Consider the following 57,671-nt stretch of genomic DNA (forward strand, 5'->3'; position numbering starts at 1 on the left):
CATTCCCATCGCCAGCGAAGGTGAACCGCCGGTCGGCATACTCTCAGTATTCTCCAAGTCGATTATCGGATTATTTACCGAACCTTTCCTCCAACTGCTGGGAAGCCTTGCCGGCCAGCTTGCCCAGGCAGTCAGGATCGTTTCGGAGCGTGAAGCAAAGGAGAAGGAACGGCAACAGAAAGAGGCAGCCCTGTTGGAAAACGCACGGGTTGTACGGGACATGGAGATTGCCAAACAGATACAGCTTTCACTGCTGCCCGCTTCTCCCCCCGATCTGCCGGGGGTGCGCTTTGCCAGTTGCTGCGTTCCTGCCGCACATGTGGGTGGTGATTATTATGATTTCTTTGTTCGTGGTAAAGACAAGGTTGACCTGATAATCGCCGATGTTTCCGGACACAGTGTGGGAGCCGCACTGATCATGGTCGAGACACGTAGCGTTCTCAGGGCACAGGTACCACTGACCACATCCAGCAGTGAAGTCCTTGCCTCGCTGAATGGGCTACTGTATGAGGACTTGACCAGGGCGGAACTTTTCATCACCATGTTTTATGCCAGTTACGATGCAGGCACCAGACTTCTCCGCTATGCAAATGCGGGTCACAACCCGCCATTGATCATGAACCCGCGAGGATCAGCCTGCATCGAACTGGATGCAGAAGGGCTCATACTCGGCATAAACCGCTCAGTTTCCTTCGAAGAAAAGCTATTTCAGCTGCATGCGGGTGATCTGGTACTATTGTATACGGATGGTATCATAGAGGCACAAAACGACGCAGGAGAACTTTTTGGCGTGGACAGGCTCTGCATGATCCTCAATGGGATGTCTCAGGAATCACCCGACAGAATTATGGAGAAGGTGCTGGCTGAAGTTACTCAGTTTGCCGGGTCTAAACCACTGGAAGATGACATCTCAATGATAATAATGAAGATCGACTGACAAAAAAGCGGGGCGCAGCTAAAAACAATTTGTTGAAGGTGGTGCTGCGGTGTTATAAACTATGAAATTAATGATACAACAATCATATCCCGTTTCAGAGGGGGCACATCATGAATCTGCGGACTGAACTAAAGAATGACATAGTGATCATTTATGTTAATGAGGAAAGACTTGACGCCCATAATTCAGGTGAATTGAAGGTCGAGGTGCAGAAGCTTTTCGAACAGGGCCGAAAAAACATGCTCATCGACCTGAAAGATGTTCGCTTCATCGACAGTTCCGGGCTGGGAGCCCTCGTCTCCGGATTCAAAAACGCCATTTCCCATCAGGGCAACCTGAAGCTTTCGACCCTGCAGTCACAGGTAAAATCAATGTTCGAACTGACCAGGTTGCACAGGGTTTTTGAAATATTTCCCTCTACCGCAGAAGCACTTGAAAACTTCTAAATGTGAGGCTCAGATGGAAAGAAACGAGATAGAGGTAGATATCAAGGTCCCCAATCAGACCCGCTACTTGAGTCTCATAGGCCGGATCGGTGAAGACATTGCCAAGGAACTGGTCAGATATACAGGCGACAGGGATACGCTGGCCTATCATCTGAATCTTGTGCTGACAGAAGCCATGGTAAATGCCATAAAACATGCCGGCAGTGAAGATTCAGACAACCTGGTGCACATCATCATCAATATCTGTGAAAGCGAGCTGACAATCAAGGTGTTCGATTCGGGACAAGGGTTCGATATCAATATCATCCCCCCCCCCGATTTCGAGGAACTGGAAGACCGGGGTCGCGGCATTTTCATGATAAAATCGCTGATGGACTCAGTGTCTTACAAAAAAATGTGCGACGGCAACATTCTGGAAATGAAAAAGAAGCTGCAATAAGTCAGTTGGAATGCCTTTTGTCCCTGAGGTACAGCCACACGATCATCCCGCACCCAAGCAACGCCATCGGCAAGCTTAGCATCTGCCCCATGGAGAACCTGCCCGCAACAAGGCCAAGCTGGGCATCCGGTTCCCTGAAGAACTCAACGATAAACCTGAACAGGCCATACAAACCGATAAATGACCAGAAAACCGCCCCCTCCGGATGTTTCCGTCTACCTAAAAGCCATAGTATCGAAAACATTAGTGGACCCTCCAGTATGGCCTCATACAACTGGGAAGGATGACGCGGCAAGTTTCCTGCACCGGGAAATACCACTCCCCATGGCACGTTGGTAACGCGCCCGTAAAGTTCTCCGTTGATGAAATTGCCTATCCTGCCGAGACAAAGACCGACCGGCCCGGCAATGAAGCCGATGTCGGCAATCTGATAGAAGCCGATCCTTTTCTTTCTGATATAATAAAAACCAGCTGCGATGGCACCCAACAGTCCTCCATGGAAGGACATCCCGCCATGCCAGACGGCAAATATTTCAAGGGGTTTTGCCAGATATACCTGCAGATCGTAGAATAGTATGTAGCCTAGACGACCACCCAATATTACACCGAGAGCCACAGTGAAGATAAGATCTGCCACATCGTCCTTGCTCAAGGGAAGATGCTTTTTTTTCACCCCTGCCTTGATTATGAAATACGCGGCAATGAATCCGATGATGTACATGAGACCGTACCAGCGGAACTGAAGGGGACCGATGCGCAGAAAGACGGGATCGAAATCCGGAAATTTCATTAGAAGGCTCCAGAGGAAGTTTGCCTTAAGGTAACAACAAACTACTGCAGTGTCAACGCTGAGACATCCATGCAGAAAAACTTTATGGAGATGGGCAGCCCCCGAGGGACAACAAACGGTTGACAAAAAATGTCTCGGGGCATATAAATTTCAGGAAATTCCTCGTTAGGAAGAGGCGTTAGCACAAACAGAAGCTACTGCCCAGAAACGTCGAAAGACGCCAATGCGGTAGACCAGATTCAGTCGGATTAAGGCTTTATCTAAGGTAGCTGGTGGTGGTTCACCTACGTTGTGCTCTGCTAAAACTCAAACCAGGGGAAAATGGTGTCCTTTTGCGCATGAGGCCCTTTCTCCCTGAAAGGGCCTTTTCTTGTGAATACAGACCAAAAGGACATAATGAGCGAGATCTTTCTCAGTACCGTGCTGGGAAAGACCGTCATCAACGCCCAGGGGCACGAGATCGGCAAATTATGGGACCTGATCATGGTTCCCGGCGAAGTGTTTCCCCAAGTCTCGCACCTTTTGGTAAAAAAGGGCTCGCGGGTCCTGGCCCTGCCCTGGAAACGCATCTCCCTTTTCAACCGTTATGTCATTTCCGTATCCGGCACCTCAAGCCATACTCCCGAATATCTGCCCAGAGAGAACGAGATCCTCGTCAAACGCCACATCCTCGACAAACAGATTGTGGACGTCAACGGGGCGAAGGTGGTTCGGGTCAATGACCTGAAGCTTGGCAGCTACAAGGACCACCTCTGCATATTCTTCGTCGATATCGGCTTCAGAGGGCTGCTGCGCCGCCTTGGGTATGAACGCCTCGGAGAAAAAATTGCCAGCTTTATGAAGATCAAGCTGGCACACCAGCATATCAGCTGGGAATATGTGCAACTGCTGGAAATGAACCTGTCCCGGCTGACTCTGACCGTTGCCCGGGAACAGATGCAGGAACTTCACCCTGCCGACCTTGCCCATATCATCTCCAGAATACCTGCCAAAAACATCCAGACCGTTTTGAACTCCCTGGATACGGAAACCGCAGGTGAAGCCATTCATGAACTGGAACCAGAGCTCAGAAGCCGCATCATCAGCCAGCTGGACAGTGAGCAGGCCTCTGACATCCTGGAAGAAATGGATCCTGACGAAGCGGCCGACGTCCTCGGCGACCTCCCCGAAGAAAAGGCCCAGGAGCTGCTGGGTTTGATGGATGAGGAAGAGGCTGAGGATATTCAGGAACTCATGGAACACGAAGAAGATACCGCCGGCGGACTGATGAACAGTGAGTTTCTGTCTGTATCCAGCGAGCTCATGGTTGCTGATGCCATGAAGGTGGTAAGGCTTTTGGCCCCGGATGTGGAAACGGTCTATTACATTTATGTTGTGGATAAGGAAGAGCGCTTACAGGGGGTCATCAGTCTGAAGGAATTAATTCTGGCCCATGAGGAAGAACCTGTCTCCGAACTCATGACCACCAATCTGAAGACAGTGGGTGTTGAATCCACCCCGGAAGAAATTCTCGAAATCATAGCCAAGTACAACCTGATAGCTGTGCCGGTTCTTGACAAGGAAGAAAAGATGGCAGGGTTGGTAACGGTTGACGATGTCCTGGAAATGTTCCTGCCTTACGCCCTGAAACGCAGACGATATCACCACCATTAGCAGTATCAGAAAACTCAAAGGATTTGGACGATAAATGTTTACCGGCATCAGCATAACGAAGTTGTTCAAGCCCATCCGCAAGGTGAACAGAAAGAACATCTTTCTCTTTCTCGCCATCCTCGGGCCGGGAATAATTACCGCCAACGTGGATAACGATGCCGGCGGCATAACCACCTATTCACTGGCCGGCGCCCACTACGGCTACACCCTTCTTTGGGTCATGATCCCGACCATGATTGCCCTGGTTGTTATTCAGGAGATGTGCGCCCGCATGGGAGCGGTGACGGGCAAGGGGCTGTCGGACCTGATACGGGAGTCATTCGGCGTAAAGGTAACTTTCTATGTAATGATCGCCCTCCTGCTCACCAACATGGGCAACTCCGTTTCCGAATTCGCCGGAATTGCCGCCAGCCTTGAGTTGTTCGGCATCAGCAAATATGTGTCCGTCCCCATAAGTGCCGTCCTGGTATGGCTTCTGGTGGTGAAGGGCTCCTACAAGGTAGTGGAAAAGGTCTTCCTCGTGGCTTGCATGGTTTATATAGCCTACCCTGTCGCAGCATTCATGGCCGGCCCCCAATGGGGCACAGTTCTTAAGGCAACCGTAGTCCCCAGTTTCCGCATGGACAGCGGCTACCTGATCACCCTCATCGGTGTCGTCGGTACGACCATTGCTCCATGGATGCAGTTCTACCAGCAATCCGCCGTCGTCGAAAAGGGAATAACCATAGAACAGTACAGCTTTTCCCGGATGGATGTCATAGTCGGCTGCCTGATGGCCATCGTCGTCGCCTTTTTCATCGTCGTTGCCTGCGCCGCCACCATAAACCTGCAGGGGCTAAAGGTGGAGACCGCTGCAGATGCCGCTCTCGCCCTTAAACCCCTGGTGGGAGAGTATGCATCATCACTGTTCGCCTTCGGCCTTTTCAATGCTTCACTCTTTGCCGCCTGCATCCTCCCCCTTTCCACTTCCTACTACGTCTGCGAAGGAATGGGATGGGAGTCGGGGATCGACAAGGATTTCAGGCAGGCGCCCCAGTTTTTCTGGCTTTTCACCATCATCATCGTCATCAGCGCGCTTACCATTCTCCTGCCCAACGTCCCACTGATCATGATCATGTTCATTTCGCAGGTGGTAAACGGCACAGTGCTTCCCTTCGTTCTCATCTTCATGCTGCTCCTGATCAATGACAAAAGCCTGATGGGTAACCATACCAATGGTCATGTATTCAATTTTATTGCCTGGATCACCGTTGTTGTCATGATTGGCCTGACGCTACTCATGACCGCAGATCTGCTGTCTCCCGGTGCAGTGGGAAGAATATTCGGGTTTTGAACCAAGGTCTGCGCCGGTAACTTGAGCAGTGCCTCCCTTTGAAGTAAAAATAGAAAAGCCCGGCATGCCGGGCTTTTTCAGTCTTACCTGCTATTCCATCACATTCGGTGGCACACCAGCCTTTGCCGCAGATGCGTTAAAGGCATCCAGCTTCTTTCTCAGGTCGTTAAGTCTCGATTCCGTGTTCTTTACCGTATGCTGAAGGCTTAAGTACTCTGCACGGGACATCCTGGTTGTATCGCCCAGACGCCCATTCAGTTGATCCAGTTGTTCTTCTGCAGCCTTGACATCAGCTGAAAGCTTTCCGTATTCGGCCTTCCAGGCAGCTTCATTCTTACCACCATAAACGGCAGGCTTCTTTTTGGTTTCCGCTCCGGCAACATCTTCCCTTACCTTGCTCTGCCCCTCTTCCGCCGTAGTCTTTCCCTTTTCGCCATTGTCCGTCTCGATTACCCGGGGTTGAGAATCCTCTTCTGCCCCCAGTATTTTTACGCGCTTGCGGTACTTTTTAGGCACATTGCCCAAATCTTCCGTAAAATTGACCGTTCCTCTCTCATCAGTCCATTCATAGGTCACGGCGAATGCCGGCACAGCAAAAAGGAGAAGAGAAAATACTAGTAAGGTTTTCATGCAATTCCTCCACTTGATTAATCTATCTGTGTTGTTAGCCGGGAGGCCAGTTGAACTGCCTCCCACCGAGAAGGTGAAAGTGAATGTGAAATACCGACTGACCCGCTCCGGCATTATTGTTGTTGACGACACGGAAACCGTCCTCAGCAATGCCTCTTTCGCGGGCGATGGCTGCAGCGACCCGAAACACATGTCCTATCAGGGCTTCGTCCTCCGGTTGAAGGTCAAGGGTATTGGCCACATGCTTTTTAGGGATGACAAGCAGATGTTGCGGCGCAACCGGAGCAATGTCCTGGATCACCAAAAGCTGGTCGTCCTCGAAGACCGGCTTGACTGGGATTTCGCCTTTAATCATCCTGCAGAAGAGACAATCCGTCATGCAGCCCCCTCCCTTTCTGTGAAAAAATTTCAATAGTTGTTTATACTCCGCTGGATGCCGTTTTTCAAGAAATACTCATTCATTGCCCGGCTTTGACAGGTAAATGAGAAATTCCCGGTTTCCTTTTGGTCCAAGTATGGGAGACTCGGTAATGCCTTTTACTTTCAGCTTCAGGTCAAGCGCCAGGGCAGTAATAACAGAAATAACCTCTGCATGTTTCTTTACGTCCCGCACCACTCCCCCCTTCCCCACCTCACCGCGCCCGACCTCGAACTGCGGCTTGATGAGAGCTACTACAACGGCAGAAGGCGAAATAAGATTAAGTACCGGCGGCAGCACCTTGTCCAAAGATATGAAGGAGGCATCGATGACTGCCATCTGGGGAACCTCTCCCAACTTTTCCTGCTCCAGATAACGGATGTTGGTCTTCTCCAGATTGATTACCCGTTCATCCTGGCGGAGCTTCCATGCCAGCTGACCATAGCCCACATCGACGGCAATAACCTTTGCTGCCCCGCGCTGGAGCAGGCAATCGGTGAAACCGCCGGTAGATGCCCCAACATCCATGACAACCAGGCCGGTTACGTCTATGGCGAATTCATCGAGGGCCTTTTGCAGCTTTAAGCCACCACGACTGACAAAGGGAAGCACCTCCCCTTTCAGGCGTATTTCCGCATCGACGGCAACCATTTGTCCGGCCTTATCGGCCAGATGGTCGTCCACCACCACCTGCCCGGCCATGATCAGCGCCTTGGCCCGTTCCCGTGAAGGCGCCAGTCTCCGATCGAGCAGAATCTTATCCAGCCTCTCTTTAGCCACTTTTTTCGGTTCCCATCTTAATGCTCATTTCAGATAATCCCATGGAGAACACCGCCCGGAGCGCCCAAAGCATCGACCTTTCTTTCAATGGCCGGATCCGGGATCAGTGGTGGCGCATGGTATTCCTTGGTTCTGGCATCGATTATCAGTGGGCCGGTGCAGCCCCAGTGTTTGCTCACGTCGGTTGCGCCGATGCCGTAGGTATCAGAAGCGGGATTCGATTTGGTAAAGGTGACCCAGAGAAAATTGTTCAAGGTTCTGGCGGTGAATTCACTATCATCGACAATCACCACCAAGGGAAAGGAAATGAGAGGATGGCTTTGACCGAACTGACGACAGAAATCCTCAACAACCGGATCCGGACAATTGGGGCCGGTGGTGCACCGGGGGCCGCGAATGGCCAGAATCCCAGGCAGGCAGACACGTGGCGCGGCGAATCCGCTCGGCAGCGAAAAATCGCCTGGTAAAATCGAGGGCAGCTCCCGCCGTTTGTTGCCTGCTGCAGCGATCACCACTTTGGAACCGGAATTGAGGCCGCTTCCCGAATAATCCAGGGTATCGATGGTGGTGCTGGTCTGGAAATGGAGATCGCGCCTCCAGTCGACCCTCTCCAGCACATGCCGAAGGAACGCGGGAATGTCATGGATGTCCAGTGCCGGATTATCCTCTTGGGCACCGATGAAAAGGTACTTGGCAAGGGAAAGCTGGCCCTGGCCCAGGATAGCGTTGGCAATGGTAAGCAGTTCCTGTGGTTCCCTTTCTCCGGCATAGGGGACATAGCGCTCGCTTCCCAAGGCCAGCAGAAGCGGATGCACTCCTGCCGCATCGACGGCATGAACCGCTCGCACACCGGGAATGACCGTGGGGATGAGTGGCCCCGTGATTTCGTGGATGAATGAACCGAAGGAGGTATCTTCCTGGGGCGGCCTGCCAACCGTCGTAAAAGGCCAGATGGCGTCGCGGCGGTGATAGACTTTCTCGACGCGGACAACGGGAAAATCGTGGGCCAGGCTGTAATAGCCCAAATGGTCGCCGAACGGTCCTTCAGGGAGGGCTCTATCGGTATCGACAATGCCGGTGATACAGAAATCAGCCTCTGCTGCCATGGGTAATTCTCCATTCCTGCAGGCCATCTCCAGTCGATGACCTCCCAGCAACCCGGCAAAGGATATTTCCGGCATCCCTTCAGGGAGGGGCATGACCGCCGCCACGGTCATGGATGGTGCACCGCCGACAAAGATATTGACGCGGAACGGCAGGCGGCGCTCCAGAGCTTCCGCATGGTGAACACCGATACCCCGGTGAATCTGGTAATGGAGGCCGATCTCCCCATTGGGACGGTACTTGCCCCCGGAAAGCTGCACCCGGTACATGCCCAGGTTGGAATGGCGCAGGCCAGGCGTTGCCGCACTCTCCGAATAGACTTGCGGCAAAGTGATGAAGGCCCCGCCGTCATCGGGCCATGATTTCAGCTGCGGCAGCTGGTCGATGGTGGTCTGCATTTCCATGACTGGTCCGCTCGACACTTTTTTCGGCAACAGATGGATAGCCGCCGGCAAAGTACCGACAAATCCAAGGGGGTCTTTGACCGCTGCCCTCGGGTTTACTTTCATTGCTACCAGGCGCTCCATGTCCTTCAAGGTATCCCTGAAAATGTACCTGGTCCTTTCCAGGGTACCGAAGAGATTGCCCAGTATTGGGAACCTGCAGCCGCGTACGTTGGTAAACAATAACGCCGGCCCACCGGCCTGATAAACACGGCGCTGGATGGCGCCCGCCTCAAGCTCGGCATCCACCTCATGGTTAATGCGGAGGAGTTTCCCCCCCGCCTCCAGATCTTTGACGCACTCCTGCAAATTTCGATAGCCCATTTAAATACACTGCTCCAATTCACATCAATGTGTCTTCGAATGTTTTTGTAATGCACCTGCCTGTTCAAGTCAACAGCAAACACTCTGCGAACACCGGAAGATCCGGACCAGGTGGATTCTTAAAAACACCTGAAAGAGAAAAACGCCCCGCCATGAAAAATTAAATGGCAGGGCGCTCTGTTTTACTGTTTGAGGTGAAGCTTTTCCTATTTTGACTGCAGAAATTCTCTGCCGAAAGGAGACATTTCACGCAGACGGTTGACGACCGGGGGCAGTTCGCGAATAACGGCATCGATATCCCCATCGGTGGTAAAGCGAGACAGGGAGAACCTGATCGAGCCGTGGGCACAGGTAAATGGCACCCCCATGGCACGAAGCACATGGGATGGCTCCAGTGAGCCTGAAGTACAGGCACTGCCGGATGAAGCACAGATGCCATTTTCGCTCAACAGCAGCAGAATAGCCTCTCCTTCTACAAACTCAAAGGCGATGGAAGTCGTGTTGGGAAGGCGGTCGGCAGCCCCTCCGTTAACACGGGCACTGGGGATAAGGGCCATTAGCTCTCTTTCAAGCCGGTCACGCATCCCTTTCACTCTTGTATTCTCATCTTCCATGAATTTTGTGGCCAACTCGCAGGCCTTGCCAAGGGCTATTATGGATGAGGTGCTTTCCGTACCCGCCCTGCGTCCTTTCTCCTGGTGTCCCCCGACCATGAATGGCCTGAAAGGAACGCCCTTGCGCACGTAAAGGACGCCGATTCCCTTGGGTGCATGCAACTTGTGCCCCGACAGGGAAAGCATGTCGATGGAAGAAGCAGCCATGTTGAGGGGAATTTTTCCCACTGCCTGGACCGCATCGGTATGGAAGAGCGCCCCTTTTTCCTTGGCAATGGCCGCAACTTCTTCCACAGGAAAGATGACCCCAGTCTCGTTATTTGCATACATCACCGAAACGATGGCGGTGTTATCGTCAAGGGCAGACCTGAGTTCGTTGAGATCAAGCCGGCCGGCATTGTCCACGTTCAGCTCGGTGACCCGGTATCCCTTTTTGGTCAGGTTGCGGCACAGGGTCAGGACAGCGGGGTGCTCCACACGGGTGGTGATGATATGCCGCTTCTCGGGAAAAACCTCAAGGGCTGACCGAATGGCGGCATTATCGCTCTCCGTGCCGCAGGCGGTAAAGATAATCTCTTCGGGGAGTGCCCCCAAAAGAGCGGCAACCCGGTTCCGGGCCTCGTCAACCTTCTTCTGCACCTGGCCACCGAAAAAATGCATGGAACTAGGGTTGCCATACAGCTCGCAAAAATAGGGGCGCATCTCTTCAAAGACAGCCTCATCCACCTTTGTTGTGGCATTGTTGTCGAGATAAATTTCCTTCATCCCTGGACCTCCTCCACTGTAATATCATCGGATACCAGTTCGCGAAGTTTCTGCTCGACGAATTTCGCCGTAAATCCGGAAGAAGCACAACCGGCGCAGGCTTTGCGGAAAGCAATCTGTACCTTGCCGCCGTCTATGTCAATCAGCTCCAGGTCCCCGCCATCAGCCCACAGTTGCGGGCGTACCTCATTCTCCAGGGTCTCCTGGATAAGCTGCATTTTGCGCATGTTGGTCAGCTTGCCCGGTTTTTTTTCTTCAGCTTTCTTTTCTTCACCCATAACTTCGGCGATAAGCTCTTTGATTTTTGGAATGCAGCCGCCACAGGCACCACCGGCCTTGGTAAAATGGGTGACCTGCTCGGCGGTATGCAGTTTGTTTGAGGCAATAACCTTTTTCAGGAAGACGTCGGTCAGACCAAAGCACTTGCAGACTATTTCCCCCTGCATATCTGCATCGCCATGTTCGTGATCATGCTTCGGCACAGCCACGCCCCGATATTTGGCTATGGCAACCTCCAGAGCCTCCTGTCCCATGACCGAACAATGCATCTTCTCTTCAGGCAGACCGCCAAGAAAATCGGCTATCTCCTGATTGGAAATCTGCAACGCTTCATCCAGGGTTTTCCCTTTCACCATTTCGGTCAAAGCCGAAGAGGAGGCAATGGCGCTACCGCAACCAAAGGTCTGAAAGCGGGCATCTACAATACGCTTCTTTTGTTCATCCAGTTTGAGGAATAGCTTGAGTGCATCGCCACAGGCAAGACTACCAACCTCACCAACGGCATCCGCATCCTCTATTGAACCGACATTTCTCGGATTCAGAAAATGGTCTTTCACCTTTTCTGTATAGTCCCACATACATCCTCCTTTTTCTCAACCATATATAAGGCAAAGGCACAAAGCTTGTAAAAGAAGCATGAGGCACCTCTTTCAGCAATTACCTTTGCGCCTTTAGCACATACATATATTTACAATATATTACAAATTCACTCAAGTATTAATTTTCTGCCGGCAGCCAAAAGTTCCTTGAGCCGTTCTTCTGATGGTGCTTCCGCATAGAGGCGCACCACTGGTTCCGTTCCCGATTTGCGGAACAGGAGCCAGCTGCCGTCTTCAAGGAGGAACTTGGTGCCGTCAATAGTCACTGTTTCCTTCAATTTCACTCCGGCAATAACAGCCGGAGTTGCTTTCAATTTATCGGCGAAAACAGCCTCAATCTCCGGGGCCAGGGTGATATTCTCCCGTTTGGTAACAAAGCGCCCCACCTGCCCATAAAGTCTTTCCAGGAGCGTGCGTACCGGCTGTCCCTCGCGGGCGACCATTTCCGCCACCAGCAGACAGGCAAGTATGCCATCCTTTTCCGGCACATGACCCTTTATGGTCAGGCCGGCACTCTCTTCGCCGCCAATGATAATCTTGTCCCGGCTGATAAGCTCACCGATGTATTTGAAACCTACCGGAGTTTCAAAGACTTCAATACCATGTTTTGCCGCCACAGCATCGACAAGACTGGAGGTCGCGACGCTCCTGGCAACTCCTCCCTTAAGCCCCCTCACCCTGACCAGATAGTCGAGGAGCAGGGCAATAATATAGTTGGGTTCGATGAATGAACCATCTTCGTCAACAATGCCGAACCGGTCCGCGTCCCCATCCGTGGCAATACCCAGTTTGATTTCGGGATCGCTTTTAACAAGGTTTATGAAATCCTGGATATATTTTTCTGAGGGTTCGGGAGGAAAACCGCCAAAATATGGATCACGATGTTCATTTATCACCACAACGTCTACACCATGGGCACGCAACGGTTCAGCCAGATAGCCACGCCCGGTACCATAGAGCGGATTGACCGCCACTTTGCCCAATCGGGCAATGGCGGCAAAATCAACCTTGGTGGACAGGTCATCAAGGTATGTTTGCAGTGGGTCTATTTCCACTAATTTGCCGTCACGCCTGGCATCATCAAGATCACATTCCTTGTAGCAGACCTCCCCCAGCATTTCGTTGGCTCGCCGTTCGATATCACGCGTTGTTTCGGGTAAAGCCGGTCCTCCCCAGGAAGGAGAAAACTTGATGCCATTATATTCAGGAGGGTTGTGGCTGGCAGTAAAGTTAATGGCGCCGGCCGCCTTGCGGCGCAGTATTTCAAATGCAATTACCGGTGTGGGTGTGTCCCTGGTACAGAGAAAGGTCCTTATCCCTGCACCGGTCAAGACACGGGCAGCTTCATTGGCAAATTGCTCACCCATGAAACGAGAGTCGTAGCCGACTATTACCCCTTTTTCCTTTTCCCCGGCGGCAATCACGTTATCGGCAATGGCCTGGGTAACCACCTTGACATTTTCAAAGATGAAATCGTCGCAAACGATTCCGCGCCAGCCGGATGTACCGAAACTAATACGTTGCATAACATTACTCCTTAGGTAAAATAAATTGCATTCGCTTCCATCCGAAACTGTAATACCCCGGAAATTAACCGCAATGAAACCCATCACAAGGTTAATATATAGGCTATGCGGAGTCAAGGAGAACAGACTTTTGCAGGGGATTTTCCTGTTGACATTATTCTTTTAAAATTGTTAGAGTGAATGCTGCTGAACGATCACGAAGCAAAAGAAACAGGAGGAATATCAATGCAGTGTCAAACAGTACTTCCCGGTGCCGAGTGTACCTTTTGGGGGAAACAGGGTTGTGTATTTGCTGAAGGCTCTTGCCAGATTGTGGTTGAGAATTGTGAGGGTTGTGAAAGGATTGTTGACAGCAGCATCGGCAAGGTCTGCAGCGCTTATCCCGCTCCCGAAAAGAAATGGTCAGCCGGCTTGTGCAACTTTGCCACTCATGTGAAGGTTGAGATAAAGAGCGAAGAAACCAAGGTCAACCCGCTCAAGGCATCCAAGAAAGCTTCCGGCGGTGGCAAGAAGAAGTAACCAACCGCAAACAGTGGTACAGGAAAGGGAGGAGTTCATCCTCCCTTTTTTTATTTCCCTGGAAAGGAGGAAGTCCTTTGCCATTTGACTATCTCGATTGTCCAAAATGTGGTGAAAAGGTCAGATCTTACCGCAACCCCTTCCCTACCGTTGATATCATCATTGAAATCAATGAAGGGATCATTCTGATCGAGCGAAAAAACGAGCCTTACGGATGGGCTATCCCAGGCGGCTTTGTCGACTATGGCGAGTCGTTGGAAGATGCTGCCGTTCGGGAGGCACAGGAAGAAACCTCCTTGCAGATCAGCAACCTGCGACTGCTAGGATGCTACTCCGACCCCGGCAGGGACAAACGTGCCCATACTATCTCTACAGTCTATGCAGCCACCGCCCAGGGCATTCCAAAGGCTGCCGACGATGCAGCAGCGCTGACCATCTTCCCGCTGGAGAAGCTTCCTCAAGAGTTATGCTTTGATCACCGGCAGATTCTAGATGACTATCGCCGCATGAAGTCACAGGGTAATATCTGAACAGAAACAGGTTTCATCAGGAAAACAGTGAAATCTCAGGCTGGGTCGGGATCAATTCCATTTCTGCAGCATACCGGTAAAAGGTCTCCAGCCCCTTGAGATGATCTGCTGTCAGGTCGTATGAGATCGTCTTCCAGTAGTCCACAAGCGCTGACGCGCTCATCCATTCCCTCTCTCTACTATCCAGGGCTATCGAATCATATGAATCGTAGGCCAGCTTCTTGGCAAGGAGCAGATTGTCCCGGAGAAGCAACATCTCTGTGTGCTTCTGAGCAGCAGCCTCACGCCTCACAATCCACAGCGCAAAGACAAAGGGTAGACCGGTAAACTCATACCACTGCTGACCCAGATCATAAACATGGAAATTATGTTCCGAAAGAGACGCTTTCAACGCCGCATCACCGATAAGGAGCAAACCCTCATTTGCCTGGAGCGCCTCCTTCAATGGAAGCGGTGTCCTTTGGTATTCATTGTCGTGACCATATTTCTTTTTCAAAATTATCTTTAGTAGGTTAACAGAGGTATCGGACTCGGTTGTAAGACCGATAGTCTTTTTATGCAGATTCTCAATGGGTACGCGCGAAAAGAGAAAGACACTTTTTACTGCGCCGATGGAGCTGATTGATATCTTTGGCATAAGGCAATACTTCTCAAAAGATTTTCCATACTCTATGGATGATGAAGGACTTACATCCACTTCCCCTTTGGAGAGCATGGCGTTCAGCGCAGAAGGCACTTCCCTGACAAAATGATATCCACTACAGTCGAAGTTCTTCTTTAGGGCTGTAAATATGGGAGTACAATTGGCATATTCTATTTCGCCTATTCTGATTTCCATTGTTGAACCTCTTACACATAAAAATAAAAAGGTGAGACAAAGCGTCTCACCTTAAAAAGTTATCAGGCGTTGAATTTTTAGGAGTTATCTGCAAGATGATCTTCGTAGACGTCCGCCGTCATAAGCAGATTTAGTTCCTCCGGATCTGTCATATCGACAACCACCAGCCAGCCACTGTCATAGGGATCATCATTGACCATTTCCGGAGTGCCGTGAAGTTCGGAATTTACCTCTTTGACAGTGCCGCTAATAGGCGCATATAGTTCTGCAACTGTCTTTCTTGCTTCCACCGAGCCGAACGAGTCATCCTGTTCAAGTTCGTCGCCAACATCAGGAAGATCGACAACCGTTATGGATCCAAGTTCCTGTTGGGCGTAGTCAGTAATGCCGATGATTCCTCGGTTACCTTCAACTCGGACCCACAGATGTTCTTTGCTGTATTTCAGTTCTTCAGGGCAGTCCATTATTACTCCAGAACCATCTTCTCGATGAAACTTGTATCTATGTTCCCTTCTATGAAGTCTTTGTTTGCCATAATGCGCTTGTGAAAGGGAATGGTCGTCTTAATCCCCTCGATGATGTATTCGTCAAGAGCCCTTGCCATGCGTTTAATGGCATCTTCCCTGGTTTCGGCATGGACTATCAGTTTGGCTATCAGTGAATCATAGTGAGGCAGCACTGAATATTGGTCATATACAAAGGAATCGACACGGACGCCAAGACCACCGGGGGTATGATAAGAAGTGATCTTCCCTGGACAGGGAGTAAACTTGGCAGGATCTTCAGCATTGATCCTGCACTCAATGGCATGGCCGTTGATCTTGATATCACTCTGCTTATAACGAAGTTTGTGGCCCGCAGCAGAACGAATCTGCTCGCGCACGATGTCGACGCCGGTAACCATTTCAGTAACGGGATGCTCCACCTGAACCCTGGTATTCATTTCCATAAAAAAGAAATCATTGTTCTTGTCGACAAGAAACTCCATGGTACCGACGCTGTTGTAACCGACGGCTTTTGCCGCTCGAACGGCTGCGTCACCCATGATTTTTCTCAACTCAGGAGTGCTTACGGTTGAAGGAGCCTCTTCAATTATTTTCTGATGCCGGCGTTGGATGGAGCAGTCGCGCTCGCCGAGATGAATGACATTGCCATGTTTGTCGGCCAAAACCTGAATCTCCACATGGCGCGGGTTTTCGCAGTATTTTTCGATGTAAACCTCGGGATTGCCGAAGCCGGCTTGTGCTTCCGCCCTTGCTGTAGCAAAGGCATTGGGCAGTGCCGCCGGGGAATGGACTATCTTCATTCCTCTGCCGCCCCCACCTGCGGTAGCCTTGATTATTACCGGAAAACCGATTTTCTTGGCAATTTTGACCGCCTCGTTAACATCGTTGACCCCTTCCTTCGTACCGGGAAGAATGGGCACCCCTTCCTTGATGACGGCCTGTCTTGCGCTGATCTTATCCCCCATCAGGCGCATGCTCTCAGACGATGGGCCGATAAAGGTTATACCACATTTTTCGCAAATTTCAGCAAAAGCAGCATTCTCCGAGAGAAACCCGTATCCCGGATGAATTGCTTCTGCATCGGTCAATTCCGCGGCGCTGATTATGGCATTTATATTCAGATAACTATGGATACTTGGTGCAGGTCCGATGCAGACACTTTCATCGGCAAGCTTGACATGCAAAGACTCGCTATCTGCAGTGGAAAAAACGGCAACCGTCTTAATTCCCAACTCTTTACAGGCCCTGATTATACGAAGGGCAATTTCGCCACGGTTTGCAATGAGCACTTTATGGAACATCTAAAGGATCTCCATTATTATTGACATTTGAGGGGTAAAAACATTCTGCAATTACAGTGGCTCCACTGTAAACAGGCACTCTCCGAACTCGACAGGCTGTGCATTTTCCTTGCAGATCTTGATAATTTTGCAACGGAACTCCGCCTCAATCTCATTCATAAGCTTCATTGCTTCGACGATGCATAGAACCTGGCCTTTTTCAACTATCTGCCCCACTTCAACATATGGTGCGGCATCCGGTGCAGGTGCACGATAGAAGGTTCCTACTATGGGGGATGGTACTTTCTGACCTTTTTCTGCTCCCGCAGCAGGCGCAGGTGTCACCTCGCCGGATGCAGAAGGAGCTGGTTGGTGAATGGGTGGAAACTGGGCTTGAGCAACGGGTGGCTGATAGTGAATGACCTCTGAAGTCACTCCACGCTTTATCCTGATTTTTTCATCTGCACTTTCCAGTTCAAATTCGGTGATGTCGGTCTCCGTTACCATTTTGACCAATACTTTCAAGTCCTTTATATCCATTGCCTTCTTCTCCTTTGTCTTTGATCTCTGGAATAGTCACATCAGATGTAAACCGAATTCATACGACCTGCAGTACTTTTGGCACCTTGGTCAAAACATCACAACCGTCGACTGTAACGGCAACGGTGTCTTCAATCCTGACACCACCCCATCCTGGAATATAAATCCCGGGCTCGATGGTAAATACCATTCCTTCTTCTACCACACCGTCATTGCGAAACGATACTGTGGGAGACTCATGAACTTCAAGACCAACGCCGTGTCCTAACCCATGACCAAAATTACTACCGAAACCAGCTTCGGTAATGTAATCCCGGGCCAGTGCATCGAGCGCCTTGAAGGTTATACCCGGCTTAACCGCCGCCATAGCCAGGTCATGAGCATCCTTGACTATCGAATAAATCTGCTCCTGACGAGCGTCAGTCCTTCCCACAGCAAAAGTGACTGTCTCGTCTGAAAAATACCCTTTATATACCGCGCCAAAATCTATAGTGACCAGTTCACCTGCAGCAATTGCCTTGTCGCTTGCTTTGCCGTGTGGCAACGCCCCCCTGGTCCCGGATGCCACTATGAAATCAAAAGCCTTTTCTTCGGCACCCGCATTCTTCATGGCAAATTCAAGGGCCAGGGCTATCTCATGCTCGGTTACCCCAGGTTTAATCAGGCTGATCATTTCCAGCAGTGCATTGGATGCAATTTCGGCACTTGCTGCCAGGATATTTATTTCATCTGCATCTTTTACCGCACGCAGCAATTCAACCTCTTTGCCTGCAGGAACCAGCCGTACATCCGGCAATGCTTTAGACAGCTCGTTAAAAAGAGCGACCGTCGTATGCTCTGCATCAAAGGCAATTCGCCGGGCAGGAATGCCCTTGACCAGAGAAGAAATTCCATCAATCTGGCTGCGGTATTCAATAATGCTACAGCCACTGATTTCTGCGGAAGCCTGGGTTGTATAGCGGGAGTCAGTGAGGAACCAGCAGTCTTCTTGTCCAAGAATCAGCACACCTGAACTGCCGGTAAAACCGGTAAGGTATCTGATTGTGCTCAGACCGAAAAAGATAAGAATATCAACATCTAATAGCTTCAAATGCCGCTGCGCGGAAAAGATTCTGTCTTTTAGCATAATCAAAACCGTAATACAATCTATTTTTTAATGTGATTAAAAATGGCGCGAAGCCCAAGCAGATAACTGTCAGCACCAAACCCACATATCTGGCCTATGGCCATAGGTGCTATATAGCTTTTTGTTCTGAATTTTTCCCGGTTGTGAATATTGGAAAGATGGACCTCAACTGCAGGCAGTGCGGCTGCGGCAATAGCGTCACGGATAGCAATGCTGGTATGGGTGTAGGCGGCAGGATTAATAAGAATGCCATCGAACAGGCCAGCAGCGGACTGAATCCGGTCAACCAGTCTCCCTTCCGAATTTGTTTGAAAGCACTCAATCTCAATACCAAGATCAAGGGCAAGCTGGCTTAGTGCCGCGTTTATATCGTCAAGTGTCAGACTGCCGTATATCTCAGGTTCCCTGGTGCCGAGCATATTTAGGTTTGGCCCATGTAAAACGAGTATTTTCATGATCTCTCCAAGACAGAATACCTTTATTGCAGAGCTTCAGCAAGTTTTGGAGCTTCCCGGCGCAGGTAAAAGCGACCTTTGCCGAAGTTCCCGCCACCGGTGATGACAAGGAGGACAAAAAAATCTTCGTTAATCACTCTGGCAATAGCCGTCGATAGCTCCGTGTTAATGGACACCTCCTGCAGCAGGCCGGATTTCAGAACTTCAACCGTCCCCTTAACCTCCTTCAGCACGGCCGCGTATTCCGCTGTCAAGAGCTGCAAATCAAAGGGGTTTTCTTTTTTAACAAACTCATCGATTGCAATGCCGTCATAGCCCATGACAACAGCGCCAACGGCCCCCTCTACACTGTCGACCATCGTCTGCAAGATGTCCTTGAATGGCATCAACGCCTCCTCTGGATGTTTTCGAGCCATCCTTCCAATGCGGCAACAGGGTCAGAATCATTAGAAACAGCTTCTGAATGCTGTTGTGAAGTATTGTCCGGGACAAATTCCACAAGACCTGTTGATAAAGTCTCTACAGGCTGTTGCGCCTCTTTCTCTTGAACTGCCACGGCTTGCCTTATTTGCAATAAACGCCTTTCATAATGTTTATTGCCAGGCTCGCTTTTCAGCAGTTCCCGGTAAATGGAGAGAGCGGATGGCAGGAAACCTTGAGATACATAAAGTTCGGCCAGGGTAGCAGTTTTAAGAGGATCTTTCCGGTCGGTCTCGCTTTCCATGCCAGTTGATAATTCAACTTCATCGGCAGCATTTTTTTCCAGATGATCGATAATTTCTTCGGTCAGCTCTTCTATAATTTCTACATCATCAAGGGCCAGCTCGCATTCCAAAGCAGTTCCTTGAACAACGTCAGTGTCAAACGAAAAAGAGCTGTCTGCAGGCGATCCACTGGAAACGTCTACAGATGAACTGTGGCCGGACTGCAGGGAACTGAGCAGATCCCGGCTCTCCTTGTCATCGGGATTGAGTGACAGCAGCATCTGCAATGATTGTTTAGCAGAAACCTTATCTCCTGTCTCAAAATAAAGCTGACTCAAAAGCTTTTGCGCCAGGTGATTTTCAGGAGTCGCATCAATGACTTTTTCCAGAGCAGCCCTGCTTTCCTCTTTCATGCCTTTTTCATAATAAGCTCGTCCAAGAGCCATAAATCCGCCAATGTAGCCGGGATGCCTGTCACATCCTTTACTGGCGACAGTAATAGCTTCATCCAGCAGGCCAAGCTTGCGGTAAAGGTCGGCGAGTGGTGCGAAACAAAATGATTTGGGATCCTTAGCCAGCGTTTCTTCATATTTACCGATGTCAGCCCAGAAGGAAAGCGTATCCTGATCCATTGTCAGTCCCCTATTTCGCATACTTTCAATAACCGGCCCACATCTTTTACCTTATCAATAATAAAGTTGCCAATATCTTTATTAAAAACAAAACTGAGCCCATCATCTTTAATCTTCTTGTCATGAAGGATAGCCGCCAGATAGTCATCAGTTTTGAATGCAGGAAGACCTGTGGGAAGATGCAGCTTTGCCAACAGGCTCATAATATGATGGGTGCTGGATGTTGAAGAAACCCCCATAGCCTCGGAAATCCTTGCTGCCTGGGCCATGCCTATTGAGACAGCCTCGCCATGGAGGAATTGCCTGTAATCAGTTAGCGTCTCAACTGCATGGCCAATGGTATGCCCATAGTTGAGGACTGCTCGCAGCCCCCCTTCCCTCTCGTCACGCTCGACAATGGATGCCTTTAGCATACAGGAAGTTTTAACGGCAAACTGAAGGCAGTCTTTATCCCGGTGCAGCAATTTTTCAGCATTGGCGTGCATGAAATCAAAAAATTTCCCATCGAGCACAACGCCGTATTTGAGCATCTCGGCAAAACCACTGATATATTCACGATCAGAGAGGCTGTCCAGCACGGCAAGATCCATGAGAACGAACTTCGGCTGATAGAAGGCACCGATAAGATTTTTCCCCTTATGGTGATTGATGCCAGTTTTCCCCCCCACACTGCTGTCCACCTGAGCAAGTAACGTGGTTGGAACCTGCACGAATGGAATACCGCGCAAATAGGTTGCAGCAGCGTATCCAGCCATGTCGCCGATGACTCCCCCCCCGAGTGCTACGATAAAAGAACCGCGATCGAGGCCGTTTTCGATCAGTTTGTCGTAGATGAGGTTGAGAGTCTCACTGTTTTTATACTGTTCGCCATCCGGAATTTCTATCTTGCAAACGGAGAAGCCAGCTGAAACAAGAGATGCTTCCGCCGGCTGAAAATAATGGGCGCCAATGGTCGGGTTTGTCACGATCGCGGCTTTACGGCCAAGTTTATGCTCAAGACAAAGGAAACCAAGAGAATTGAGGTTGTGAGTTGAGATATGTATCGGATAGCTCCGATCTCCTAGCCCGACCTGAATGGCATCCACAACAGAAGAATTATTTTTATTCATATTAAAACTCGGGCATTGATCAGAAGTTTTTCAGATATTCCAGATAGCCTGCATAATTGCGCTGCATCTCTTCTATGGAATCACCGCCGAACTTTACCATAAAGGCATCGGCAAGTTCAATGGCCAATACCGATTCTGCAACCACCGATGCGGCAGGAACGGCACAAACATCGGACCTCTCCACGGTGGCTTCGAAGGGTTCTTTACTGACGATGTCCACGGACCGTAGCGGCTTGTAGAGGGTAGGAATAGGCTTCATGGCAGCTCTCACCAGAATATCCTCACCGTTGGTTATCCCCCCTTCAATACCGCCAGCGTTGTTCGTCAGCCGGTAATATCCGGTCATGCTTCCTTGGGAAGCACGGGACTGGTCATAAAAGATTTCGTCATGGACATTAGAACCTTTCCGGGCAGCAGCTTCAAAACCGAGGCCGATTTCGACCCCCTTGAAAGCCTGGATACTCATCATGGCCATGGCGATGCGGGCATCCAGCTTCCGGTCCCACTGGACGTGACTGCCCAATCCAGCGGGAACCCCGGAAGCGATGACCTCTACCACCCCGCCGACCGTGTCACCCGCAGCTTTTACCTCGTCGATAAGCTTTTTCATCTCTCCTTCGACAGCACTGTCGCAAGTATAGAGTTCTGATTTTGCGATGGTGGCACGCAGTTCCGCGGGGCAAAGCTCAGGCCGCTTGGCCTTGATCCCTCCCAGTTCAGCCACATACCCGCATAAATATATTTCGAAATGCTGGAGGAGTGCCTTAGCAACAGAACCAACAGCAACACGAACCGCTGTTTCCCTGGCGCTGGAGCGCTCCAGAATATTCCTTACGTCTTTATGGTCATATTTCATGGCGCCAGGCAGGTCGGCATGCCCAGGGCGAGAACGGGTTACATGAATATTGTCATCCCTGAACCGTTCCTGGGGAGACATCTTTTCCTGCCAATTCGTCCAGTCCCTGTTTTTCACACAGAGAGTGATGGGAGAGCCAATGGTTTTCCCCCAACGGACGCCAGACAGAATCTCCACCTGGTCCTTCTCAATGGCCATCCTGCCGCCACGGCCATACCCCCCCTGCCGGCGGGCAAGGTCTACATTGATCGATTCTTCTGATAGTTTGAGACCGGCAGGAATTCCTTCGATTATAGCGGTCAGTTGCGGACCGTGGGATTCACCGGCTGTTAAGTAACGGAACATTGTGGCTCCAAATCCGTAGAATAATTTTAAAAAAGAACGCCCACCCGGAACGGATAGGCGTCTAAAACAACATCAAACTGGTTTCTGAATGTAGTTTCTTACCCTCCAGAGATTAAATCAAATCGGTACTTTTTCTTTTATATAATATAGTGCCAGCAAACATAGCAGCTAAACTAAGTAAAAGTGCATAGTACTTAACAGCAAAAATAAGGGGCGTAAGAGCCAAACGGGTTATGACTCTTAACATTTCATGCTCAGCAATAAAATCAGCAATCGGCGGACTTGTAGCATAATAGAACTTTACGAAGGCTTTACCAAGAGCATTTTTAAGAAGGATGTTATCCCGGAAATTTCTCAGCACTACAACGTGAGGGTCAAGATAGCTGCCATAGGCTGCCGTTGCGATAAAGCACCCGCTTTTGCCACCTGAAGGCGGTGGATTGCTGTCTAATGAACCAGTCCCTGTTCCGGTACCTGTTCCGGTACCTGTTCCTGGATCTGTTCCAGCTCCAGGTTGTGTAGAACCAGTCCCCGCAACATTAATCGAGGTTGAAAGAGACTTGTCTGTACTTATAGTGAGAGTTTGACCGGGATCTGGACCCGATGCAGAGGGTGAATATTTGATAGTTATGATCTGTTGACTGCCTGGCGCCATCGCAATGGGAAATGTGAGATTTTCGACTATCGAGAATGGTGCAGTTAAACCCGTAATAGAGGTGATATTGTAAGAGACTGAGCTGTTGTTGCCAAGGGTCAAGGTCAAGTCCTTCGTTTTGCCGACTTCAAGTATCTGAAAATCGAGGGTGCCGTTATTCGTACCATCATTTTCCTGCACTGTCATTGTGGGTGGAATGCCAATTCCGGAAAGATTGACGGTTCTGTCGCCTGCATCACTTCTGATAACGAAGTTACCGGTGAAGGTGCCGCCCGCAGTTGGGGCAAACTTGACAGTAAGTGTAGTTTCAACTGATGAGGCAAGGGTCAACACACTTGCATCAGTACAACTGCTTAATTCAGCAGGGATATTTTCAATACTGAACGGCGAACCGGGTAACGGCTCAATACAGTTGATGGTAAGAGGAATATCTCCAGTATTTTTTATTTTGAATGTTTGTCTGCCTGTCTGGTTGGCGGTGACTTGGTTAAAATCAATTAGAGCAGGAGCCAGTGAGACATTAGTTTCGCTGAGGAGAGTCAGCTGGGGCTGGCCCAAAGAGAACCTTTGTGCATGGATATCTGCAGCATTAGTGTTAACTGCTGGCAAGGTCTGTTGTGTGCGCGCATCCTTCCACATGGCAAGGAATTGCCTGCCACTTGCGTCATTGGCGGAATTGTAAGCGATTACTGGCGAAAGCTGACTGCCGGGCGCAGTAGAGATGGAATAATTAGTTCCGCGTAAAGTTCCTTCCGTGTCAATATATTGACCGAAAATATCGAGATTCTCTGAAGACTGGGAACCATTACGGCCATCCTGCCATATCACAAAATACCTTTGCAGTACAGAATCATAGGTAATATAAGGACGAGTCTGCCTTGTAGCGGCAACATTCGTATCTTGTGAACCATTTGCATCTGTGTCCTGGTAACTGATTATTGAGTTGATGTTATAGAGGCCACCGCCTGATGATACGAGCTGTCCATAAATTTTGGTATTGGAACCGTCCCTTAAATCCTCCCAAACAACTAAAAATCTTTTGTTTGGTTGATCAAAACCGATAGCTGGGTAGTTGGCATTCGAGGTGTTTGAGCCGTCAAATCGCATAGATTGGATGTTGGTTTGTTTGACGTTTTTGTCAAAAATTCCGTAGATGTGCTGCAATCCATCATCATAGGCAGACACCGTGGCTTTGGCAGTCACCGGCTCTCCTACGTCACAGCCTTTACTGTTGTTGAGGTCATCGCAGCTGCATACAACTTCAAGCTTTTGCCTGTTCCCTTCCCAAGCCAGCAACGTTTCTGAGGAAGTTGTGTCCGATGCGGCCACCACATTGTTAATATTAGTGAAAAACTCGTAGGTATAACTGTCCGTCAGGGCAGCGGGAGCGTGAGCAATAAGCCTGTTGGAACGGGTAGCCTTATCCCTAACAATGTCGGCGCCTACCGGATTTCCAGAGCCATTCGAGAGACCGGTTGGCATTTCAGCAAGAGTGGCCTCATTCAGCATCACATAACCGGTAAAATTCGTGTCGCCAGTTGTATAATCGGTCTTGGCAAAACCGAAACAGGACTCTGAGATAAGGCTTTTTACATCCCTCGACTCAGTCCAGACGATCCAGAACCTTTGCCGGGTGCCGTCGTAGGTAATTTTTGGCGACTTCCGCGACAATAGCCGGTCACCCACGGTTGCGGTACTGGGAGTAACAGAGAACGTTTTATATATGTAGGATACCGTGACCTGCTGATTCAATGCGGGAGGCACATCAAAAAGAATGGATAAGCTGCCAATATTGTAATTTATTGTGCCAGATCCCCCCGTGCCTGATATGCCACCGTTTCCGATGGTGTCATTCAAGATAATACCGCCAGCTTTAACAATAACAGTTGTCGGTTTGACAGGTCTGTTCAAGCTTCCGGTAAAAGATTGTGATGTACCGTTACCAATGGCAACAAGTGAGTCAGTGACAGCAAGTTCAGTAGTCACAATTGTAGGACTTTCCTCTAGTAAGCTGCTGTATCCAATTGCAGTACCCAAACTCGGCGCAGGGGGGGTATAGCCGCAGGTACCAGCCGTCGGGAATGATGTGATGGGGGCAACATAGACATATCCCCCTTCACCCTCATCGACAAAACCATTGCCGTTAAGGTCGCTAACCCTGGTATCCTGCCATGTGATAACAATCTTATCTTGAGTCAGTGAATAGGCGGCGGTTGGAACCGTCTGATTGCCTGGGGCATTGATCACAGGAAAAACAGGGCCGCACAGCGTGCCATCGGGGTTAATAAACTGTGCATATATATCCGTGCCGGTAGTATTCCTGTTACGCCAGTCCTCCCATACGGAGAAGTAGATATTCTTTCCTTCAAGGTAGATTACCTGAGGGTTCTGCTGATCGTCTGCAGCGTTGGAGACAATAATTTCACTCCCCTCAAGTTTCGCCAGCTTTTTCCCGGTAGCAGATATCTTTTCTGAGCCGATGACACCCTGTGCATTTTTTCCATTGTCGGCACCACAGCCGAAGATCAAACTAAAGCTGGTTAATATCAACAATTTCACTAACAATCTATGCAAAGACATTCTCTCCTCCATAATTAGCTCACCAGACCTGATCCTATGTTATTGTGCTGACGTTTCGGCCCTGTCAGCAAAGGCTACGCTCATATTGGTAGAGAATTCCTGACGTGTACCAGTGCCACCGATTTCGACACCACTGAAAGTAATAGTCACATAATACTCATAAAGTGTACCGGAACAAGGCTGCAAATTATAGTCGGAAACGAGCTTGGACTTCAGAATTTCCGGGGCCACCGGCACAGGTATTAATGCAGTACCAGAGGTTATAACGATACCGACTGGATAAGGTTGGGCGAGGATGGCAGGAGACACTGCATTCTTAGGCGTATAACTTACAGTAACAGTATCTATTCGGACAGGTAAAGGCGACATTGTCAGATTACGGTACGGGGTTGCAGCCACGTCAACATCTACGGAGTCGGTTTCGTATGCTCCGCCGGAGGTGGCACTGGTGGGACAGGTATTTCCTGTAATCACATCGGATTCGAGCCTGACCGTTTGTGGTTGGGCTGTCATGGTAACGGTAGTAAATTCACCAGCCCCTCCGCCGGCATTCTGACTGCCGCATGACGACAGAAGAAAAAGAAAGCTTAAAAATACAACAGACTGAATACCCATACATCTAAACATGCACTCCCCCTTAACTCACAATTTTAGGTGTTATGAAAATCAACAGCTCATTCTTTGATTTGTTTTTGGTGTTAGACTTGAAAAGCCACCCAAGCAATGGGATGTCCTGCAAGAAAGGAACTCCTTTGTCGCTTTCGGTGTCGCTGTCTACGTAAATGCCACCGATTACAGTCGTCTCACCATTTTTAATAAGAAGTTCTGTGGTTGCCTCTTTTTTGTTGATAGGAGGAGGAGAACCGGTGCCGGCAGAGTTATTGGATGCCTTGATCTTCATACCGATACTTCCATCAGAGGTGATATGGGGCGTGACCTCCAAAGTCAAAGCCGCTTCAACAAACTCAGTCTTAGTCCCTTCAGCAGAGGTTGTCTGATATGGAATAGATGCACCCTGCGAGATCTTTGCCGGTTTGTTGTTGAGCGTCACCACCCGCGGTGTGGACATTATCTTGATCTGATCGGCAGTAACAGCGGCAGAAAGACGCATGTCAAGCTGAATATTGCTGGCAAGCTTACCGAATGACATGCCAACGGCAGCTCCTGGCCCAGAGGTACCTGAAGTGGGGGCTATTGCAACCTGTCCGCCAAAACCTGTATCAAGCCGGCTGATACCGGCAACAGATGCAGACCCGTCTATGTAATGAATTCCCCATTGCACCCCCAGATCTCGGACAAACGAAGTGCTTGCCTCGACAATCCGGGCCTCGATCATGACTTGCTTTTCCGGCGTATCAAGGCTTTTTAGAAGCATTCTCATGTCTTCAATTGCAGTTGTGATGTCCTTGACGATTACACGGTTGGTGCGTGCATCGGTACTTATGATACCACGATCACTTTTAAGAGTTCCGAACTGTGTTGCGATATCGGTGACAGCTGCGTAATTGACATCAAAAATCTCCGTACGCAACTCCATCCCTCTTTCACGGGCTTTCTTGGTAGCCATTTCCTCGTCAGCCTGGGATTGCATTTTTGCCTTTGGCTTGATTTGGACGATATTCCCTTCTTTCAACATACCCAAACCCTTAGTATCAAGAATTACGTCCAGAGCCTGATCCCATGGCACGTTAACAAGCTTGATACTGATGGTCCCTGTAACATCGTCAGCTATAAGGAAATTAAGGTTACTTACTTCTGCAATAAGCTGGAAGATTTTACGTATATCAGCATCGGAAAACTCAAGGGTAACTTTTCTGCCTGAATATACCTTTTTCGGTTGTTGTTTTGAAACGACAGATTTTGGAAGTTCACTAGTATCTGACTCTTTTGATGGTGATGCCAGCAATTCATCCTCTATTTTGGAAGAGATAGGAGCTGCCTTTTCCTTAACTTGACCGGATACCACTGCAGGAATAACTGGATTCTTCACTTCAAAGAGGTATAAATTCCCTTCTTTTCGATCAGAAAACGGGCTCTTGTTCCGGAGTTTTACCAGAATTCTGGCACTGGTACCGCCTGCTACCTTTACCTGATAAGGTGTTACATTAAGAACCGAGCTGGCAAAGGCCTTGGTATCAAGAGTCCTTTGAAGTTTCTTGGGTAGTTCACAATTTTTTAAGCTGAGGAGTATTCCTTTCGATGTTTCAGCCGGTTTGTCAATACTGCACACGCCAGCGGTCTTGATCTCTATTCTGGAAAATCCATCAACAAGTTTAAAATCAATGGATTCAATCGAACCTTTTTCAACATTGCCTGCTTTCTTGTTTCCAGAGCTTGATTTTAAAGTATCCGGTTCGACCGCTTGTGGCTTGGCTACAGTTTCTGCCCCTGATTGGGAAAACGATATGCTCAGCCCGGCAGCGGACTTTTCGATCCGGTAAGGCTCAATTTTTTCTTTCACTGAGTCAAAGACAATCCGTACTTTTCCAGGAGAGATACCAATCCGGGCCTTTGCAATACCGAAGCGGTCTACGGGAATGGAGTTAGATTTTATAGAATTATTGATCTCGAAGAGGTCGACCACCAAGCGTCCAGGCTTATCCAGCTTAAAGGAAGTAAAAGTAGCCGGACCACCGGCAATTGACAATTCGATTTTATCATTCAGTACCTTAATATCGCCAAGTGTCTTTGGTGCTCCTGATTCATTTTTATCATCGGCTGTAGCAGTGAATGAACTCTCTTTAGCCATCTTGTTATTTTCTGTGTCTGAAACCCTGGGAGCAGTAGAGCCATTAACAATATCGTCCGGAGCAGCACCTGGTTCAGATTTTACGCCAACTTTTGCATTAGCATAATCATCGGCCGTTGTGTTTTTGGGCTCAGTCTTAGCTGACTGATCTTCTACCATTCTAGCTGTTTGTTCTTGAAGCTGCTTTGGTGTTAGGACAACATTAAGCTTTCCTTTGTCATTTGTATCTGTTTTGACAGAAAAATCGGTATCGGCTTTCAGATCTATTTCAACTCTGCTGAGGAAACCGCTGCCGAAATCCTGTCGCGTTACATTTATCCCTTTAATGTTTCCATTATCCGATACCAGTGGTTTTGTCTGCCCTGGTTCCGTTTGAGCTAGATCAATAAAAATCTTTGGGGGTTCACTTGTCTTGTAAGAGGTATAGGTTAATGGTTTATTAGTTCGGATCTCGGCCATTGTGCCATTGTTTTTAATCTTTATTTCTTGAATCACAGCAAAAGAGTTTGTTTCAAGTAAGTCAGCATCTTGTGCTGCAACCATCTTCTTAGCACAGCCGGATACAGCCATTAAAAAAATAAGTATCAGGGTATGGCAAATGATTCTGAGTGAATTCATTTTCATCTGGAAATCTCCTTACTCTTCTTGGCCAATGGCAGAACTATTTTTCTGTTCTTTATACGTTTTTTCCCATCTAGATATTGTTCAGTCACTTCCAGGGAGGAGGCGGTTATTCTGGTGATGCGACCACCATTATCTCCGATCAACATACCGGTTTTAACAACATACCCCTTGCCTGTCGGGTCAATCAATAGGGCTTTATTTTCTTTAAGCCCGGTAATGATGCCTGTAACGATAAACTTGCTGACCTCGTGGCTCTGTATGGGGAGGGCATCAACAATCCTGGTCCTGGTAGGCACAGGTGCTTTCACCGCAGCAGCCTCAGGAGCAGTAATCAAGGGTTTGAAGGGGTCTTTTTTGCTTTTGAAGACAAAGGCGCCTGTTGCTTGCCCCCCCACTTGTGATGTAGAAACGGATTTCTGCACAGCAGCACTTGGTTTCACCTGTGCTGTGGGCTGGGGCAGAGCCGGAGCCTGAGGATTAGGCTTTGGTGCCTCATCATTCTTTTTGCATCCGCAGACAAGACAGGCGGTCATAAGACAAAAAGCCAAAACTAGAGACTGTTTATTTAGCCTTTTTTTCATCCTTTATCTCTTTCTTGTCAAGGAAACGGAATGTTGTCGCCAGACAATTTACTTTGATAGTGGTCAAACCTTTACCTGTTTTAATTTCTGTAAAATTAACATTGGAGATATTTACAATGCGAGGAAGCGCAGATACTGCCTGGAAGAAACTACCGATCTGATAAAAAGTTCCTGACACTGATATATCTACAGGAACCGCAGCATAGAAATCTTTGGGCTCCTCAGGTTTGGGTTTGAAAAGAAGGAACTCCAGTCCAGCACTTTTACCAGCATTTGCAATGCTTGTCAGAAGAGAGGGAATTTCCTTCTGATTAGGTAACTCTGTCAACGCCAGTTTCAATTCGTTCTGTAATTGCTCATATTCCTGCTTGTATTTGGGAAGATTATTGGCTAGTTTCTGTGCCTCGGAAGCCTGTCTGCTTAAATCCTCAAGTTGAGTCTGCAGAGTCTTAAATTCTTTAAGCTTTGGTTGATAAAGGCCGAAAAAGAACCCGGCACCAAGTAAGCCTATAATGAGGAATAGCAGCCCAAGCTTTTGTTTGGCAGGAAGCTTTAATATCTTTTCAAACTGTGGGTTCATGAAAGCCCTCGGAAAGGACGCGAGCCGGCCCTTTATTTATTTTATCTTTTTATCTGGTTCGGGAGGGGCAAAGGCTGCAAGCTTTAATGTTATATCAAATCTCTTAGCTTTGGTTTTGGCTATTTCCGTTTGTTCCGAAACCTGGAGCTCCACATTGGTAAAATCAGGTATTGCCTGCAGGTTTTTCATAAGAGCTGCGATATCATCTTCACTGAAAGCAGCCCCAGAAAGTGATATTGTACCTGCAGATTCACTGTACTTGGTAAGCCATAGCTTATCAGGCACAGCATCACTAAGCATGGCAAGCCTGCTCACAGGACCTGTTTTTTCCTTTCGCAAACGGTTCAGAATGTCCAACTTCTTCTTTACTTCAGCTTGAAGCTTTTTGATATTGTCTATTTCACCAATCTTAGTCTTCAGCTGCTGGATTTCCTGTTCGGTTCTAGAGATTTCATCCTTTGCATGCGAAATCTTGGAAATAACCAGCGAGTACAGAACTGCACATACAGCCAGAGTACCTACTACAGTAATTACCAGTATGGAAATCTGCTGTCTGGTCGTTTCCTTCTTCTTGGCTGCTCTAACCGGTAATAAATTAATTTTTATCATTTATCCCCAAGCCTCCTTGTCGCCAGTCCTATAGCAACAGTTACAAGAGGACCTATTTCTCTCAGGTATTCAGGATCAAATTCTTTTTGATCATACCTTACCTTCGAAAAGGGATTAAGTATTTCTACTGGTATACCCAGTTTCTGACTGACTGTTTCTGGTAACGAAGCAGATTTTGCTCCACCACCACTAAGATAAACCTTACTTATTTTGCCTTCTCCGGCAGTGGAATTATAGAAGTCAAGGGATCGTCGCATTTCAACGGCAAGTGTGTCATTTGCACGAGCCAAAACGTCTTTCAGTCTGCCATCATCAGCATCTGATTTAGCGATCTTCATTCTCTCTGCGTCTTCATTGTTAACACCAAATTGCTTTTGTATTTCCTCGTTAAACAGGGAACTACCGAGTTGAACATCGCGGGTAAACAGAGAAATTCCGTCCTTGACAATATTCATGTTCATGACGCTGGCACCTATGTTGACTAAAGCATTAACCTCTTCTGGGCTAACATCGTAGTTAAGCTCAAATGCGTTCTGAACAGCAAACGAGTCAACATCAACAACTGTAAGTCTCATGCCTGCTTCAGTGAAAACGGCCAGATAATCATTAATGATATCCTTTTTGCTAGCCACTAGAAGCACATTCATTTTGGAAGAATCAATATCATCTGGGGCAATGATCTGAAAATCTATATTAACATCGTTGATATCAAAAGGAATATATTGTTCTGCTTCCCAATGTATTTGTTCCTCAAGTTCTTCAGCAGGCATAACTGGTAAAGATATTTTTCTTATGATTACTGAGTTCCCGGAAATGGAACACGCCGCTTCTTTTGAAGTTATTTTCAGACTATCTATAAGAGTTTTGATTCCTTCAACTATTGAAGAACTGTCCATGAGAGTATTATCTACAATGGCCTCGGCGGGCAGTGGAATCAGCCCAACATTCTGCAACTGAAAGCTTCCTTTCTGCACCTTAAGCTGTACCAGCTTTATAGAACTGGATCCGATATCTACGCCAACAATATCCTTCTTTTTGGTAAAAAACATTGTCAGTCCGCCTTCGTAGTTATTCTTGAAATACTTTATCTTTGTCCGATAGTGAAAATCCGAGTGCCAATATTATTTTTCTCTTGGTTTCCATACGACATTCTTCCCCACGCTCTATACGATCTATGGTAACAGGAGAAACGCCGGCCAATCTCGCTAGCTCAGCTTTGCTCATCAATCGCTGTTCACGTATTTTCCTGACACAGTTCTTTACTCGCATTCCTTTTTCCTACTTCCGGTGAATTTTAAACAAAAAATAACACAAAAGAAAGTAGAGTCAAGAAATTAATCTCTTTTCTATAAAAATAAATACAATTATATATAATTATGTCATTTGACTACTTTTGACGCAAAAAAACCGGATCGCCTATTCATGATATTTCGGCAACCCGGCTGTCTGCTTGAGACCCTATAGGCTTTCCGCCCCATTCTCGCGAATGGTTTAGTATTATCGTTATCGTTATGTCAAATCTATACCTTATCTACACCATTTGCAGACAGTGTGCCAAAGGGCCCATTCACCTTAAGAATAACGCCATATCCTAGGATTATATTAAACTTAGCGCTCAATTGCATAAAGTTCATGAATGCCTGATGGAAGCATCGTATAATATTGATAATCATTATTGCAACTAAACACTAGTAAGCATAAAGGACCGAGAGGCGAGCACGTTCCTTTGCATTGCTCTCGGCCTCACTTTCCACCTCGATACGATATATATAAGGAAGATGTGGTACCCCTATCAGCGAACCACCTGGGTTGTACGCCACTCCGATCGGATCGATAAGCTTTTCTCCATTTTCAGCACCTCCGCTGGATGTATCAGTATTGCCAGCAGTAGTGTCGACTATCTTGGAATTAACGACAAAACCGGGCATGGACGGCATCCCTTTCAAATGGAAGGTGACATCTGGGGACACTTTGGCATTAGGGTCCGAGTTCGATGTGATGCAATTCGTCCATTCCGATGTGGAGAACCTCAATTTCTGTTGCAGGCAAGCGTTGGTTACTGGGACATCAAGATTAATTCCGCTAAATTCTGACATAAGTCTATTTGTAGAGTATCCGCCAAAAATTTTAGGAATGATATCTTTAGCAAATACCTGAACGCCGCCATGTGCAGCTTCTAGAGATGTTTTGTACCTTTTGTTGGCAGCGGATATGTAGGTCCCTTGAGTTATGTAATATAGAAGAGTTAGACATATGACCAGGGAAATCAGCGTCAGCATAAGAGCTGTCACTAGGGCCACACCATTTTCATTTCTAAGACACCTCATTTCACACCACCTTTATGCTTCTCCTGAGGAAATCACTCTCTATTTAAAAAAGACATCAAGTTTACAACGTCTGAACCTAATCCAGGTTAGTCGGCTTGATGGCAAGCGTATATATCTTCCACCTGTAATTCTGCCAATCAGGACCAAATCTGGCTGCCAAGTCAGCCGCACTCCAGATTCTGCCGAAAGAGACGGTAAAGGCAGGATCACCTACCACTAATGCCTTGCTTGTATCATTCACTGGATAGATAAAGTTTCTATCCCTGCCTCCTTCATGGGCAAGTATATAGACTCTAACTCTCTTCAAGGACTCTCTGATTGTCTTGGCAGTATAGCCATCGAGGTTCTTAGCATAGGTGATGTTGCCATCGTTCAAAAGATCGAGCTCGAACGCCACTTGCATATCACCTACGCAGTCGAGAAGTGGGTACTGAACGAATCCACCTGTAGTATGTACGGCTACGCCCTTGTAGAGTACTCCTGTTCCTGGATTACAGGAAGAAGGAACATTGGAAGGCCTGTTTACATAAAAATCAGCACGGTTATATGGCATCCTCAATGGCTTATCATCGATACCATAGACAGTGAAAATCTGTGACGGGGTGACTGGTTTATAAGCGTCAGTCGCCGGGAACAGGCCAGCATAACTATAATAAAAGGCGGCACCGTCATTCGCCAGTTGTCTATCAATGGTGCCGGCTTTTTGGTTGGTGATGTTGATAAGGGTAACAACATTCTCACCATTGACAAAGTTATCGCTCAGGGTGCTCCACTGTTTTATATAGCTCTCGTTGGTGGCAATCCCACCTGATTCATTTACGGAATAGTTGACGAAACTCCATTTTTTACTGGTTGCATTAATGGAGGCCATCGTAGATTTGACCACAAGATAGTCAATGCCAGTGGTCGTGCTGGTAGCGCTGGCTATGGCTTTTGGAATTTTATCAGGGCCCAGGGAAACCATATCGTTGAATGAATTAGAATCAATGCCATCGGCAAGAAAGCCTGCAGTAACATCGACTTCGGGATATGTCAATGGACTGCGGAAGGACCACGGAAGACCATATCCTGCATGTTCAATATCAAAGCGCATCAGGTTAAGACCCACTTGCCCCTCGATCTGGGTCTCCACCGATCTGGACTGCTGTCCTGCAGTCTGAGTGATCTTTTCGAAGGCCGAAGAACTTATCATGATGACCGTAATGAAAATAGCCATCACAACCAAAAGCTCTACAAGCGTATAACCTTTCTTATTCGGCATGATACGTTCTCCGACATAATTTGTCACTACAGTGCCCCATATGGTCACTATTACTTGGATTTAATGGACACAACCTGATGATGGAAAGAGGATATATTCTTAAATTTCCATCTTATATCGACAATCAACTGCTTCGAGTCCCCAGTCAGGTTTGAAACGATCTGTTTGACCGCATAGGTACTACTAAAACCAGGTCTCCTGCTGGAGACTTGGGTGGTTTTCTCTGCGCTGGTAAGCATGGCAAAAGGCTTTGCTTTCATGGCATGCATGGTGACTTCCCCTATTTCCACAGCCTCGTCCCGCATCTGATTCCGCAGGTTGTGTTCGGTAGCGAGGATCACTGTCTGCAACAGCCCAAGAAGACCGACTGTCATAATCAAAATGCTGACCATAACCTCAATAAGGGTAAACCCCGAATTATCTGGTTTTGATATCGTCTGCAACACAAGCACCTCCTTCATCCCGCTTACCCAGTTGAATCCGGGCTGCCGACAGTACAATGCTGTCAAGGGCTGCGGGATTACCGCCATCTAAAATGCAGATGCTCCTCCCACCTAATCCAGGATTAGATAATAAACCATAGGAATCGAAATTTAATTGCCCGGAGGAGCCATTCCAGATCATGGAATACTTAAAATCTTTCTTAAAAAGGGGAGGTACAGAAACATTGCTGGAGGAATAAACAGAATAAGCCGAGGAGCTTATGATCACCGAGCGGGGTTGCCTAGTGAACATGGCTTGCGACCTCACAGTCATTATATCTCCATGAAGCATGCGGACCTGGCTCTCAATAGATGATTTCCTGGAGTAATGGGTGAACTGCAATGTGGCAATGGATAGCAAAACTCCGGCAATAGCCATGACTATGAGCAATTCAATAAGGGAAAATCCATGGCTTCGCATCTTAGTGCTCCTGAACATGGAGAATCCTTTTTAATGGGTCAAGACCCACGTTAGAAACAATTGGAGGAGCATCTAATGACGGTTTGCCAGTCATTCCAGCCCCCATTCTGCGCCCTTTTTTGTCGGTAAATGCAGTGGGCAAGTCAACCTCCTCAAAGCTACCTGTAGAAACCTGGACCAGGGCCTTTCCTACCAAGCTGCGAGAAGGGACAGCCAGACCAGTGTAATAATTGACAGCCCATAGGTAGGAAGTACCGCCAAAGGAGCAGATGTCTTCAGTGGGTTTGAAACTGGTAAAGTATACATTGCCGCTAGTAACCGCAGATGGGTTGGTAATTACTCTTTCGCCATTAAAGTTGTTTCCCGCAAGATCCAGGTTGATGTACCATCCTTTGTCGCCCAGAAAGGACAATCCATTTGCAGTGCCTGAGGTCTGGTCAGTCAGATCGGAAAGAGAAAGTGATGCACTGCAATTGTTGTCATTAATGTCCCCTCCCGTGGTTTCTGTACCGTCCAGGTGGGTGACAGGGTCTTTATAACAGGGCTCCTGAATGCCAAATAGCCGGCGCTGCTTTGCAGCATCAGTACCTGGATCGTCACCGGGATAATAGAAGCGACCGGTGCCGAAAAAGAGATAGAGATTTTTGCCCTGAAGGGTGGCGATGCTGGTGGTAACCGGTCCGATACCATCCATGACCCTACTGACCTGCCACTGGGTCGGAGGGTTCAAGGTTGACGGATCGGTATTTTCAGGTATCACAACACGTAAAACCCCGCCGTCGGCCCAGCTACCATCAGCCGCCTTTTTAACATAGCCAACATAAAGGGCGTCGTCCTGATAGTTACCAGGTGCCCCAAGACGAAGTCTGTCCGTGTCGACCACATTGGAAGAAAGAGAACCGGCAAATGCATTGGGGACACCAGTATCAATTTTCCAGTAGCCGGCACCAGGTCCCTTCTCAAGGTCTACAACGAAGAGCTGCAGGTTCTGATCCGACACTCCCTTGAACTGGTGGCTGGCAGTATCTATGGGACCAGTGGGTCCAGAAGCAAACACAGCAAGCCAGCGGCCATTGGTGTTCGGGTCAGCAACCCCGCCGGTGCGGCCATTAATCTTGATAATTGCAGGCCCAGAGGTGGCAAAACCCAAGGCAGGGTCTGAGAATTCCCATAGAAGTTTTGGTTTATTTGCCAGAGTGCCACCAGGCGAGGTGAAGTACTGCTCTGTTATATCAAGGGCGAAATAGGAAGAATATCCCAACCCTTTACTACCATCTGCTGGGTCCATGATGGGAGTCTTAACACAAGTCCCTGCGGTAACCTTGTCCGTGCAGGTAGTTACCTTCTCAGCCTTTGAGGCGCCGCCTATTCCCATTCCTCCGATCAGTACCGTTTTCCAGCTGCTGACATCTTTCTGACAGTTCCAGTAATCGGAAGTTGAACAAGTGGTAGGCTTTGCAGTACTGATGTCGAAGAGGGAAGTGCTCCCGTCCACGAAGTAAATATGATTGTAGCTGGGTTCAGCCAGATACTTAAGATAAGGCAAAACATTTTTGGGAACATAGGCCCACTCCTCATTTCCCAGATCCTCGCCGGACAGTGTCGCCAGTTTCGAAAAATTCTCTGTTATCTCCAGCTTGCCCAATTTAAAGGCATGGAGCATACCATCATTGGCCCCCACATAGACCATGCCCCTGTTCTGATAGCTGTTCGAATAAATAAAACCACTATTATTGGAGTAATCCCCATAGCTTTTGTCGCGATAGCCTTTCGGCTCCTTTAAATTGTAACTATTGAGAGGGACGGTGGATTGCAACCGGGGTGTAGAAGAAACGATATCCCCCAGCTTCCAAACATGGCTTCCCAGAAGACTGCCATCCGGCTTATTTATGGAAACCGTTCTGCTCCGATAGGTAGGGGGATTGTCAACACCATGGATATAGTTTATTACGCTTTCCGCCTCCCCCACTGTTGTCGCCTGAAGATAAGGCTGGAGCAAACTCGAGTTGTTGACTGCAGGGCTACCTGGAAAAAGGCTGGATGAAAAATTTATGAGGGAAGTACTATCAGTAGAGGTGTAGATTTTCCGCGGTTTGGCAGACAGATCCCTTTCCCAAAGCTGAAGGCCCGCCCGCCAGAGGCTCCTTACTGCATCCGGGTCAATTGTATCAAAGGTTTTTTCGACAAGTTTGGGATCGACAAACCTCCTGGCCATCGTTCTATCATCCGAACTAAAAAAGAACTGGATAACCTTGTCTTTGCTTAGATTGAGAACATGATCAAAATCAGAATCCTCCCTGATATTACTGTTTACAAAGTATGGATCAATGTAATACCAGAGATTCTGCATCTCACCGATCCAGTTTACGCTGGTGTTATTGTCAAAATCCTGCCTCGGGTAAAACACGGCCTGCAGGATATTGGCGCCGCTCCCTTCACTGTTGCTGAGAACAGATGCAGCAGTACCCGAGGATACGCGGGCTAGAATGGCATTGAGGGCCGTATCCAGCTGCTGTTCAAGTTTAAGCGGGTTTACTGCCAGGAAGTAGTTGTCTGGGTTCCCGGTTCCGCCCTTGTTCCACTCCGAGTCGAGGTCGGGCATGTTGTTACTGTTGGAATCTACGAATCCTCCCCATTTGGCAGCATACCAGAGTGGGTTTTTCAAGAAGCCTGCAATGCTGCCCGTACCGTTGACAGTAAAGACCTTCTGCCATGCAAGGGGCATAGAAAGAGGTGCCGACGATAGTTTGGAAGCATTGGAGACATCTTTATCTTTAACTGGCAAATAGAGGCCATCGGCGGTTGTCCCTGAAACGACGAAGCCGAGAGCCTGGTCGATACAGCCGGAGGCATATTCAGAAGACAGTTTGACTTCCAGTTGTCCGGATGAGAGTGGCTCAGTACACGATGTATCACTCATATTGACGGAAGCGGGTGTGCAGATTTCGTAACTGACAATGGCGTCCATATCATGGTCTGCGCCTTGTTCCGAGTCCTCATAGTTCAGCCTGAATTTTGCATAGATGACATTTCCTGCATTGTCATACTGGACCTTTTCAACAAAATCATTGACGATTTGGTTGGTCGGGCAGAACGCATCTGAGGGGCAACTGGATGTAAAACGGCCTTCGGCGTCTAGACCAAAGGTGCATTTGGCAGCGCAGCTTTCTTTGACGCCGAGGCAACCATCTAAAGACTTACCGACAGGTACAAAATTGATAAAGCTGTTGGCGCCGACTTTAATTTTTAGCTCAGCGACAGGAGATGCAAGGGCAACGGCAAAGGTCGTCACATCAGGTATTTTGCTATTGGCATTAAAGAGGGTTTTGCCGTAGTAAGCCAGAGCGGCGGCGTAATAGCCGCCTTTTTTTGTCGGCTCTTCAGGGCAAAGGCCCCTGACCTTGTCTAGATTGCTAACACCTTTAGAGGAACAGACCATGTCGAAGGTTGAACCGGACTGGCCGACGAACCAGTTGTTGCCGGCGATAGCTTCCTGCGTGCCAATGGCTTTGGAGAGTGCCGACACGTCTACATTCAATTTAGGTGTGGCCAAATCTTCGGTATAGCTGGCAAAGGAAGAACCCGGCACCTGGTCCGTATCGTAGCTAGGGTTGATGTCGCTCAAGAACAAGACGAAAGGCTTTGCGCAGGAAGGATAGATTTCGTATGGCGTGTAGACATTGCTACCTTTGGGGTAGCCCCAGTCGGGCTTTGACAGACTCAGTCCCATATCCGCTGAAGTGCCATAAGTGAAATCAGGAGTGGGTAAAAATTTGCCGCTGCCATCCCGCTTACCGGAAAAGTATCTGAGGCTCTCATACATCATTTCGGCCACTGGATTTCCCCAGTTTTCACACATGCCCTCAATCGGCGGGCCTGTTTCTACCCAGCCACAGTTATCGTACTGGCCTGTAGAATAGTTGTAATTAGTGATAGCCATACGGTCCAAGGTGTGAATGATGTTTCCCTGGACGTTCTCTGAGGTTTGAAAGATGCCATTATTTGCATTGGTTTCGTCCAAGACGCTGCCGGGATTCTTTCGCAGCACTCCACCGCTCTGGTTTTTGGTATAGGAACCTGTCATCAGGCCAAAATACATGGGAGCCTTGTATATGCAGAGTCCTTCCGTGGCACCACAGTCAGTGTCAGTTGTGCAAGGTTTAAAGAAGGTTTTTGAACAGACTTTTGCTCCATCCCCCTCGCCATACTTTTGCAACAGCCCGGTCGGCTTATAGGTGCCGTTGTAATCCTTGCACCAAGATTCGACACCTGTCGCTGCATTACAGACCTCCACCCGTACTGCCAGATCAGTAGGAGTTCCAAGAGAAGCATCGCAGACGGGCCGTTCTTTTGCTGACCATTCCCAGATCCTGTTTGGCATGTTCTTGAGCAGCCGAACGATAGGGGACCCGGTCTTGGAAAGGGTTGTATTACAAAACAAATGACGCTTGGCGGTTCCCGACACGGGAGTGCCTGTATCTATGAAGTATTGGGATTTGATGCTGCAGACGTTGGTGGAGTTGATGGCTGGTGCCCGGAGAGTCAGGGTAGCACCGCCGAAGATAGTCCAGGAAGCGGTGTTTTTATTCTTGTACCAGACTTTAATGCCGTCCTGGCCGGTACTTTCGCTATGCCGCACCAGCAGACGATGGTAGCCAGACAAAAGATTGATCGTTCCCACCTGAGTAGTGCTACATGGGGTGGTCGGTGCGGTGGAGCATGCGGAGTGGCAGCCACCATTAAAAGCAACCAATTGCCCGTCAATTAGGAGTTCCACTCCATCATCGCCATCCACCATGAATTCCCAGTCTCCTTTGGTGCTCTTTGTGACATTGAATTCGGTGACTGCAAGGAAGTTGAAATCGGTCAGGTCTGCGCCCTGGCCATGATCCTTGCTCGGTAAAACATCTAGCGGAGGCGAAGTAAAGTTGCCCGGAGGATTGTGGCTCGGGATTGTGTCGGCAAAGTTGAAATCAGATATGTAATAGGAGCTGATGAAATTAGCTGAGGATGCCTCAAAGGAACCGTAAATGGTATCGGTTATGGTAGGTTCGTATGGTCCCGGGTCGCCTACATATGCAGGAGTTCCCGGCACAATGGAATAGTCACCACAAACGCCGATATGATTAGGATGCTTGTACTTGGCGATAAGGATATTGCCTGTGGTAGTGGAAACGGTCTGGTTGGTCGAAGTCCAGTTGACCGTTACCGGACTAGGGCATTCTGAGGGAGCGTCAGCAGCCGCAAAGCCTATCAGGTTGACTGATTTGTCCACGCAGCTGGAGCCTGATGCGCAATCGCCAGCATCATTACAGGTAGTAGTATATTTGCTTCCATCGTAACATAGTCTGCCTGTCAGTTCCTTGCCCCAGCTATGAGCATCCTGAGGTAGGGGCACCCGCTCCAACTCCGTGTAGGAAGTGCTATCTTGGCTTCTATGGCCACCAAAAAGAACTCTTCTTAACACGTCCGACCTAGACATGGTAATCCAGTTCAACACATTACCGCTCCATTGTCCTGCAGCGCAGAATTTGTCCGGAGTGGAACTCACCGGTGTGAATTTATCATTGGCACCGGACCCGCCCGAATGGGTGTAACATTTATAGGCATCGAAGTAGCCGTAATAATCGACAGTGTGCTTGTAACCAGTTTCAAGCTGTCCGTCATCGTCAATGTCTGCGGCATCGTTGTAGGCTGAATAATATAGCTTGTGATCCCGACCTACCTCAAACATTACCAGCGGGGGGACCGGCTGAGCAATATAAGGAGGGAGGATACAGTAATCGTTACTGACCGCTGCAATGACAGAGTGTGGAAGAAAACACAACAATGAGGCAAGAAAAAGTCCTATCGTTATAGGTCCGTATTTTGGTTTCGGCTCTGTCATTGTTTCCACCTCTCCAGTGTTATCTCGAATACTTTTCTGCCGGCAATTCTCAAGTAAACCGGCGATCCCACATGGATATCTGTCAGCTTGCCGGCAACCTCGTACAATGCGCCTTTTTTGCGCTGATGAATATGGACTATCACCCTTTTATCAAGGACAAAAGTTGTATTTGCAACAGTAATCGTATCGCCCTGAATATCACCAACAATACCATTGAAATATGTCAGGACTGATTGTTGAGCAGCTTCGACGACAGACCAACACATAAGCATCAGGAAAAATATCAAGAGTATAATCTTTTTCATAACTTGCCTCTTACTTGGTTTAAAAAAGGACGTCTTTTCTTGTTGTCACCCTTTGATCCCAAGACTGGTTGAGCAACAACCATGCCGACAAATACAAGAAGAAACAAGCCAATATTTTCAATAGATTAAAAGAGGTTTTATTTTGGAGAGGTTATTCAACCCTGCACTTTTTTCATAGCCAACTGAGGTTTGCCACAAAAAATGTCAATCATCCATTCCATAGTCTTTTATTTTATATAGCAGCGCCCGATGGCTAATCTCAAGAAGCTTTGCGGCATGTGTCCGGTTACCCCCTGTTCGTTCAAGCGCCCTTCTGATCAAATCCCGTTCGATAACTTCTTCGGCATATTTTATTGACAATGAATCATTTGCCAGCCCTGGTACAACCAATTCTGCATGAAACTGCCGAATTTTTTCCGGCAGACAGTCCAGGCTGATTATAGCCCCTTCGCAAACTACCAATGCCCTTTCTATACTGTTCTCCAATTCCCTCACATTACCTGGCCAGTTGTAGTCCATCAAGCTTCTTAAAGCTTCTGATGAGTACTGAACCTGATGTTTAGCCATTTTAGAAGAGTGCTTGGCAATAAAGTGGTTGATAAGCAATGGAATGTCTTCCTGCCGGTCACGCAGGGGGGGCAAGGTGATGGTGAAGACGTTAAGCCTGAAATAAAGGTCCTCTCTGAAGCGGTTTTCAGAAATTTCTTTTTCCAGGTCCTTGGAGGTGGCAGATATTACGCGGACGTCAATTTTTTTCGTGGCTGCCCCGCCAACTACTCTGATCTCCTCATCCTGCAGAACCCGCAGCAGCTTAACCTGCAAGGCGAGCGGCATTTCACCAATCTCATCAAGAAAGAGCGTTCCTCCGGTGGCCTGTTCGAACAGGCCAACCTTATCTGTCGAAGCATCTGTGAACGCGCCTTTTACATGGCCGAACAACTCAGACTCCAGCAGACTTTCAGGGATCGCAGCACAATTTATGGCGATAAAAGGTCCATTTCTTCGATTGCTGTTCTGATGAATGGCCCTGGCAATCAGCTCCTTGCCGGTACCCGATTCACCAAGGATCAACACCGTCGTCTTGAAGTCGCATACTTTCTGCACCAAAGTGAAGATTGCCCGCATACGCTGATTTTTGCTGATGATGTTGGCGAAGGAATATTCCTTCTTCAACTCTTCCTTCAGTAGCCTGTTCTCGGACTTCAGCCTTTCCCGTTCTTCGGCTTTTCTCAATACCAGATCAATCTCATCACTTTTGAATGGTTTGGAAATATAGTCGTAGGCCCCCAGCTTCATGCATTCGATGGCCGTATCCACAGTGCCATAGGCAGACATCATGATGATGGTACTTTCAGTTCTGGCAGGGTCAACCCCCTTCAGAAAACCAACACCATCCAGGACCGGCATCCTGATGTCACAGAGGATGAAGTCATAATCCTTCTGAGAGACCAACCTCAATGCTTCGGCACCTTCAGAGGCCAATTCAACCTTATAGCCTTTTTTTCTAAGCATGACCTGCAGCATGTGGCGAAGATTTTCCTCGTCGTCAATTACAAGTATGGTCTTGTTTGCCATATCGTTCATCACTAGTCCTTGTCTTCGGGACAGGCAACCACATGGTTACGACTGTTCCCTTGCCTGTTTCGCTTTCAGCGATGATCCTGCCGTTAAAAGAATCAATAATCCTTGCACAAATTGCCAAGCCAAGTCCTGTACCTTTGCCTGGTTCCTTTGTGGTGAAGAAGGGATCAAAAATCTTTTTAAGATTTTCTGCAGCTATCCCCTCTCCGTTATCCATGACAGAAATAAGCAACCAGCTGTCAACCCATTGTTTATTTACAGAAGCTAAACTGAAGGCATTATTGAAATCGCCCTTGCGCCGTCCGACAACCATCAGACCGGAATCGGGATTGTGAATTGGTGGCCGGTCATGCCGCACAAGGGAAGTCTTTATACCAAGACTTCCCCCGGCAGGCATGGCATCTCTTGCATTTATCAGCAGATTGATAAGCACCTGCTGAAGTTGATGGGGATCAATATTGATTATGGGCAAATTCTCGCTGAGCTGCAGAGATAGGTCGAAAGATTTCAAAACTCCCTGATCTTTAAGGAGGTCGACCGTCTCGGCGACCAGTTGGGAAACCTTCACCTGCTCGTATTTGGTCTGTGTCGGTCGCGCATAATCGAGCAACCCACGGACAATTCGATCAATTCGGCCGGCTTCGGCCTCTATGCGATGCAGGTAGTCGGCTTTCACTTCATCATCTTTAAGATCATCTTTGAGAATGCCGGCATAACCGATAATGGCAGCAAGTGGAGTACCTACCTCGTGGGCCATGCCCGCTGCCAGCAGTCCAACGGACGCCATCTTCTCCGACCTTACCGTTTCCTCCCTCGCCAACTGAAGCTCCTGATTTGCTTTTTCCAGGGAGGCCACGGTCCGCTCCACCTCCAGCCGATTTTGTTCCAATGCTTCAGCCATGGTATTGAAGGATTCGGCCAGTTCAGCTATTTCAGCACTGCCCGGCACTTTGACAACATGACGGTAATCACCGGTGGCAATTCTTGCGGTAGCTGTCAAAAGTTTTCTTATCGGCACCACAATGATTCGAGAAAGCAGGAATGAGCCGAATCCCAGAAGGAGGAGAAAATCAAGCACGAAATAAGCGAGAAAAAGACGGCGTGACTCCCTGAGCCGCTCCTGCGCCTTTGCCAATGAGAGTGTAAGACGGGCCGCACCTGTAACCCTGTTCCCGGAATAGACGGGAGCATAGCGAAAGATGAAACGGCCGTCACGGCTGTAGGCAAAGGACTCCCTCCCATTTTTCAAGGTATATTCAAGTTGGCTGTCTGTCCCTCTCTGGTCACGGACTACATAAAGCGGCTTCCCGCCGCCAGCTACAACATAGATCCCCGCAAAATCTTTCTCTTTGGCAAGTCGTGCAGAAAAAGTCCGGATGACAGAATTTTCCGCCAATTTTTTCAACGACGGGGGCAGAACTTCAACAAAAGCGGCCAGAAGAATGCGTGCTTCATCATTTTTTGTATTGAGAAGGTCTTTTTCTGCGGTTTTAAAGGAGATCAGACTGAGCAAGAGCCAGGTCAGGACCAGCAGACAAGCCAGAGAGGAGAGAATGGAAACGGTGAGGGAAATGCGAAATTGTTTCATGCTGCCCCCTACCCTCCTGGGCTGGGACCGGCCAGGGACATATACCACCAGATGATCTCGCGGCCGTAAAAGACATAGAGCAACGCGGCAAAGGCAAGAAAAGGCCCGAAGGGAATGGCCAGTTTGGAATCTTTTTTCTGAACCAGCATCAGGGTCACACCAACTATCGACCCGACCAAAGAAGCGACAAAAATGATGAAGGGAACTGAGCGCCAGCCGAGAAATGCCCCCATCATTGCCAGCAGTTTGATATCTCCCCCCCCCATCCCTTCTTTTTTGGTAAGGAACTGGTAACCATAGGCAACTACCAGCAGGCTGCCACCGCCGAGAAGCATGCCGATCAGGGAGTTCTTCCAGCCGAGCCATGGCAGAAAAAAAGAAGCGACAAAGCCGATTATTATACCTGGAAGGCTGATGATATCGGGAATGATCTGGTGTTCCAGATCGATAAAGGTGATGGTGACAAGGGCGGATGAAAATATGAAGAGGAAGAGAAAAGTAAGGGTCGGACCGAATTTGATGAAAAGAAACAGTGTGAGCAGGCCGTTTATCAACTCGACCAAGGGGTACTGGAGTGAGATCGGGGTCCTGCATGAGCGGCATTTGCCGCGGAGCAGCAGATAGCTGAGCATGGGAATATTATCGTAAAATCTGATCTTGTAATCGCAGTTCGGGCAGTGTGATGGGGGCAAGACCACCGATTGTCCGTTTGGCAAACGATAGATACAGACGTTGAGAAAGGAACCGACAACGGCGCCAAAAACAAAGGCAAATATATAAAAAGGTAACGTGCCTGCCATACATATCTCCGTAAAGGGGGACATCGCCATGCCCGAGCCTGCCAGACTTGTTCCTACTTCAATCTTCTGATCTTCTCCAGGCTCTCGCCAAGCACCTGCTTCTTATTTGCAAATTCTGCAACCTTCTCTCGCTCCTTGGCCACCACTTCGGCAGGAGCCCGATCGACAAAGCTCGGATTCTCAAGCTTTTTGCTCAGAAAATCTATATCTTTGTCGATTTTGCCTATTTCCTTCAGGAGGCGTTTTTCCTCTTCTTCAACGTTTACCAGCCCTTTAAGCGGGACGACTATTTCCACGTCCCCTGCAACTTGCAGAGCCGCATCGGCGGGACGTTCGATGTGCGTGCCAATGGCAAGATCGGAAAGCCTGGCCAGACTGACAATGTAGACCTCGTTCTTTTTAAGCAGCTTGAGGCTGGCTGGAGACTTGCAATCAAGCATGGCGGCAATGCTCTTGCTGGGAGGGACTTCCATCTCTCCGCGTATGTTCCTGATGCCACTGATTACAGCCATCACCAGTTCCATTTCCGTTGCTCCGTCACGAAAATCCCACTCCGCTTTGCGGCGCGGATATTCGGCCAGCATAATGCTGGCGGGACCCTTTTTCCCTGGCAGTGCTTGCCAGATCTCTTCGGTGATAAATGGCATGAAAGGATGCAGCAGCCTGAGAAGATGCTCCAGAACCATCCATAATATATAGCGCGCCGTAGTCTGCCGGGTGCTATCCCCCTTGTAGAGATCGTCCTTGACAAGCTCTATGTACCAGTCACAGAATTCGCTCCAGGTAAACCGGTACAAGGCAGCAGCAGCGTCATTGAAGCGATAGGCATTCAGGCTCTCCTCCACCTCGCCGGCTGTTTCATTTAGACGATACAGAATCCAGCGATCGGCATTAGACAGCTCTAGTTCATCGGCCTTGACAGCATCAGGATCGAACCCTTCCAGGTTCATCATGGCAAAGCGGGAAGCATTCCAGATCTTGTTGGCAAAGTTCCGGTAACCGGCGATTCGTTCCTCGGCCAGTTTTATGTCACGCCCCTGGGCTGCAAAGGCGGCCAGAGTAAAACGGAATGCGTCGGTGCCGTAAGAATCGATGACTGTCAAAGGATCGATGACGTTGCCCTTGGACTTGCTCATCTTCTGCCCTTGCGCATCGCGAACCAGGGCATGGATGTAGACGTCCACGAAAGGGACCTCTTCCATGAAGTGCAACCCCATCATCATCATCCGTGCCACCCAGAAGAAGAGGATGTCAAAACCGGTGATCAGGCAGGAAGTGGGGTAGAAAGTTGCCAGCTCAGGGGTGCGGTCAGGCCAGCCCATGGTTGAAAAAGGCCAGAGGGCGGAAGAAAACCAGGTATCCAGTACATCAGTTTCCTGGCGGATCTCATCACTGCCGCACTTGGAGCATTTGACAGGATCCACCTTGGCAACGGTAATCTCACCACAATGGTCACAGTACCAGGCAGGAATGCGATGCCCCCACCAGATCTGGCGTGAAATACACCAGTCACGGATATTCTCCATCCACTCGTAATAGGTATTCTCCCACTGCTGGGGAACAATGCGGGTCTTGCCCTCCTTTACGGCAGCAAGGGCTCTTTCTGCGAGAGGCCCGACCTTCACATACCACTGCAGAGACATGTAAGGCTCGACTACAGTTTTACACCTGTAACAGCCTCCCACTGACAGGGCATGGCTCTGGATCTTGTCCATTAGTCCCTGGGCTTCCAGATCAGCGATAATCTGCTTTCTGGCAGCGAAGCGCTCCATTCCCTCATACTGATGGCCGGCAGCGTTGATGACGCCCGATTCGTCAAAGATGTTGATTCTGTCCAGGTTGTGCCGTTTACCCACCTCGAAGTCATTGAAGTCGTGGGCCGGTGTGATTTTGACGACGCCGGTACCGAATTCCATGTCCACGTATTCATCGGCAATGATGGGAATCTTCCGGTTGACAAGGGGCAGCATGACGTGGCCGCCGATGAGGTCCGTATATCTTTCATCGTTCGGATTGACCGCAACAGCAGTATCGCCAAGCATGGTCTCAGGGCGGGTAGTGGCAACGACCAGATGCCGACCGGAGCCGACAACCGGGTAACGAAGATGCCAGAGATGGCCCTCTTTTTCTTCATGCTCCACTTCGATGTCGGAAAGTGCCGTATGACAGCGAGGACACCAGTTGATGAGCCGGTTGTCCCGATAGATCAAGCCCTCTTCGTAGAGGCGGACAAATACCTCCCGGACTGCTTTGGACAGTCCCTCGTCCATGGTAAACCGTTCACGTCCCCAGTCGCAGGAGGCGCCGAGCCTTTTCAGCTGGCCGATGATCTGCCCACCCGACTCGGACTTCCATTGCCAAACCCTTTCGGTAAAGGCCTCGCGACCAAGTTCATGACGGTCCTTCCCTTCGGCCGCCAGCTGCCGTTCGACCACATTCTGGGTGGCTATGCCGGCATGATCGGTTCCGGGCATCCAGAGTACATTGAACCCCTGCATACGCTTCCAGCGACAGAGAATATCCTGAAGGGTGTTGTTCAGGGCATGTCCCATATGCAGTACGCCAGTGATATTGGGGGGAGGAATTACTATGCTGTAGGCTGGCTTGGCAGAAGTTGCAGCAGCTGAAAAATAACCTTTTGCTTCCCACTCCCGGTACCACTTCTGTTCCACGTTTTCAGGATCGTATACCTTTGTCAATTCTTTATCTGCCATCAGCAACCTCTTTAAATAATTTCGAATAAAAAAGGGGATATGAAATCCCCGTTTTTAATGCCTATAACTAAACAGTATCAACTTCCGGATCCACCCTTAAGTTTGCGGATTTCTTCCTTGATAAGTAACTCCGCCAGATCGGGAACCACTTCCCAAACTATTTTCTCGATAACCTCCCGCGAAAGTGTGCGAAGTGCTGCTACCAGTTGAGCCTCTGTAATTACGGGAAGTTGTGAACCATCGGCAGCAGGAGCAGCTGACACACCAGCATCCGGTGTTGCCACAGGAGCAACCGGTGCTTGAGCAGGCTGGGGGGAAAATGTTGAGGATAAGTCCACAACAGTCTCAATATTCTCATTGAAGGAAAAACCTGTTTCCGGAGCAGGTTCTTCAGCTTCTGGGGCAAACTCGAATTCGGAAGGTTCAGCAGCCATACCCAGCTCTACAGGTTGGCCGACCTCTCCATGTTCTTCCTCCTGAAAAGCAAAAGTCTGCTCTTCCACAGGCTCCCAACCCGTCTCGAACTGCTGAACTTCAGCCTGAGTACTGGCTGCGACCGCACCACCTATGTCATCGTTCACATCGGCAAAGGAAAATTCTTCATCAACTTCCACAGGAGCCGGAATTGCCACAGCAGGAACTTTTTCTTCGACAACCCCGAATTCGGCAGCTCCACCTGCAGAAAGATCTTCAATTTCGAAAGCGCCCCACAGATCGTCGTCAGCACTCCCCTCGACAGCCTCCTCGCCAAGGGCAAAAACTTCCTCGGCTTTCTCTTCTATGACGGGCTCCTCGGCAAAGGCTTGAGCCAATTCATTTGCAACAGGCACGGCTGTCTGCATTGCCACGGCTGAGGGAAAGACAGGTTCGGGCGATGCCGCAATTGCAACGGAGGATTCCGTAGCGGGAATTGACACCCTCTCCTTGCCTAGTTCGATCAGTTTTTTTACCCTGTCAATGAGCTGCTGGGATTCAAAAGGTTTTGAAATGAAATCGTCGGCACCGCTTTGACGGGCTTTGTCTTCATCAAATGGCTCAAAAGCACCGGTCATGAGGAGCAGCGGTATCGTGTTCAGCTTGGGGTCCCGCCGCACTCCTGCACAGACTTCATAGCCGTTTTTACCTGGCATGAGCGCATCGACAAGAATTATATCCGGAATTATCTGTTTTGCTTTTTCCAGAGCTGCATCACCGTTATCAACAACAGTGAGTTCATAATCTTCATTCGCGAAGATTATACCGACAACTTTCTGGATGGTAATACTGTCATCGGCGAGGAGCAATTTATTGCTCATCTATCCCTCCTCTGATGGGGCCTTAGAAAAAGACTGATTAGCCTGGGCGAAAGTTATAAATGGCCGAACAAATGGGAAAAACCTAGCACAATGGCCATAGTGTGTCAAGTTATTTGCCTTTTCACGGGTTACGGGTAATCAAGGCTGGTCACTTCCTCAATTTTGGGTGAAGAAGGAGCAAACATTTCTGCTGCCGCGCTTGAAAGAGCGCCTCTCAGCAGGCTGAAACTACGAGTGTTTTTGTAGTCAAGCCTGGAGGTAAGAAGTATCACAAACAGGTCGCTGTATGGATCGATCCAGATCGAGGAACCCGAATATCCGGTGTGGCCAAAGGAGGTGGATGAAAAGTAGTTTCCTCGTGGTGAAGAGTACGGAGAGTTTATGTCCCAACCGAGCCCCCTGATCACCTTGCCGCCGCGAGAAAAGTACGGTGCCGTCATCTGCTCGATAACTCGCTGGGAAAGGATCCGCTTCCCTTCATATTCGCCGCCATTCAGCATCATTCGGCAGAAACGAGCAAGATCACCGGCTGTACTGAAGAGCCCTGCATGACCAGCTACTCCACCTAACTGTCGGGCAACATAATCCTGGGCTTGGCCGAACATGAGCGTTTTATCCGTATCCAAGGTAGCAGCACAACGCTGACCGTCTTCTTGGCTAGGGTTGAAGGTCGTATCTTTCATCCCCATCGGTTTGAAAAAGCTCGTTGCGGCATAGGTGTCAAGTCCGTTCCCTGATGCTCTTTTCACTGATTCAGCAAGGAGGATAAAATTTATGTCGGCATACTTGAATCGGCTCCAGACAGAGCCTTTCATTCTCTGGGTTGCGGCTCCGTTAACCGCACTCTGTATGGGGTTTTCCGAAGAGAGGGGAAAGTCGTCAAGGCCGGAAGTGTGGGTGAGAAGGTTGGCCATTAGCAGATCGTCTTTCATGTGGCCGTAAAATTCCGGGTACCATTTTTCAACAGGATCAACGAGGCTGAGCTTCCCCTCTTCCATTAGCTTCAAGACGGCCGGGGTCGTAGCTATTACCTTGGTAAGAGAAGCGATGTCGAAGATGGTTTCGGTTGTCATCGCCCTGGCATCAGGAGCATTGGAGACCTTGCCATAGGCTTTTTCAAACAAGACCTTGGCATGGTCGCCGACGAGAACTACACCGCCAGCTATGAGACCGTCTGAGATTGCGCCCTCAATCAATTCATTGATCTTTGCATGGCGATCAGGAAGCTGTGGTATCTCATCGACGGCAAAGACCGGCGCAGTAACAAACAACAGGAAAACGAAAAAATAACGGATCGAAAGCACCTTTTCCCCGCAATCAGCAAGTTAATTTCCATCCGGAGTTTCCAGAGGAAAACTAGTTAATCCTGAAATTGATGGATTTGAGAAGGTTACCTTCTTCGTCCAGAACTTCTACCCGCCAGTCACCGCTCGCACCCTTTCCAATAAGCTTCCGGCTGTAGGTACGCCAACGCTTCCCCTTCACGGGAAGATCATACTCGGCTGCGAACTGGTTATTTTTGTACCAGACATGCTTGACCGAAGCGTCTTCTTCCAGATCCTTGGTCAACCTGGTAAAACAAAAAAGCGCTTTCACCGATGATGATGAAATGCGACTCACAGAATCGATGGGATTGCCCTTGACGATTTTAGTCGTCACCGCCATTTCGGTGATCTTGATTTCTCCGGCTCGAACAGTGTGACCAGAAGCGACAACAATGCTGACACTAGCAAATAACGACAATAATCCTGATAGCCTTACCCTCATAAAGCCTCCGGCATGATTTTGCAGATTTATTCTGCCTTTTTCGAAGACCGGATCATGTCCGGTAATCAGCATTTATTTTCACATACTCGTAAGACAGATCACTGGTGTAGACGGTAGCCTCTCCCTGCCCCAGCTTCAGGTCTACAGTTACGGCGAATTCTTTTCTCTTCAGCACTTCGGAGCCCTTTTCTTCTGCGTTTCCTCCGGTAAAGACTCCGTTCCTTACCATCTGCACGTCGTCAAAAAAAAGTTCAATTCTGTCAGCATCAACCTCGGCCCCTGAATACCCCACTGCGGCAAGAATTCTGCCCCAATTGGCATCCTGACCAAAAAACGCTGTCTTGACCAGTGAGGAATTGGCAACAGCCATTGCCGCCTTTTTGGCATCGGCCACAGACTGCGCTCCCTTGATGGATATTTCTACGAACTTTGTCGCCCCCTCACCATCCCTGACTATCTGTTGTGCAAGCGCCAAAAGAACTGCCTGCAGCTGGGATCGGAATGTTTCGGCATCTCCGGTTCCTTCCCGGATCGTTGGATTACCAGCCATGCCGTTGGCAAGTATCAATGACGTATCGTTGGTGGAAGTATCGCCATCAACGGAAATGATGTTGAAAGAAGCATCATTGGATTCGCTGAAGACTTTTTTAAGCCAGGACTGTTCCACAGCGGCATCAGTTACAATAAAAGCCAGCATGGTAGCCATATTGGGCATGATCATCCCTGCCCCCTTGGCAATACCAGCAATGGTATACGGTACACCGGCCGCCTCACACTGGCGAATCTCCATTTTGGCGAAGGTGTCCGTAGTCATGATGGCACGGGAAACGCCATCAAGGCTGCCGCTTTCAAGCCCTTCAACCAGTTTCGGCACGGCTGCCCGCAATCTTTCCATGGGCAGCACTTGGCCGATGACGCCTGTTGATGCAACCTGGACAACCTCGTCGGCAATACCCAAACCCTCGGCAACCAGACGTGAAGTTTCCCTTGCGTCGTCCATTCCCCTGATTCCGGTACAGGCGTTGGCATTGCCGCTATTGACAACGATCGCCTGACAGAGGCCATCCTTTATCCGCTCTATCCCCAGAACGACCGGGGCCGCCTTGACTTTATTGGTAGTAAAGACTCCCGCTGCCACTGCAGGCACTTCAGAGAAAATCAAACCCAGATCGAGCCGCCCAGGCTTTTTCACCGCAGCCTCAACGGCAGAAAACTTGAATCCTTTTACTGGCATGGCATTCTCCGGATAAGATTATTTGCCGCAGCACTGTTTGTACTTCTTGCCACTGCCGCAAGGACAAGGCTCATTACGGCCCACCTTCTTGCTGGTAGCAGGCTGCTGAGCCTGCGGTTCATCACCGGCATTGAAAACGAGGCGCTGACGCTTCTGCTGCTCTTCCATCCTTTCAACATCTTCTTCACGGGCAATCTGCACCCAAAAAATCTTTTCCACCACCTCTTCGCGAATACGCCCCATCATATCCATGAACAGCTGATACGCCTCTTTCTTGTACTCCTGTTTCGGATCCTTCTGGCCATAGCCCCTGAGTCCTATTCCTTCCTTCAGATGGTCGATTGACAGCAGATGGTCCTTCCACTGGGCATCGATACTCTGCAGCATGATGACCTTGATCAGGTGATCGATCAGCTCATCTCCGAACTCGGTAACCTTTTCCGAAAAGACTTCCTGGACCTTCTCTTGCAATAGATCACGCAGATTGCCGGGGTTAAGACGCTCCATTGTCTGGGGAGGAATATCCACATGAAAACCGAACAGCTTGAAAACAGATTCGCTCAGGCCCTGCCAGTCCCATTCGGTAGCAGAAACCTTTTCGATGGCATAGCCTTCGGCAAGATCTGCTACGGCATCATTGACCATTTCGACAAAGCTTTCTCGGATTGTTTCACCGGCAAGGATCTCGCGACGCTGGGCATAGATGACCTCACGCTGCTTGTTCATGACATCGTCGTAATCGATCAGGTGTTTTCTTATCTCGAAGTTATGGGCCTCCACTTTCCTCTGGGCATTTTCAATTGCCTTTGTGATCAGGCCGTGGGTGATTGCCTCACCCTCCTCGATCTTCAGCATATCCATGATTTTCGACACACGTTCGGAACCGAAAATGCGCAGCAGATCATCCTGCAGTGAAAGGTAAAAACGGGAAGAGCCCGGGTCGCCTTGGCGCCCCGAACGACCGCGCAACTGGTTATCGATGCGGCGGGACTCGTGCCGCTCTGTACCCAGGATATGAAGGCCGCCCAGGCTCACCACCTCGTCATGTTCTTTGACGCATTGCTCCTTGAACTGGGCCGACACTTTTGTAAACTCTTCCTCGGAAACCTCGGGGTTACTCCGCCGCCATTGCTTGGACATGGCCTCGGCATTACCACCGAGAAGAATATCGGTACCGCGGCCGGCCATATTGGTAGCGATGGTCACCATCCCCTTGCGCCCTGCCTGGGCAACTATTTCTGCCTCTTTCTCATGCTGTTTCGCATTCAGCACGTTGTGCGGGATCCCCTGCCGACGCAGCAGCTCTGCCAATTCCTCGGATTTCTCGATGGAAATCGTTCCGACCAGTACCGGCTGCCCTTTGGCATGAAGCTCCTTGACCTCCTCTATTACTGCATTGAACTTTTCCCGCTCTGTCTTATAGATTACGTCGGGAAAGTCAGGACGAAGAAGTACTCTGTTGGTTGGAATGACAGTCACATCCAGCTTGTAGATCTTGTGAAATTCCTCTGCTTCGGTATCAGCGGTACCGGTCATGCCGGAGAGTTTTTCGTACATGCGGAAATAATTCTGAAAGGTGATTGTTGCAAGTGTCTGGTTCTCGTTCTCGATCTTGACCCCTTCCTTGGCCTCGATGGCTTGGTGCAGACCGTCGGACCAACGCCGTCCGGGCATAAGGCGGCCGGTGAATTCATCGACAATGATGACTTCGCCTTCCTTGACTACGTAATCCACATCCAGCTTGAACAAAGCGTGGGCACGCAGTGCCTGGTTCACATGGTGAAGAGTTTCGATATCTCGTGGGTCGTAAAGGTTTTCTATCTTCAGCAGTTTCTCTACCTTGAGGACCCCCTCCTCGGTAAGTGTTGCGGATTTGGCCTTTTCATCAACGGTATAGTCACCCGTATAGCGCTTCCGCTTGCCGGAAAGGGTATTTGCCTCTTCTTCGACAACCTCTCCCTTTTTCAAAAGGGGTATGATGCGGTCGATAATGTAGTATTTATCGGTAGAGTCTTCGGTGGGACCGGAAATAATCAGCGGCGTCCGTGCCTCGTCAATGAGGATAGAGTCAACTTCGTCCACAATGGCAAAATTGAAATCCCTCTGCACGTAATCTTCCAGGGCAAATTTCATGTTATCCCGAAGGTAGTCGAAACCGAACTCGTTGTTGGTGCCATAGGTGATATCTGCGTTATAGGCGTCACGACGTTCTTCATCATCCAGACCGTGAATAATGACGCCGACTCTAAGACCGAGGAAGTTGTGAATCCGCCCCATCCACTCTGAGTCACGCCGAGCCAGGTAATCATTGACAGTGACCACGTGGACACCCTTGCCGGTTATGGCGTTGAGATAGGAGGGGAGTGTGGCCACCAGTGTTTTTCCTTCGCCTGTCTTCATTTCCGCAATTTTGCCTTGGTGCAGCACCATCCCGCCGATCAACTGCACATCGAAATGGCGCATCCCCAGCACACGCTTGCCAGCCTCGCGACACACGGCAAATGCCTCTGGCAGCAGTGAATCCAGAGTTTCTCCACGTCCATACCGTTCCTTGAATTCAGATGTTTTATTGCGCAACTGGTCGTCGGAAAGTTTGCTGATTCCGGCTTCCAGATTATTGATCTGCTCGACAATCGGCCAGAGCCGTTTCAGCTCCCGCTCATTTTTGCTGCCGACAATTTTTTTAATTAGAGCACTAAACATTCCGTAGAATCTCCTGATTTTATTTAGTAAGGATAAAAACAGGTTAAACTACCATAACTACAAGAATTGCTCAACAGAAAAGGATGCAGGAATTAAGCTTGCGGCTGGAATGATAAATAAATATGGAAGGGGAGTACTGCTTTTTTAATGGAAGTGTATCAACAATTGCCGACCATGCTGAAGAGTCTCGCTTCAAACCTCTTGGTCGCCGGAGTGGAAGGCTCGTTTTCGCGGCTTATGTCATCAAGGGCATTAAGAAACGCTTCCACAACCCTCGGATCGAACTGCCCGCCTGCATTGGAATAAAGTTCTTCAAGGGCTTCACGCATGAGGAGCGATGAGCGGTAAGGTCGTTCCGAGGTCATGGCATCAAAGGCATCCGCCACGGCAAGGATTCTCGCTGCAAGAGGTATGGCATGTCCTTTAAGGCCATATGGATAACCAGTACCGTCAAATCTCTCATGATGATGGAGCACCGCCTGACTTTCGTCTTTCAATGACCTTACGCAATCAAGCAACTCGGCTCCATGGACAGTATGCCTCCTGATGGCTGCCTGTTCATCAGCAGAGAGCGGTTGCTCCTTGACGAGGATCGAGTTAGCCACCCAGAGCATCCCCACATCATGGAAAAGCGCTGCGTTTTCCAGGGATTTCAGTTGCTCTTCAGGTAGCCCCATTGCTCTGCCGATCTTGACGGCCACGCTGGCAACACGTTCGCTATGGCCGCTGGCGTATGGATCGTGGGCATCTGCGGCTGAAACAATCGCTTTGAGACATGCCACATAACGGTCTTCCGTCTCGTTAAGCTCCTCCATAAGACGAACGTTCTCACCTGCAAGAGTCCAATTGTTCGCCACTTGACGTAAGGTTGAAATACGCTCCAGATGCAAAAATATAAGGAGCAGGCACAGCATGGCAACGGCTATCAGAAGGGCTGCTTCTATCCGAGCGCTGCCCACGTAAAAGGAAATCGCCCAAAAGAGCATGGATCCGGTAGCCGCAAGGACAACGACCGAAAGCGTCAGATGCTTATGTTTTCGAAAAAGCTGTCGCATAAAAACACCTATAAGCAGGCTGTTGAAAATGTGATGGTCAGGATGCAAGGCTCAAGCAAGCGATAAAAGAGGAAACTGATATGTTGAATGCCGAACGGGCGGCAACGCCGCAGATCTGACCCGCAGTAGTTTTCAACAGTCTATTAGTGTGCATATCGACAGGTTGAGGACAAACTTGAATTTTTTTATAAGAAAAGCCTCCCCTTGACTGCTGGGAGGCCTTTAACAAAAAAATTTGCTTTCAATGTTATTTCACTTGCCGCACTTGATTGCTCCGGTTTCGCCTTTAGCCAATCCTGCAAACCTGAATCGGCTTAAATATTCGCCACTGTAGTAACAGGAGGCCTCTCCGGCAGGCAAAGGCCTTGCTGAGTCGTTGGTTACGGAAAAAGAAAGAGCCGGTTGGGGGAAAGCAGAAAGAACAAGGTTTTCAACCGGCAAAGTTTGTGACATCACTTCAGGCAGAGGTAACACATTTAACGTTATCGGCTGGAGTTTTACTGCATCTGCCATAAGTCCGGAAACAACCGCAACAGTAACTCCCTTACCCATGGCAGGGATGGAAGCTCGTTGGAAGACCTGCATCACCCCTGCGCCATTAATCCGGAAATCATAAACCGGGAGCCACCGGGTATCTCCTACAAGGTAACTAACAGATACCTTGCCCCCTTTGCCCTTCACCCATATTCTGACAACACTGCCACCGATATTTACAGCTTTCTTTGTCGATTCCAGCCGCAGCTGTACCGCCTTGAGTTCCTTATCAGCTTTACGCTTTGCCTGATAGACCCATTCCAGTTGAGCAATGGCAAAATCGGTCCCCTGGCGGATGGCGGTCAAAGGTTCCGGGTTACTCTTAGTTTTGCGGGGCGCCTTGCCGCTCTGTGATTTAGCAGCGGCAGTAAATATCTGTTCACGGGCAGAAAGTGCCTTCAACCTGTCTTCCAGCTGATCCCTGCGTTCCGTCAATTTCTCCAGCTGCTGCCCCTGTTTCGGATCAGAGGTCACAGAGATCGTTTCCACACGGTCGATGGCAACACCTGCGGCTGGCTTGATTCTAAGTGAATCTGGCAATACAGATGCAGGAAGAACAACCTCCGCATAACCATTGACTGCAGAGGCAACCCTCTGGATTCTGGCACCGTCCAGATATAAAGTAACTTCCTTATCGGCGGCAAAAGCCGGAACCGCCAGCAGAAGAGCTGCAACAACAGGAAGAAGGATACCCATTACCCCTCCAGTAACAACGGCTATTTAGCCACGTCAAGCAGCTCAACTTCAAAGATGAGTTTTGCATTAGGCGGAATTACGCCCCCTGCCCCTGCAGTACCATAGCCGAGTTGGGGAGGAATG

The 57,671-nt window shown here is 49.0% G+C and carries 51 protein-coding genes and 2 riboswitches (2 of these 53 only partly in view); of the genes, 7 read left to right on the forward strand and 44 right to left on the reverse strand.

Annotated elements, in window-relative coordinates; translation table 11 throughout:
- The 3 genes from GEOB_RS15100 to GEOB_RS15110 all read left to right on the forward strand — a co-directional run.
- Positions 1–937: the final stretch of a SpoIIE family protein phosphatase gene (locus tag GEOB_RS15100; protein WP_012648110.1), read on the forward strand. The gene continues 2,306 nt to the left of window position 1, outside the view; 937 of the gene's 3,243 nt are visible here — the last part of the coding sequence; the start codon falls outside the window, past its left edge; it ends in the stop codon at positions 935–937.
- A gap of 110 nt (positions 938–1,047) precedes the next feature.
- A complete protein-coding gene (locus tag GEOB_RS15105) occupies positions 1,048–1,383 on the forward strand; it encodes an STAS domain-containing protein (RefSeq protein ID WP_012648111.1) in 336 nt (111 codons plus the stop codon).
- Between the two features lie 13 nt (positions 1,384–1,396).
- Positions 1,397–1,822, forward strand: coding sequence for an ATP-binding protein (locus GEOB_RS15110; RefSeq protein ID WP_012648112.1), 426 nt, complete (start codon positions 1,397–1,399; stop codon positions 1,820–1,822).
- A gap of 1 nt (position 1,823) precedes the next feature.
- On the opposite strand, the gene lgt is transcribed toward GEOB_RS15110, so the two are convergent.
- Positions 1,824–2,612 carry a prolipoprotein diacylglyceryl transferase gene (gene lgt / locus GEOB_RS15115; protein WP_012648113.1) on the reverse strand — a complete coding sequence of 263 codons (789 nt, stop codon included), beginning with the start codon at positions 2,610–2,612 and terminating at the stop codon, positions 1,824–1,826.
- A 154-nt stretch (positions 2,613–2,766) separates the two neighbouring features.
- A riboswitch (M-box (ykoK) riboswitch) is annotated at positions 2,767–2,936 on the forward strand.
- Positions 2,937–3,008: 72 nt separating this feature from the next.
- On the opposite strand from lgt, the gene GEOB_RS15120 reads away from it, so the two are divergent.
- Together GEOB_RS15120 and GEOB_RS15125 are read left to right on the forward strand one after the other, a co-directional pair.
- Positions 3,009–4,265 (forward strand): magnesium transporter, encoded by a 1,257-nt coding sequence (locus tag GEOB_RS15120; RefSeq protein WP_012648114.1) that lies wholly within the window; start codon positions 3,009–3,011, stop codon positions 4,263–4,265.
- 34 nt (positions 4,266–4,299) lie between these two features.
- Positions 4,300–5,598, forward strand: coding sequence for an Nramp family divalent metal transporter (locus GEOB_RS15125; protein WP_012648115.1), 1,299 nt, complete (start codon positions 4,300–4,302; stop codon positions 5,596–5,598).
- Positions 5,599–5,688: 90 nt separating this feature from the next.
- Here the strand turns inward: GEOB_RS15125 and GEOB_RS15130 are convergent, their stop codons facing one another.
- From GEOB_RS15130 to GEOB_RS15160, 7 genes are all read right to left on the reverse strand, one after another.
- Positions 5,689–6,228, reverse strand: a complete 540-nt coding sequence (locus tag GEOB_RS15130; RefSeq protein ID WP_012648116.1) for a DUF4124 domain-containing protein — start codon at positions 6,226–6,228, stop codon at positions 5,689–5,691.
- Between the two features lie 34 nt (positions 6,229–6,262).
- Positions 6,263–6,607 carry a histidine triad nucleotide-binding protein gene (locus GEOB_RS15135; RefSeq protein ID WP_012648117.1) on the reverse strand — a complete coding sequence of 115 codons (345 nt, stop codon included), beginning with the start codon at positions 6,605–6,607 and terminating at the stop codon, positions 6,263–6,265.
- A gap of 75 nt (positions 6,608–6,682) precedes the next feature.
- Positions 6,683–7,426 carry a TlyA family RNA methyltransferase gene (locus GEOB_RS15140; RefSeq protein ID WP_012648118.1) on the reverse strand — a complete coding sequence of 248 codons (744 nt, stop codon included), beginning with the start codon at positions 7,424–7,426 and terminating at the stop codon, positions 6,683–6,685.
- A gap of 29 nt (positions 7,427–7,455) precedes the next feature.
- A complete protein-coding gene (locus tag GEOB_RS15145) occupies positions 7,456–9,297 on the reverse strand; it encodes a UbiD family decarboxylase (RefSeq protein WP_012648119.1) in 1,842 nt (613 codons plus the stop codon).
- A 206-nt stretch (positions 9,298–9,503) separates the two neighbouring features.
- A complete protein-coding gene (gene nifS, locus GEOB_RS15150; protein WP_012648120.1) occupies positions 9,504–10,676 on the reverse strand; it encodes a cysteine desulfurase NifS in 1,173 nt (390 codons plus the stop codon).
- A complete protein-coding gene (gene nifU, locus GEOB_RS15155; protein ID WP_012648121.1) occupies positions 10,673–11,533 on the reverse strand; it encodes a Fe-S cluster assembly protein NifU in 861 nt (286 codons plus the stop codon). Before nifU ends, nifS begins: the two co-directional genes overlap by 4 nt.
- A gap of 128 nt (positions 11,534–11,661) precedes the next feature.
- Positions 11,662–13,080 (reverse strand): phosphoglucomutase/phosphomannomutase family protein, encoded by a 1,419-nt coding sequence (locus GEOB_RS15160; RefSeq protein ID WP_012648122.1) that lies wholly within the window; start codon positions 13,078–13,080, stop codon positions 11,662–11,664.
- Between the two features lie 225 nt (positions 13,081–13,305).
- Between GEOB_RS15160 and GEOB_RS15165 the strand changes: the two genes are divergently transcribed.
- Together GEOB_RS15165 and GEOB_RS15170 are read left to right on the forward strand one after the other, a co-directional pair.
- Positions 13,306–13,599, forward strand: coding sequence for a PxxKW family cysteine-rich protein (locus GEOB_RS15165; protein ID WP_012648123.1), 294 nt, complete (start codon positions 13,306–13,308; stop codon positions 13,597–13,599).
- A gap of 77 nt (positions 13,600–13,676) precedes the next feature.
- Positions 13,677–14,129, forward strand: a complete 453-nt coding sequence (locus tag GEOB_RS15170; protein WP_012648124.1) for an NUDIX domain-containing protein — start codon at positions 13,677–13,679, stop codon at positions 14,127–14,129.
- Between the two features lie 16 nt (positions 14,130–14,145).
- Here the strand turns inward: GEOB_RS15170 and GEOB_RS15175 are convergent, their stop codons facing one another.
- The 36 genes from GEOB_RS15175 to GEOB_RS15350 all read right to left on the reverse strand — a co-directional run.
- Positions 14,146–14,967, reverse strand: a complete 822-nt coding sequence (locus tag GEOB_RS15175) for a menaquinone biosynthetic enzyme MqnA/MqnD family protein (RefSeq protein WP_012648125.1) — start codon at positions 14,965–14,967, stop codon at positions 14,146–14,148.
- 77 nt (positions 14,968–15,044) lie between these two features.
- Positions 15,045–15,431 carry a glycine cleavage system protein GcvH gene (gene gcvH / locus GEOB_RS15180; protein ID WP_012648126.1) on the reverse strand — a complete coding sequence of 129 codons (387 nt, stop codon included), beginning with the start codon at positions 15,429–15,431 and terminating at the stop codon, positions 15,045–15,047.
- Between the two features lie 2 nt (positions 15,432–15,433).
- On the reverse strand, positions 15,434–16,774 hold the full coding sequence (gene accC, locus GEOB_RS15185) for an acetyl-CoA carboxylase biotin carboxylase subunit (RefSeq protein WP_012648127.1): 1,341 nt from the start codon (positions 16,772–16,774) through the stop codon (positions 15,434–15,436).
- A 51-nt stretch (positions 16,775–16,825) separates the two neighbouring features.
- Positions 16,826–17,293, reverse strand: coding sequence for an acetyl-CoA carboxylase biotin carboxyl carrier protein (accB, locus tag GEOB_RS15190; RefSeq protein ID WP_012648128.1), 468 nt, complete (start codon positions 17,291–17,293; stop codon positions 16,826–16,828).
- 58 nt (positions 17,294–17,351) lie between these two features.
- Positions 17,352–18,419, reverse strand: a complete 1,068-nt coding sequence (locus tag GEOB_RS15195; RefSeq protein WP_012648129.1) for a M24 family metallopeptidase — start codon at positions 18,417–18,419, stop codon at positions 17,352–17,354.
- A gap of 20 nt (positions 18,420–18,439) precedes the next feature.
- Positions 18,440–18,874 carry a type II 3-dehydroquinate dehydratase gene (aroQ, locus tag GEOB_RS15200; RefSeq protein WP_012648130.1) on the reverse strand — a complete coding sequence of 145 codons (435 nt, stop codon included), beginning with the start codon at positions 18,872–18,874 and terminating at the stop codon, positions 18,440–18,442.
- A gap of 23 nt (positions 18,875–18,897) precedes the next feature.
- Positions 18,898–19,260: a roadblock/LC7 domain-containing protein gene (locus tag GEOB_RS15205; protein WP_012648131.1), complete on the reverse strand. Its 363-nt coding sequence runs from the start codon at positions 19,258–19,260 to the stop codon at positions 18,898–18,900.
- Positions 19,260–20,210: a tetratricopeptide repeat protein gene (locus GEOB_RS15210; protein ID WP_012648132.1), complete on the reverse strand. Its 951-nt coding sequence runs from the start codon at positions 20,208–20,210 to the stop codon at positions 19,260–19,262. Before GEOB_RS15210 ends, GEOB_RS15205 begins: the two co-directional genes overlap by 1 nt.
- 2 nt (positions 20,211–20,212) lie before the next feature.
- Positions 20,213–21,319: a 3-dehydroquinate synthase gene (aroB, locus tag GEOB_RS15215; RefSeq protein ID WP_012648133.1), complete on the reverse strand. Its 1,107-nt coding sequence runs from the start codon at positions 21,317–21,319 to the stop codon at positions 20,213–20,215.
- 19 nt (positions 21,320–21,338) lie between these two features.
- Positions 21,339–22,520 carry a chorismate synthase gene (gene aroC / locus GEOB_RS15220; RefSeq protein WP_012648134.1) on the reverse strand — a complete coding sequence of 394 codons (1,182 nt, stop codon included), beginning with the start codon at positions 22,518–22,520 and terminating at the stop codon, positions 21,339–21,341.
- Positions 22,521–22,632: 112 nt separating this feature from the next.
- A complete protein-coding gene (locus tag GEOB_RS15225; RefSeq protein ID WP_012648135.1) occupies positions 22,633–25,755 on the reverse strand; it encodes a CFI-box-CTERM domain-containing protein in 3,123 nt (1,040 codons plus the stop codon).
- A gap of 39 nt (positions 25,756–25,794) precedes the next feature.
- Complete coding sequence (locus GEOB_RS15230; RefSeq protein ID WP_012648136.1) at positions 25,795–26,382, reverse strand: hypothetical protein; 588 nt, start codon at positions 26,380–26,382, stop codon at positions 25,795–25,797.
- A 10-nt stretch (positions 26,383–26,392) separates the two neighbouring features.
- Entirely contained in the window at positions 26,393–29,128 is a 2,736-nt protein-coding gene (gene pilQ / locus GEOB_RS15235) for a type IV pilus secretin family protein (protein ID WP_012648137.1), read from the reverse strand.
- Complete coding sequence (locus GEOB_RS15240) at positions 29,125–29,550, reverse strand: pilus assembly protein PilP (protein WP_230198966.1); 426 nt, start codon at positions 29,548–29,550, stop codon at positions 29,125–29,127. The genes pilQ and GEOB_RS15240 overlap by 4 nt, the downstream gene beginning before the upstream one ends.
- Positions 29,551–29,689: 139 nt before the next feature.
- Complete coding sequence (locus tag GEOB_RS15245) at positions 29,690–30,289, reverse strand: type IV pilus inner membrane component PilO (protein WP_012648139.1); 600 nt, start codon at positions 30,287–30,289, stop codon at positions 29,690–29,692.
- Positions 30,290–30,325: 36 nt separating this feature from the next.
- The gene (locus GEOB_RS15250) at positions 30,326–30,898 is read right to left on the reverse strand and encodes a PilN domain-containing protein (RefSeq protein WP_012648140.1); all 573 of its coding nucleotides are present in this window, start codon (positions 30,896–30,898) and stop codon (positions 30,326–30,328) included.
- Positions 30,895–31,947 carry a type IV pilus biogenesis protein PilM gene (pilM, locus tag GEOB_RS15255; protein ID WP_012648141.1) on the reverse strand — a complete coding sequence of 351 codons (1,053 nt, stop codon included), beginning with the start codon at positions 31,945–31,947 and terminating at the stop codon, positions 30,895–30,897. Before pilM ends, GEOB_RS15250 begins: the two co-directional genes overlap by 4 nt.
- Before the next feature lie 19 nt (positions 31,948–31,966).
- Positions 31,967–32,167, reverse strand: coding sequence for a helix-turn-helix transcriptional regulator (locus GEOB_RS15260; RefSeq protein WP_012648142.1), 201 nt, complete (start codon positions 32,165–32,167; stop codon positions 31,967–31,969).
- A 160-nt stretch (positions 32,168–32,327) separates the two neighbouring features.
- A riboswitch (cyclic di-GMP riboswitch) is annotated at positions 32,328–32,404 on the reverse strand.
- 182 nt (positions 32,405–32,586) lie between these two features.
- Positions 32,587–33,225, reverse strand: coding sequence for a hypothetical protein (locus GEOB_RS15265; RefSeq protein ID WP_012648144.1), 639 nt, complete (start codon positions 33,223–33,225; stop codon positions 32,587–32,589).
- A gap of 76 nt (positions 33,226–33,301) precedes the next feature.
- Positions 33,302–34,486 carry a PilW family protein gene (locus GEOB_RS15270; protein ID WP_012648145.1) on the reverse strand — a complete coding sequence of 395 codons (1,185 nt, stop codon included), beginning with the start codon at positions 34,484–34,486 and terminating at the stop codon, positions 33,302–33,304.
- A gap of 50 nt (positions 34,487–34,536) precedes the next feature.
- On the reverse strand, positions 34,537–35,016 hold the full coding sequence (locus GEOB_RS15275; protein ID WP_083767163.1) for a type IV pilus modification PilV family protein: 480 nt from the start codon (positions 35,014–35,016) through the stop codon (positions 34,537–34,539).
- On the reverse strand, positions 34,904–35,389 hold the full coding sequence (locus tag GEOB_RS15280) for a pilus assembly FimT family protein (protein ID WP_012648147.1): 486 nt from the start codon (positions 35,387–35,389) through the stop codon (positions 34,904–34,906). Before GEOB_RS15280 ends, GEOB_RS15275 begins: the two co-directional genes overlap by 113 nt.
- A gap of 1 nt (position 35,390) precedes the next feature.
- Positions 35,391–41,123 (reverse strand): pilus assembly protein PilY, encoded by a 5,733-nt coding sequence (locus GEOB_RS15285; protein ID WP_154650503.1) that lies wholly within the window; start codon positions 41,121–41,123, stop codon positions 35,391–35,393.
- A 149-nt stretch (positions 41,124–41,272) separates the two neighbouring features.
- Positions 41,273–41,581, reverse strand: a complete 309-nt coding sequence (locus GEOB_RS15290) for a hypothetical protein (RefSeq protein ID WP_012648149.1) — start codon at positions 41,579–41,581, stop codon at positions 41,273–41,275.
- Between the two features lie 204 nt (positions 41,582–41,785).
- Positions 41,786–43,165 carry a sigma-54-dependent transcriptional regulator gene (locus GEOB_RS15295; RefSeq protein ID WP_012648150.1) on the reverse strand — a complete coding sequence of 460 codons (1,380 nt, stop codon included), beginning with the start codon at positions 43,163–43,165 and terminating at the stop codon, positions 41,786–41,788.
- Positions 43,128–44,750, reverse strand: a complete 1,623-nt coding sequence (locus tag GEOB_RS15300; RefSeq protein ID WP_012648151.1) for a sensor histidine kinase — start codon at positions 44,748–44,750, stop codon at positions 43,128–43,130. Before GEOB_RS15300 ends, GEOB_RS15295 begins: the two co-directional genes overlap by 38 nt.
- An 8-nt stretch (positions 44,751–44,758) precedes the next feature.
- The gene (locus GEOB_RS15305; protein WP_012648152.1) at positions 44,759–45,550 is read right to left on the reverse strand and encodes a prepilin peptidase; all 792 of its coding nucleotides are present in this window, start codon (positions 45,548–45,550) and stop codon (positions 44,759–44,761) included.
- Positions 45,551–45,603: 53 nt separating this feature from the next.
- Positions 45,604–48,264, reverse strand: a complete 2,661-nt coding sequence (locus GEOB_RS15310) for a valine--tRNA ligase (RefSeq protein WP_012648153.1) — start codon at positions 48,262–48,264, stop codon at positions 45,604–45,606.
- Between the two features lie 77 nt (positions 48,265–48,341).
- On the reverse strand, positions 48,342–49,559 hold the full coding sequence (locus tag GEOB_RS15315) for a response regulator (RefSeq protein ID WP_012648154.1): 1,218 nt from the start codon (positions 49,557–49,559) through the stop codon (positions 48,342–48,344).
- 128 nt (positions 49,560–49,687) lie between these two features.
- Entirely contained in the window at positions 49,688–50,863 is a 1,176-nt protein-coding gene (locus GEOB_RS15320; RefSeq protein WP_012648155.1) for a serine hydrolase domain-containing protein, read from the reverse strand.
- 52 nt (positions 50,864–50,915) lie between these two features.
- Positions 50,916–51,398 carry a DUF2914 domain-containing protein gene (locus GEOB_RS15325; RefSeq protein ID WP_230198967.1) on the reverse strand — a complete coding sequence of 161 codons (483 nt, stop codon included), beginning with the start codon at positions 51,396–51,398 and terminating at the stop codon, positions 50,916–50,918.
- The gene (argJ, locus tag GEOB_RS15330) at positions 51,379–52,560 is read right to left on the reverse strand and encodes a bifunctional glutamate N-acetyltransferase/amino-acid acetyltransferase ArgJ (RefSeq protein WP_012648157.1); all 1,182 of its coding nucleotides are present in this window, start codon (positions 52,558–52,560) and stop codon (positions 51,379–51,381) included. The genes GEOB_RS15325 and argJ overlap by 20 nt, the downstream gene beginning before the upstream one ends.
- Positions 52,561–52,578: 18 nt before the next feature.
- Positions 52,579–55,263 (reverse strand): preprotein translocase subunit SecA, encoded by a 2,685-nt coding sequence (gene secA / locus GEOB_RS15335; protein ID WP_012648158.1) that lies wholly within the window; start codon positions 55,261–55,263, stop codon positions 52,579–52,581.
- 158 nt (positions 55,264–55,421) lie between these two features.
- Complete coding sequence (locus GEOB_RS15340; protein WP_012648159.1) at positions 55,422–56,318, reverse strand: HD-GYP domain-containing protein; 897 nt, start codon at positions 56,316–56,318, stop codon at positions 55,422–55,424.
- 252 nt (positions 56,319–56,570) lie between these two features.
- Positions 56,571–57,548, reverse strand: a complete 978-nt coding sequence (locus tag GEOB_RS15345) for a DUF4140 domain-containing protein (protein WP_012648160.1) — start codon at positions 57,546–57,548, stop codon at positions 56,571–56,573.
- 20 nt (positions 57,549–57,568) lie between these two features.
- Positions 57,569–57,671, reverse strand: partial view of an FKBP-type peptidyl-prolyl cis-trans isomerase gene (locus tag GEOB_RS15350; RefSeq protein ID WP_012648161.1) — the 3' portion only. 368 nt of this gene lie beyond the right edge of the window; the window shows 103 of its 471 coding nt (coding positions 369–471); the start codon falls outside the window, past its right edge; the stop codon is at positions 57,569–57,571.

The sequence above is a fragment of the Geotalea daltonii FRC-32 genome, from assembly GCF_000022265.1.
In the GTDB taxonomy this organism is placed as follows: domain Bacteria; phylum Desulfobacterota; class Desulfuromonadia; order Geobacterales; family Geobacteraceae; genus Geotalea; species Geotalea daltonii.

Excerpts from the sequence above, each read along its gene's own strand:
- GEOB_RS15105 (WP_012648111.1), top strand. The coding sequence starts at position 1,048 with ATGAATCTGCGGACTGAACTAAAGAATGACATAGTGATCATTTATGTT.
- GEOB_RS15110 (WP_012648112.1), top strand. The coding sequence starts at position 1,397 with ATGGAAAGAAACGAGATAGAGGTAGATATCAAGGTCCCCAATCAGACC.
- lgt (WP_012648113.1), bottom strand. The coding sequence starts at position 2,612 with ATGAAATTTCCGGATTTCGATCCCGTCTTTCTGCGCATCGGTCCCCTT.
- GEOB_RS15120 (WP_012648114.1), top strand. The coding sequence starts at position 3,009 with ATGAGCGAGATCTTTCTCAGTACCGTGCTGGGAAAGACCGTCATCAAC.
- GEOB_RS15125 (WP_012648115.1), top strand. The coding sequence starts at position 4,300 with ATGTTTACCGGCATCAGCATAACGAAGTTGTTCAAGCCCATCCGCAAG.
- GEOB_RS15130 (WP_012648116.1), bottom strand. The coding sequence starts at position 6,228 with ATGAAAACCTTACTAGTATTTTCTCTTCTCCTTTTTGCTGTGCCGGCA.
- GEOB_RS15135 (WP_012648117.1), bottom strand. The coding sequence starts at position 6,607 with ATGACGGATTGTCTCTTCTGCAGGATGATTAAAGGCGAAATCCCAGTC.
- GEOB_RS15145 (WP_012648119.1), bottom strand. The coding sequence starts at position 9,297 with ATGGGCTATCGAAATTTGCAGGAGTGCGTCAAAGATCTGGAGGCGGGG.
- nifS (WP_012648120.1), bottom strand. The coding sequence starts at position 10,676 with ATGAAGGAAATTTATCTCGACAACAATGCCACAACAAAGGTGGATGAG.
- nifU (WP_012648121.1), bottom strand. The coding sequence starts at position 11,533 with ATGTGGGACTATACAGAAAAGGTGAAAGACCATTTTCTGAATCCGAGA.
- GEOB_RS15160 (WP_012648122.1), bottom strand. The coding sequence starts at position 13,080 with ATGCAACGTATTAGTTTCGGTACATCCGGCTGGCGCGGAATCGTTTGC.
- GEOB_RS15165 (WP_012648123.1), top strand. The coding sequence starts at position 13,306 with ATGCAGTGTCAAACAGTACTTCCCGGTGCCGAGTGTACCTTTTGGGGG.
- GEOB_RS15175 (WP_012648125.1), bottom strand. The coding sequence starts at position 14,967 with ATGGAAATCAGAATAGGCGAAATAGAATATGCCAATTGTACTCCCATA.
- gcvH (WP_012648126.1), bottom strand. The coding sequence starts at position 15,431 with ATGGACTGCCCTGAAGAACTGAAATACAGCAAAGAACATCTGTGGGTC.
- accC (WP_012648127.1), bottom strand. The coding sequence starts at position 16,774 with ATGTTCCATAAAGTGCTCATTGCAAACCGTGGCGAAATTGCCCTTCGT.
- accB (WP_012648128.1), bottom strand. The coding sequence starts at position 17,293 with ATGGATATAAAGGACTTGAAAGTATTGGTCAAAATGGTAACGGAGACC.
- GEOB_RS15195 (WP_012648129.1), bottom strand. The coding sequence starts at position 18,419 with ATGCTAAAAGACAGAATCTTTTCCGCGCAGCGGCATTTGAAGCTATTA.
- aroQ (WP_012648130.1), bottom strand. The coding sequence starts at position 18,874 with ATGAAAATACTCGTTTTACATGGGCCAAACCTAAATATGCTCGGCACC.
- GEOB_RS15205 (WP_012648131.1), bottom strand. The coding sequence starts at position 19,260 with ATGCCATTCAAGGACATCTTGCAGACGATGGTCGACAGTGTAGAGGGG.
- GEOB_RS15210 (WP_012648132.1), bottom strand. The coding sequence starts at position 20,210 with ATGGATCAGGATACGCTTTCCTTCTGGGCTGACATCGGTAAATATGAA.
- aroB (WP_012648133.1), bottom strand. The coding sequence starts at position 21,319 with ATGAATAAAAATAATTCTTCTGTTGTGGATGCCATTCAGGTCGGGCTA.
- aroC (WP_012648134.1), bottom strand. The coding sequence starts at position 22,520 with ATGTTCCGTTACTTAACAGCCGGTGAATCCCACGGTCCGCAACTGACC.
- GEOB_RS15225 (WP_012648135.1), bottom strand. The coding sequence starts at position 25,755 with ATGTCTTTGCATAGATTGTTAGTGAAATTGTTGATATTAACCAGCTTT.
- GEOB_RS15230 (WP_012648136.1), bottom strand. The coding sequence starts at position 26,382 with ATGTTTAGATGTATGGGTATTCAGTCTGTTGTATTTTTAAGCTTTCTT.
- pilQ (WP_012648137.1), bottom strand. The coding sequence starts at position 29,128 with ATGAAAATGAATTCACTCAGAATCATTTGCCATACCCTGATACTTATT.
- GEOB_RS15245 (WP_012648139.1), bottom strand. The coding sequence starts at position 30,289 with ATGAACCCACAGTTTGAAAAGATATTAAAGCTTCCTGCCAAACAAAAG.
- GEOB_RS15250 (WP_012648140.1), bottom strand. The coding sequence starts at position 30,898 with ATGATAAAAATTAATTTATTACCGGTTAGAGCAGCCAAGAAGAAGGAA.
- pilM (WP_012648141.1), bottom strand. The coding sequence starts at position 31,947 with ATGTTTTTTACCAAAAAGAAGGATATTGTTGGCGTAGATATCGGATCC.
- GEOB_RS15260 (WP_012648142.1), bottom strand. The coding sequence starts at position 32,167 with ATGCGAGTAAAGAACTGTGTCAGGAAAATACGTGAACAGCGATTGATG.
- GEOB_RS15265 (WP_012648144.1), bottom strand. The coding sequence starts at position 33,225 with ATGAGGTGTCTTAGAAATGAAAATGGTGTGGCCCTAGTGACAGCTCTT.
- GEOB_RS15270 (WP_012648145.1), bottom strand. The coding sequence starts at position 34,486 with ATGCCGAATAAGAAAGGTTATACGCTTGTAGAGCTTTTGGTTGTGATG.
- GEOB_RS15275 (WP_083767163.1), bottom strand. The coding sequence starts at position 35,016 with ATGGCGGTAATCCCGCAGCCCTTGACAGCATTGTACTGTCGGCAGCCC.
- GEOB_RS15280 (WP_012648147.1), bottom strand. The coding sequence starts at position 35,389 with ATGCGAAGCCATGGATTTTCCCTTATTGAATTGCTCATAGTCATGGCT.
- GEOB_RS15285 (WP_154650503.1), bottom strand. The coding sequence starts at position 41,123 with ATGTTTGAGGTAGGTCGGGATCACAAGCTATATTATTCAGCCTACAAC.
- GEOB_RS15290 (WP_012648149.1), bottom strand. The coding sequence starts at position 41,581 with ATGAAAAAGATTATACTCTTGATATTTTTCCTGATGCTTATGTGTTGG.
- GEOB_RS15295 (WP_012648150.1), bottom strand. The coding sequence starts at position 43,165 with ATGAACGATATGGCAAACAAGACCATACTTGTAATTGACGACGAGGAA.
- GEOB_RS15300 (WP_012648151.1), bottom strand. The coding sequence starts at position 44,750 with ATGAAACAATTTCGCATTTCCCTCACCGTTTCCATTCTCTCCTCTCTG.
- GEOB_RS15305 (WP_012648152.1), bottom strand. The coding sequence starts at position 45,550 with ATGGCAGGCACGTTACCTTTTTATATATTTGCCTTTGTTTTTGGCGCC.
- GEOB_RS15310 (WP_012648153.1), bottom strand. The coding sequence starts at position 48,264 with ATGGCAGATAAAGAATTGACAAAGGTATACGATCCTGAAAACGTGGAA.
- GEOB_RS15315 (WP_012648154.1), bottom strand. The coding sequence starts at position 49,559 with ATGAGCAATAAATTGCTCCTCGCCGATGACAGTATTACCATCCAGAAA.
- GEOB_RS15325 (WP_230198967.1), bottom strand. The coding sequence starts at position 51,398 with ATGCTGATTACCGGACATGATCCGGTCTTCGAAAAAGGCAGAATAAAT.
- argJ (WP_012648157.1), bottom strand. The coding sequence starts at position 52,560 with ATGCCAGTAAAAGGATTCAAGTTTTCTGCCGTTGAGGCTGCGGTGAAA.
- secA (WP_012648158.1), bottom strand. The coding sequence starts at position 55,263 with ATGTTTAGTGCTCTAATTAAAAAAATTGTCGGCAGCAAAAATGAGCGG.
- GEOB_RS15340 (WP_012648159.1), bottom strand. The coding sequence starts at position 56,318 with ATGCGACAGCTTTTTCGAAAACATAAGCATCTGACGCTTTCGGTCGTT.
- GEOB_RS15345 (WP_012648160.1), bottom strand. The coding sequence starts at position 57,548 with ATGGGTATCCTTCTTCCTGTTGTTGCAGCTCTTCTGCTGGCGGTTCCG.